This window comes from Streptomyces sp. ISL-36, assembly GCF_018614205.1.
Lineage (GTDB): Bacteria > Actinomycetota > Actinomycetes > Streptomycetales > Streptomycetaceae > Streptomyces.
Genome location: NZ_JAGGOS010000046.1, coordinates 56,636 through 111,173 on the forward strand (window position 1 = coordinate 56,636; position 54,538 = coordinate 111,173).

Consider the following 54,538-nt stretch of genomic DNA (forward strand, 5'->3'; position numbering starts at 1 on the left):
GGTGGCCGCCTCGCGGGCGATCACGTCCTCGCGGCCGTCACCGCTGAAGTCACCGTGCCGGATGAGGGCGTTGAAGGCGTTCCAGCCGCCGGTGCCGACCAGCTGTCCCGTCTGGTCACCGGGCAGGAACCAGAGACGGCCCGCCTTGTCGCGGACGAGAACGTCCGCCCGCTTGTCGGCGTTCAGGTCGCCGAAGCCCGCCGCCTGCGGCGCGGTCGCCGCGTACCAGGCCGGGTAGGCGGGGTAGTTGCATTCCCGCTCGGTGCGGACGAACTTCACCGAGCTGACGGAGTTGCTTCCGGGACCGCCCCACTCGGTACCCGCGGGGTCGGGCTCCCTCGACCACCCCGTGCCGCCGTAGTTCGTCTCGTCGTACATGCAGACGAACTGGGACGTACGGTTGACGACCGAGCGGAACGTGTTGTCCCACGTCCCGAGCGTCGCCACGTTCGTGTTCGTCTTGTACATCGTGCCCGTGCCGTTGTCCGTCTTCCAGGCACAGAAGTAGCCCGACGGGCAGTCGCTGATCGCGGCCTGCGCGGGCGCGGCGCCCGCGCCCAGGAACCCGGCAGAGGTGAGCCCCAGCGCCGTGGCCACCGTGGCCAGGCGCCGCAGCAGAGATGTGCGCATTGATTTCCCTCCCTGACGCGGCGCGGAGAGATGCTCTCGACGCGCCGCGAGAGGGACGTTATCGCGTGCCGCGGTCACTCCACCGCGCGGGTGACCATCTGGTGCAGCAGACCTGCTTCCACGAAGGGGTCCTCTTCCGTCGGACGGGAGCGCCAGCCGAGGGGCCAGGTCAGTCCGTCGATCGCGGGGATGCCGATGAAGGCGGCGCCTCCGTCGCTCCGGGTCAGCGCGCGGGCGGGAGCCGGCCAGCGGTGGGCGGCGGCGGTGCCGGGCGGGAGGAGGAAATAGAAGTTCCGGTCGCGGGTGAGCTCGCGGACGATGGGACCGGCCTGGAAGTCCGTGAACGCCATCAAGCGGTACGCGACCTCCTCGCCGAGGATGCCGCTGATCCGTACGGCGTCGAAGTGCACGCCCACGTGCCGGAGGGCGTGACCGGTCGCGGGTACCCAAGGCGGCACTCTGTCAAGTGACTTGCGCGAATTCATGCGGCCAGCTTCCCGACCCGGCTCTACTGTGACCAGCGCCACAGGCTGTTTGTGGCGGACTGTGCACTTGGGGAGGTCGGGCGTGAACAACGGAAACAACGTGAGCCCTGGGGCCGCGAAGGCCTTCGGGAGACTCCTGCGCTTCTACCGGGAGCGGGCAAAGGTGTCGCAGGACGTACTGGGCAAGGAGACCGGATATTCCAAGTCCCAGGTGGCCATGATCGAGCGCGGGGAGCGCCGGCCGAGGGGGAACTTCGTCGGGGTCGCGGACGAGCTGCTGAGTGCACAAGGTGCACTTCTGGAGGTCGCGGAGGAGGTGACGGCGAGCGGGGTGGCGGCGTGGTTCGAGGACTACCTGGTGGAGGAGGCCAAGGCGGCGGGCATCCACAAGTACGAGAACCATGTGATTCCCGGCCTGCTGCAGACGGAGGAGTACGCACGGGCCGTCTTCGACAGCGCGGTCCCGTCGCTGGAGGACGAGGAGATCGAAGCGAGCGTCGCGGCTCGGCTGGCACGGCAGCAGGTGTTCTTCCGCAAGCCCGCACCTCTCGTCACCTTCGTCCTGGAGAAGGCGGCGCTCACCAAGCCGCTGGGCGGCAAGGACGTCGTCCGGAAGAATCTGCTGCATGTGCGCGAGTGTGCGGATCTGCGGAACGTCACGATCCAGGTGATGCCGGAGGACCGGCTGACCCATGCCGGGCTCGATGGCTCCTTCACTCTGCTGGAGACCGCCGAGCGCCGCAGTCAACTCGTCTATGTCGAAGGACAGGGCGGAAGGTACTTTCTCAGCGAACAGCCGGATGTGGGGGACGTCTTCGCTCGCTATAGCGCCCTGCGGGCCCAGGCCCTCACCCCGGAAGATTCCGCACGACTCATCGAACAGGTGGCACGAGAGCTATGAGCACCGACCTCAACTGGTTCAAGAGCAGCTACAGCGGTAGCCAAGGCGGCGACTGCGTCGAGGTCGCCATCTCCTGGGCCAAGTCGTCCTACAGCGGCGGCCAGGGCGGCGACTGCGTCGAGGTCGCCGCCTGCCCCCACACCGTCCACGTCCGCGACTCCAAGGACACGACCCGCCCCTCCTTCGCGGTCTCCCCCGCGGCCTGGGCCTCGTTCGTCTCGGCGACGTAGAAAGCCGTGAAGGCCTCCGCCCCAAGGGGGGAGGCCTTCACGTGGTCAGAGATCGGGTCAGGACGTGAGGACTCCGTTGAGGAACGGCTCGATCGCCTCGCGCCAGGCCTCGGGGTGGTCGTAGTGGAGGAGGTGGCCGGCGTCCGGGATCTCCGCGTACTCGCCGTGGGGCAGGACGCGGACCATCTCCTGGGCCTCCGCGCGACCCAGTTCGCCGTCCAGGCCGCGGACGACGAGGGTCGGGCAGCGGACCTGGGCGAGGGAGTCCCAGTGGGCGTCGTGGACCCAGGTCGCGCGGGAGGTCAGCATCTGGGCGGGGTCGAAGACCGGGTACCAGCCGTCGGGGCCCTCGGTCATCACCTCGGCGAAGAAGTCGCCGCGGGCCGGGTTCGGCCGCTCGACCCACGGGTCGTCCTCGGCGAACCACTTCCGTACGTCGCCGAGCGAGGCGAAGGGGACGGGCCAGCGGCGGAACCAGTCCTGCCATTCCCGCTGCGAGGCGGCCCCGAGGGCCGAGGCCCGCATGTCGCAGATGACCAGCGCACGCACCAGGTCCGCTCGCTCGGCGGCGAGCTGCCATGCGGTGAGGGCGCCCATGGAGTGGCCGATGAGGGTGACCGGCCCGAGGTCGAGCTGCTCGATCGCGGCGGCGGCGTCGGCGACGTACGCCTCGCGGGTGAAGGGGCCGGCGGCGGGCTTGTCGCTGGCGCCGTGCCCCCGCTGGTCGAGGGCGACGGTCCGGTGGCCTGCGGCGAGCCAGCGGGCGGTGGGCGCCCAGTGCGAGGCGCGTCCCATCAGGCCGTGGAGCAGTAAGACCCCGGAGCCGTGATCCTGGGGATCGCGCTCCGCTCCGCGGCCGTGGCGCCGCCCCCGTCCCTTCCCCTGCTCCGTGAACTCCCAGGCAGCCAGGCGTACGCCGTCGGCTCCGGTCACGTCGAGACGTCTGACCATGTTCCCTGGCACCCCCTCTTCCCATCGAGCGTGTCGAGCGTCGCCAGACTATCGAACTTGTATTCGAGAATGCGGTTCTGCCACACAACACCCCTCGTTCGAGTGACGGCGCTCAAGGATTGACGGGCGTCGACGAGGGGAGATCTTCAGCGGGAGGCGGACCGCTCGGGGAAAACGGTCCGAAGGGAATGACCCTGGGAGCTCGGGGCTCCGGGTCAGCACAGGGGAGGACAGGCCCCGGCGCCCATGGGCGCCGGGGCCCTCTGTCTGTTCACGCACCGCCTGAACACACACCGCCCCGGACGTCTGCATCGCACACCCCTCCCCGGCCGTACGGCTGCACCCAGACTGGCACGCCGAGGGGTGGGGCGTGGTGATTCCGCCGTAAAACGGGCCGCCCGGTCCTGCGGGGGAGCCGGCCCGTCCGGAGAAAGCCCTACTTCTTGGCGACGAAGACGTGCGCCGCCACGTCGGCGGCCAGCTCGGCCGCCTCGCCGCTGCTGCCGACGAGGACACCGCCGGCCGACTCCGTCACGCTCACCACGGAACCGGGCTGCACGCCCGCCCGCCGCAGCGTGTACATCAGCTGGGCGTCCGTCTGGATCGGCTCACCGATCCGGCGGACGATCACCGTCTTGCCCTCCTGGCCCGCGTCCAGGTCGGCCAGCGACACCATGGAGTCGTCCAGGAAGGACTCCGCCTCGGCCTTCTCGCCCAGCTCCTCCAGGCCCGGGATCGGGTTGCCGTACGGCGACTCCGTCGGGTGCCGCAGCAGCTCGAGAACGCGCCGCTCCACGGCCTCGCTCATCACGTGCTCCCAGCGGCAGGCCTCCGCGTGGACCTGCTCCCACTCCAGGCCGATCACGTCGACGAGCAGACACTCGGCGAGGCGGTGCTTGCGCATCACGCGCGTGGCCAGACGGCGGCCCTCCTCCGTCAGCTCCAGATGACGGTCGCCCGCGACGGTCACCAGGCCGTCACGCTCCATGCGGGCCACCGTCTGGCTCACCGTGGGGCCGCTCTGGTCGAGCCTCTCCGCGATCCGGGCGCGCATGGGGACCACACCTTCCTCTTCCAGCTCCAGGATGGTGCGGAGATACATCTCCGTGGTGTCGATCAGTCCGGACATACGTGCCCCTCGATGAGTCGTGCGCTGGCCCTGCTGCAATTCTGACGCATCGCACCGACAACCGTGCCGCCCCCGGGTCGGGCGGTATTGACAGAGCAATGGTCCAGACCGCACCGTGATCCGCGACACCAGCGAGAAGGAGCTTCGGGAATGGGCGACAGCGCGCGCGAGTCCAAGCTGGCCGGGCAGTTCTTCGATGCCGCGATCGGCCTGCTGCGGCAGGTCCGGGACGAGGACGCCGAGGAGATCGCCGCCGCGGGCACCGCGATCGCCGAGGCCGTCGCCGCGGGCGGCCGGCTCTTCGCCTTCGGCGCGGGCCACTCCTCGCTGGCCGCCCAGGACGTCGTCTACCGGGCGGGCGGCCTCGCCCTGATGAACCTGCTCGCGGTGCCCGGCGTCGTCGGCGTCAACGTCATGCCGGCCACGCTCGGCTCCGCCCTGGAACGGGTGGACGGCCTCGCGGGCGCGGTGCTGGACTCCTCGCCCGCCACGGCGGGGGACGTCCTGATCATCGTCTCGCTCTCCGGCCGCAACGCCCTGCCGGTGGAGATGGCGATGAACGCGCGGGCGCTCGGCCTGACCGTGATCGGCGTGACCTCGGTGGCGTACGCGACCGAGACGAAGTCCCGGCACGTCTCGGGGACGTACCTGAAGGACCACTGCGACATCGTCCTCGACTCCAAGATCGCCATCGGTGACGCCGAACTCACCCACGAGTCCATCGAGGCGCCCTTCGCCCCGGCCTCCACGGTCGTCACCAGCGCGCTGATGCAGGCCGTGATGGCCGCCGCGGTCGAGGAGATGGTCCGGCTGGGCATCGAGCCGCCGCTGCTGCGTTCGGGGAACGTGGACGGCGGACACGAGTGGAACGGGCGCGTGATGACCGAGTACCGGGACCGGATCTTCTTCCGCCACTGACACCCGGCGCCCTACTAGGGGGCGAAGACCACCCGGACCGTCAGGCCGCCGCCCTCCGCGTTCGCGGACGCCGTCGCCGTCGCGCCGTGCGCCCGGGCGATGGACTGGACGATCGAGAGACCCAGGCCCGCGCCCTCGCCGGGGGCGTGGGCGCGTTCGGTCAGGCGGCGGAAGGGCTCGAAGAGCAGCGGGACGGTGGCGGGCGGGACCGCCGGGCCGGTGTTGACCACCTCGATCACGCCGGGTCCCGTACGGACCCGGACGCGGCCCTCCGGAACGTTGTGGCGTACGGCGTTCGCGACCAGGTTGTGCACCAGCCGGTCCAGCAGCACCGCGTCGCCACGTACCGTCAGCGGCCGGACGTCGACCGAGACACCCACCCCGCGCTCCGCGGCCTCGGGCGCCAGCGCGTCCACCGCCTTGCGGACGGTCTCGTGCACCGCCACCGGCCGCCGTTCCCGCAGACCCTGGTCACAGGCGGCGAGCAGCAGCAGGCCGTCGATCATCCGTTCGCTGTCGTCGGCGACCTCGATCAGTTTCGCCCGGATGCGGGCGACCCGCTCCGGGCCGGGCTCCCCCGCGAGTCCGATCTCGGCGGCCGCCCGCTGCACGGCCACCGGGGTCCGCAGCTCGTGGGCCGCGTTCGCGGCGAACCGCTGCTGCGCCGACACCAGCTGCTCCATGCGCCCGAGCATCCCGTCGAAGGTGTCCGCGAGACGCTTCAGCTCCCCCGGCGGTCCGTCCAGGGCGATCCTCTCGTGCAGGTTCTCCCCGGACAGCCGGCGGGCCGTGTCGGTGATCACGGCGACCGGCCGCAGGACCCGTCCCGCCATCCACCACGCGAGGACGACGGACAGGACGGCGTACACCGCGAGGACGGTCAGGGAGACCGTCAGCAGCCGTTCCAGGGCGGCGCTCTCGGCCGCGTCGCTCACCCGGCTGGTGATCGCGAGCCCCTGGCTCACCCCGGGCGGCAACGGTCCGGGGCTCGCCGGCCGGGCCGTCTCCCAGAGGGGGGAGGCGGTCGGCGCGGGCAGCTCGTCCAGCCGCCGGGCGGGTACGGCGCCGGTGACGGCGACGCTGATCGACGAGTACAGGCCCTCCTTCACCAGCAGGTACACCACGCCGGTGAGCAGCGCCCCCGCCAGCAGCAGCAGCCCGCCGTAGAGCGCCGTGAGCCGGGCTCGTTCGCCGCCCGTCAGGCGTCGCGCCAGGCGTGAGGCGGGGCGTGAGGCCGGGCGGCGCGTCAGGCCTTGCGTCAGGTGTGTCAGGCCTTGCCTCAGGCCTCGCGTCGGCACGCTCACGACCCGATCCGGTAGCCCGCGCCCGGCACCGTCTCCACCACCGGCGGTTCGCCGAGCTTCGCCCGGAGCTTGCTCAAGGTCACCCGTACCGCGTTCGTGCGGTAGCTGGTGTGCTCCTCCCACACCTGCTCGATGAGGTCCTCGCCGCTGACGACGGCCCCCTCCGCGCGCAGCAGGGCTTCCAGGACCGCGAACTCCTTCCGCGACAGGTGCAGATGCCGTCCGTCACGGCTCGCCTGGCGGCGGGCGGTGTCGAGGACGATCCCCGCCCGTTCGAGGACGGGGGGCAGCGCCGGCCGGACGCGCCGGCCCAGGGCGAGGACGCGGGCGAGCAGCTCGTCGTAGGCGAAGGGCTTGGTCAGGTAGTCGTCGGCGCCGAGCCCGAGTCCGTCGACCCGGTCCCGTACGGACGCCGCCGCCGTCAGCATCAGGACGCGGGTCATCAGCCGCTGCTCCACGACCCGGCGGCAGACGTCGTCGCCGTGCATCCCGGGCAGGTCTCGGTCGAGGACGAGAACGTCGTACTCCCCGAACCGCATCTTCCGCAGGGCCTCCAGGCCGTCGCCCGCGACGTCGACGGCGAGCGCGTCGCGGCGCAGCCCCTCGGCGATCATCTCGGCGAGAAACGCCTCGTCCTCCACCACCAGTACGCGCATGGGCCCTGTGTACCGGAAGGGAGCTTTCGTCTCTGTTAACGGATCCGCTGAGAGAAACGAAACCCGCGGTCCCGGCACGCTGCCGCCCATGACGACTCGACGTGACCGAAAGACCCTGAAGCTGGTCGCCGCGGCCTCGTTCGCCGCCTTCTCCCTCCTCACCACCGCCGCCTGCACCGGAGGCGGGGGCGGCGACAAAGGGAGCGAGAGCGTGAGCGAGGAGGGCAAGAAGGCCGACCAGGCCCTGAAGCACCGCAAGTGTCTGCGTGAGCACGGCCTGGACGTGCCCGAGCCGAAGCCGGGCGAGGAGGGCGTCGGCCTGACCATCGGCGGCGACGGCGTGTCCAAGGAGAAGATGGAGAAGGCCTTCAAGGCCTGTCGTGACAAGGGCGGCGGCAGCATGGGCAAGGAGCTGACCCAGGCCGACAAGGACAAGATGATCAAGTACGCCCGGTGCATGCGCACGAACGGCTTCGACATGCCCGATCCGACGTTCGGCGACGGTGGCGGCAGCGTGTCGGCGGCGCGGCCGATGCCCCAGGGCGCGGAGCGGCAGAAGTTCGAGAAGGCCAACAAGGCGTGCGAGAGCGTGTCGCGATGAGCCGGCGCACACTCGTGGCCGCCCTGGCGGCGATCGTCGCCGTCGCGGGGGCCGGTGCGGCCGTCACCGCGCTGGCCGCACCCGAGGAGCGGCAGGCCGTGGCGGATCCGGGGCTGCCGCCCGCCACCACCCCGCTCACCCGCGGCGACCTCAGCGACAGCTCCCAGCGGGACGGCACGCTGGGCCACCTCGGCGAGCGGAAGATCAACGCGGGCCCGGCCGGCACCCTCAACTGGATCGCCCCGACCGGCTCCACCGTCGAGCGGGACGAGCGGCTGTACGAGGTGGACGGCCGGCCCGTCCGTCTGATGTACGGCGCCGAGCCCATGTACCGGACCCTCAAGGCCGGCGACAAGGGCAAGGACGTCCGGCAGGTGGAGGAGAACCTCGCCGCCCTCGGCTACACCGGCTTCACCGTCGACGAGGAGTTCACGGCGAAGACCGCCGACGCCGTCAAGCGCTGGCAGAAGTCCCACGACATGAAGCGGACCGGCACCGTGGGCCCCGACGCGATCGCCTTCGCCGGCAGCGCGGTACGCGTCAAGGAGGCCGGCGCCGCCCTCGGCGACCAGGTCGCGCCCGGCCGGCCGGTGCTCACCGTGACGGGCTCCGAACGCGTCGTACGGTTCAAGATCCCGGTCGCGGACGCCGCTCTGGCGCGGGTCGGCACCCGGGTCTCCGTACAACTCCCGGACGGGACGCGGGCCCCGGGAAAGGTGTCGTCGGCCGGGAAGACCGCCTCGGCGGGCGACGATCCGCAGGACCGGACCCCGAAGATCGACATCACGGTCTCCTTCGACGCCCCGAAGAAGGTCGAGGGCGTCGACCAGTCCCCGGTCACCGTCGACCTCACCGGCGAGACGCGCAGGAACGTGCTCTCCGTCCCCGTGAACGCGCTGCTCGCCCTGCCGGGCGGCGGATTCGGCGTCCAGGTCGTCGAGAACGGCACGACCCGGGACGTCGAGGTCGAGCTCGGCATGTTCGGCCAGGGCCGCGTCGAGATCAGCGGCAGCGGTCTGCGCGAGGGCATGAAGATCGGGGTGCCGTCCGCATGACCACCGTCGTACGACTCTCCGGGGTCACCAAGGAGTACGCCGGCGGTGTCCGCGCCCTCGACGAGGTCGACCTCACCGTCGGCGAGGGAGAGATGCTCGGCATCGTCGGCCCCTCCGGCTCCGGCAAGTCCACCCTGCTGCACATCGTCGGCACCCTGGACCGGCCGAGCGCGGGGACCGTCGAGATCGCGGGGTACGACGTGGCGTCGCTGGCGGACCGCCGGCTGTCCGCGCTCCGCTCCCGCCACATCGGGTTCGTGTTCCAGTCCTTCCATCTGGTGCCCGGGGTCGCCGCCTTGGAGAACGTCGCCGAGGGGTTGCTGTACTCCGGACTCCCCCGGGCCCGGCGGCGGTCGATGGCCGCCGACGCGCTCGCCCGGGTCGGTCTCGCCGACCGGATGAAGCACCGGCCGCACGAACTGTCCGGCGGGCAGAAGCAGCGCGTCGCCATCGCCCGCGCGGTGGTCGGCGAACCCGATCTGCTGCTCGCGGACGAGCCGACGGGGGCGCTGGACTCGGCGTCCGGCGAGGCCGTGATGGAGCTGCTGCACGTGCTCCACGCGCAGGGCGCGACGATCGCGGTCATCACCCACGACACGGAGATCGCGGGGCGGCTGCCGCGCCAGGTCCGTATCCGTGACGGCCGGGTGGTGGCGGACACGGCGCTCGGGAAGGTCGCCGCCTGATGCCGCGTACACGCAGGACACGTACGTCGTTGAAGGCCGCCCGGCTCGGGCCGCGCGACGTCCTCCACGTCGGCTCGGCCGGGCTGCGCAGCCGGCCCGTACGGGTGGTGCTCTCGGCGCTGGGGATCGCCATCGGGATCGCCACGATGATCGCGGTCGTGGGCATCTCGGCGTCCAGCCAGGCCCAGTTGGTCCGGCAGCTCGACGCCCTCGGCACGAACATGCTGGTGGCGAAGCCGGGCGAGGGGATGTTCAGCGGGGAGGAGGTCAAGCTGCCCGAGGACGCGGTGGGCATGGTCGGCCGGATCGACGGTGTCGAGGAGGTCGGCGCGACCGCCGACCTCGACCGCACGGTCCGGCGCTCCGAGAAGATCCCCGAGGGCGAGACGGGCGGCATCGCGGTGAAGGCGGCCACGGAGGGGATGCTCGACGTCCTGCGCGGTGGCATGGGCTCCGGCACCTGGCTGAACGCCGCCAACGGCCGGTATCCCTCGGTGGTGCTGGGTCATGTCGCGGCCGAGCGTCTCGGCATCACCGCACCCGGCCGGCAGGTCTGGATCGACGACCGGTACTTCACGGTCGTCGGCATCCTCGACCCGCTGCCGCTCGCGCCGGAGATCGAACGGGCCGCGCTGGTGGGGTGGGAGGGCGCGGAGGAGCTGCTGGGCTTCGACGGGCATCCGACGGCGGTGTACGAGCGGTCCACGGACGCGTCCGTCCGTACGGTCCAGAAGCTGCTCGCCCCGACGATCGACCCGCAGAACCCGCAGAACGTCCAGGTCGGCGACCCCTCGGCGGCACTGCAGGCCAAGGCGGCGACCGAGGGCGCCTTCTCCTCACTGCTGCTGGGCCTGGGCGGGATCGCCCTGCTGGTGGGTGGGGTCGGCGTCGCCAACACCATGATCATCTCGGTGTTGGAGCGCCGCCACGAGATCGGCCTGCGGCGCTCGCTCGGGGCGACCAGGGGGCAGATCAGGATCCAGTTCGTGACGGAGTCCCTGATGCTCTCCGGGCTCGGCGGCCTGGCGGGCGTGGCGCTCGGTGGCGCGGCGACGGGCGTGTACGCGTACACGGGCGGGCTGCCGTGGGTGGTGCCGCCGTGGGCGGTGGGCGGCGGCTTCGGCGCGACGCTGGTGATCGGCACGGTGGCCGGCCTGTATCCGGCGGTGCGGGCGGCCCGGCTGTCACCGACGCTGGCACTCCAGACGGCGTAGGGGGTGGGCAGGGGGCGGCCCGTCGGCGGGGAGCGTGGTGGGCGGGGGCGGCTCGTCGACGGGGAGCGTGGTGGGCGGGGGCGTCGAGGGGGCCGCGCGTCACCCCCGTACGGCGTCGTCCCCCGCGTCCGCCCCGGCCAGGTCCAGCGACGTCGCCACCCGTACCGCGACCGTCTCCGCGTACACCGCGTCCGGCCGCTCGAATGCCGTGCGGGAGGCCGCGCGGAGGAAGGTCACGGCCCCCAGCGTCCGGCCGCGGCTGCGCAGCGGGAGGCACAGGGCGTGGACGGCGTCGCGGGGCCAGTGGCGTTCCGCGGCCCAGTCCTCGGCGTCCTGCGGCGTCGCGGCGTCGGCCGAGGCGCGGACCGGGCCCGTACGGGAGACGGCCTGGAGGACGGGATGGCCCGAGGGGTAGCGCAGCGGGATGCCACCGCCCGCGACCGGGACGACCGGGCCGGGCGCGCCGGCCGGGGTGGCCGCCACCCGGACCAGCCGCCGTTCCCCCGCCGTGCGGTCGACGAGCGCGTGGTCGGCGAAGCCGGCCAGGGCGAAGTCCAGCAGGACCGTCGCCGCCTCCATCGGGTCCTCGCACTCGGCTGCCGCCGCGCCGGCCCGGTGCAGCTGGCTGTACCGGAAGCGCAGCCGGTCCGCCTCCTGCTCCGCGAGCCGCTCCTCCGTGACGTCCTGGAACAGCCAGCCCACGCCCAGCGGCACCGGCTCCTCCGCCAGCGGCGACGCGAGCCGCACGAACCCGCTGCGCCAGCACCGCCGCTGCTCGCCCTCCGGGGTCCGCAGTGTCACCCACACCTCGGCGAGGGCCCGCGGCGCGCCCTCCGCGAGGACGTGGTGGAGCGCGCCCTCCAGCTCCTCCACGCCCTGCACGATCAGCTCCCCGAGGGGCCGGCCGAGCAGCGTCGTACGGCCCGCTCCCATCACCCGGGCCGCGTGGCCGTTGACGACGGTGGGCCGCAGATCGACGTCGACCAGGACGACACCCCAGGAGGCGTCCTCGAACAGCGCCTCGCTGAGCGCGATCGACCGCTCCAGATCGATCTGCGCATGGACCTCGCTGAAGGCGCAGTACACCCCGGCCGGCGCGCCGTCCGGACCGCGCACCCCCGCCGACTGCGTCCGTACGAGCACCCTGCCGCCGTCCTTGCGCAGCAGCGCGAACTCGTGCACCAGCCGGCCGGGCGCCTCCATCGCCGCCATCAGCCGCGCCAAGGCCTCCGCCGCGTCGGCCCTGCGCGCCGCCCACCCGTCGAACCCACGGCGCCCGACGGCCTCCGCCGCCGACCAGCCGAGGATCCGCTCGGCCTCGCGGTTCCAGTGGGTGACGGTCCCGTCCGCGGCGAAGGCGCAGAGCGCCGCGTCCATCCCGTCCAGCAACGCGGCGAGCAGATCCGCCCCGGGCCCCTGCCCGTCGGCCGCCCGTTCCGCGGTCTCGCTCGTGGAAGCACTCATCCCGGACCCCCTGGCAGGACGGTGTACGCGCGTGCACCCGCACGCCCCGGCCCAATTCAACTGGAACGTGACCCACGACACACCGGGTTCGATGAAATCGTTGCCCTCCGGAAACGAACCCGAACCCGGGGCCCGCGAGCGCGCCGTCGTGAAAATAAATCGCTTGAGCCCTCGCGGCCGGCTTCCTAGGCTGTGGGTACACGCGAAAGGAGGTGATCCGAGAACATGATTTCTTTTCGGATTCGTGAGGTGACTGCGGGCTAAGGCCTGCCGTCGCACAACGTGCACCTCGGCAGGCCCTCTGCCGAAACCCAAGCAGTCACCCGACCCGTGGGCCGCCGGCAGATCCGGCCGGCTCCCGTCCGAACTCGAGCGGACGGGACCAAGGCCCACGGGTCGTCCGCGTTCCCGGGCCCCGCGTCCCACAGCGCCGTGTGCCCCCTGCCGCGTGTCCCCTGCCGTGCCTGTCCTGCCGTGTGTCCCCTGCCGTGTGTCCCCTACGCCAGGGACAGCTTTCCGGTCCGCTGGGACCGCGCCTCGCCCACCCGCAGGATCACCGAGGCCGCCGCCAGGAGCAGTGCGCTCAGCGCCCCCAGGGCCGCCAGGGTCGGGGCGAGCTCCGTGAGCGTGCGGTGTTCCAGCAGCGCTCCCCGTACCGCGATCAGGCTGCCCGTCAGCGGGAAGACCGCGCCCACCACCTGGATCGCCGCCGGCAGGACGAAGTGCGGGAGGCGGACGCCCGAGACGAACCAGAGCGGTTCGTCGAGGATCGTGTAGAGGAAGGCCGAGTCGCGGGAGAAGACCAGCAGGCTGTTGAGGAACGCGCCCCACGCGGCGGCCGGGACCAGCAGCGCCAGGAGGACGATCCCGTACATCCACCAGGCCGAGACCGAGAGCGTGCCGAAGCCGGTCAGGGCGGCGACGGTGAAGCAGGTCAGCAGCCAGGCGTTCTGCAGCAGCGCGCCCGCGCCGTTGGCGAGCATCAGGGTGAGGCGGCCGGCCGGGGAGAGGAAGAGGAGTTCCAGGGTGCCGGTGGTGCGCTCGAAGGAGAGGTGCCAGGCCGACTGGACGAGGGAGAAGAAGAAGGCGTAGGCGAGGGTGCCGGTGGCCAGGAAGGCGAGGAGCCGGTCGGGGTCGGCGGCGAGCGGCCAGTTCGCGGCGGCCGGGGAGGCCGTGGCGATCGGACGCAAGGTGTAGTAGGTGGTGGCCAGTTGGAGGACCGGCCAGACCAGCATCGAGAAGACGACGATCGGCTGGCCGAAGAGACGGCGGTGCTGTTTCAGCGCCTCCGCCGCGAAGACCCGCAGGGCGTGGCTCATACGAGGGCCTCCTCGCCGGTCTCCGCCAGCGTCAGGATCGCGTCCTCCAGGCTCGCCTCCGCGATCTCCAGGCCGCCGATCGATCCGCCCGCCTCGACGACGGCGGCCGCGAGCGGGCCCGCCAGGTCGTCCGGGTGCCGGAGGGTGATCAGCTCGCCGCCCTCGGGCAGGGGTTCGCGTGCGGCGCCGAAGCGGGCCGCCACCGCCGCCGTCGCCGCCCCCGGGTTCGTCACCGTCAACCGGATCGTACGGTGGCTGCCGGTCGCGGTCTTGAGCTGCGCCGGGCTGCCTTCGGCGAGGTGGCGCCCGGCGGAGATGACGTACACATGGCCGCAGAGCTCCTCGACCTCCGCGAGGTAGTGGGAGGTGAGGAGCACCCCCGTGCCCTCCTCGGCGAGGCGGGCGACGACCCGGCGCAGGTCACGGGCGATGGGCGCGTCGAGGCCGAGCGTCGGCTCGTCGAGGAGCAGGTAGGCGGGGCGGTTGATCAGTCCGCGGGCGATGGCGAGCCGCTGGGTCATGCCCCGCGAGTACCGCTCGACCATCGTGTCCGCCGCCTCCGACAGGCCGACGACGGCGAGCAGTTCGTCGATGCGGGTGCGCAGCTGCGGCTTGGGGACGTCGTAGAGCTGGCCGAAGTACCAGAGGTTCTCGCGCCCGGTCATGCGGGTGTAGACCATACGCTCGCCGCCGGCGATGAGGTTGATGCGGCGGCGTACGGCGCGGGCGTCGGCGACCGTGTCCAGGCCGTCGACGGTCACCGTGCCGGTGGTCGGCCGCAGCAGGGTGGCGAGGATCTTGATGGTGGTGGTCTTGCCCGCGCCGTTGAGGCCGAGCAGTCCGGTGATCCGGCCGGGCGGGATGTCGAGGTCGAGTCCGTCGACGGCTCGCTTGGCGACCCGGGGGCCGAAGAGCCCCTTCTCCCGTACGGGGAACTCCTTGCGCAGGGCGCGGACCTGGATGCCGGTCACGATCAGTACGTCCTTTCCACGGCCCGGGCCTCGGCCCGCGGCAGGTAGAGCAGTCCCAGGAGGAGGTATGCGGCGGTGAGGAGGGCACCGACCGCGAGCCTGGGCAGGAGGTCGGGGAGCGATTGGCCGCCGGTGAACGAGCCGTGCAGGACGTCCATCGCCGCGGTGGTGGGGAGGAGTTCGGCGCCCCACTGGGCCCAGAGGGGCAGGTAGTCGCGGGGGAAGGTGAAGCCGCCGACCAGTCCGAGGACGATGAAGACGGTGTTCTGCGAGATGTGCGCCTCGCCCGCCGCGATCATCAGTCCGCCGAGGCCGACCGAGAGCGCGAAGACGGCGGCGATGAGCGCGAGCGCGCCGAGCAGCGCGCCCGCGGCCGAGGAGACCGGGACGGAGATGCCGAGGGCGGCGATCACCACGCCGAGGGCGAGGAACTCGACGAGGCTGCTGAGGACGGCGAAGGCGGTGAAGCCGAGCAGGTAGGGGAAGCGGCCGGCGGGCGCGACGAGGAGGGCGCCGAGGGTGCCCTGGCGCTGCTCGGTGATGAGGGCCTTGGCGGACCAGAGGATGAGCCGGACGGTGAACTGGAAGGCGGTCGCGCCGACGACGACGTAGGCGAGGTAGGCGGTGGTGCCGCTGCCTTCGGTGAAGTCGTCGGAGACGGTGCCGCCGCCGATCGCGTGGTAGCCGAGGTAGGCCAGTGAGATGGCGAGCGCGGCGGGCAGGACGGTGCCGACGGCGTAGGTCCATGGATAGGCGCGGCGGGTCATCTGCCAGGTGCGCCAGGCGGTTGCCCAGGCTATGGGCATGGAAGCGATCCCCTCCCCCGAGTGGGCCAGTGAGTTTCCTTTGGGAACTTACACTGAGTTTCTATCGGGAACTCACCCGGTGGCGCAAGATGGACGGGTAGCCCGAAACGAAGAACCCGTACGAGGAGGAGCGCATGGCCCGAGCCGTGCCCGAGCGCGACGCCGCCTGCGCGATCGCCCAGGCCGCCGCCGTCATCGGCGACTGGTGGAGCCTGCTGCTCGTACGGGAGGCGGCGCGCGGCCGGCACCGCTTCGACGAGCTCCAGCGCGAGCTCGACATCTCCCGCAAGGTCCTCACCGAGCGGCTCCACCACCTGGTCGACAGCGGGGTGCTCGACAAGGTGCCGTACCAGGAGGGCCCGGTGCGGTACGAGTACCGGCTCAGCCCGACCGGCCGCGCGCTGCTCCCCGTCCTGGTCTCGATGCAGGACTGGGCCGACCGCTGGCTGCTCGGCGACGGCACCCTGACCGCCTCGGCCGACGAGCACAGCGCCGAGGCCCACCGACTGCACGAGCTGCCCGGCACCCGGCTGCCGCGGCTGACGCTGCCCGCCCACACCGGCGGCGAGCGCGACCCGGTCGATCCGGAGGCCGCCGCCACCGTGCTCTTCTGCTACCCGGCGACCGGCCGGCCGAGCCCGCTGCCGGACGGCTGGAGCGACATCCCCGGCACGGTCGGCTGCACGCTGGAGAACCGGCTGTTCAGGGACGCGTACGGGGAGTTCACGGCGGCCGGGATCGCGGTCCACGGGGTCTCGACCCAGCGCCCCGACGAGCAGCGGGCCTTCGCCGCCGCCGAGGAGATCCCCTTCCCACTGCTCTCCGACATGGACGCACGGCTCTCGGCGGCGCTGCGGCTGCCGACCTTCCGGGCCGGGCAGGCGCTACGGCTCAAGCGCGCGATCGTCGTCGTCGACCGGGAGCGGACCGTACGGCACACGCAGTTCCCGGTCACCGACATCCCGCACGCGGTCGAGACGGCGCTCGCCCGGGCACGCGCCGTCGCCTCAGGGTGAGAGACGTTCGACCGCCCAGCTCTGCCCGTCGCGCACATACCGGAGCCGGTCGTGCAGCCGGTTCTCGTGGCCCTGCCAGAACTCCACCGTCTCCGGCGCCACCCGGAAGCCGCCCCACTCCGGCGGCACCGGGACCTGCTCGCCCTCCGGGTAGCGTGCGGCCAACTCCTCGTAACGCGCGAGGAGTTCCGCCCGCGAGGCGATAACCGAGGACTGATGGCTGGCCCAGGCGCCGAGCTGGGAACCGTGGGGGCGCGTGCGGAAGTACGCGACCGTCTCGTCCCGGCCCGTACGGGTCGCCCGGCCCGTGACGATGACCTGCCGGGCCAGCGGATGCCACGGGAAGAGCAGCGAGATGTACGGATTGGCCGCCAGCTCGCCGCCCTTGCGGGAGCCGTAGTTCGTGTAGAAGACGAAACCGTCCTCGTCGTAGTGCTTGAGCAGCACCGTCCGGGAGGACGGGCGGCCGTCCGGGGTGGCCGTCGAGACGACCATCGCGTTCGGCTCGTGGATCGCCGGGCTGGTGGCGGTCTCCTTGAACCAGCGCGTGAACTGTTCGATCGGTTCGGGGGCGAGGTCCGCCGTGGACAGCTGCGGGGTCCGGTACTGCTCGCGCATGTCGGCGGGATCGAGAGCGTCAGTCACAGGGTCATCCTGCCGCAGAGGGCCAGTTTGCCCGGCACCCCGTGCCGTTAACCCTCTCTCGCCGGATCGGCGCAGTGTGCCGGATGTCACGCTTCCCCGCATCATCGGAACCGTACAGACTCTTTGGTCGGATGACTGTTACTTCCCGACCAAGCCGGATGATTGATCATCGATAGAGGAGCCGCCTGATGTCCGACTTCGTACCCGGACTCGAGGGAGTCGTCGCGTTCGAAACGGAGATCGCCGAACCGGACAAGGAGGGCGGCGCGCTCCGGTACCGCGGCGTCGACATCGAGGATCTGGTCGGTCACGTCTCGTTCGGCAACGTGTGGGGCTTGCTGGTCGACGGGGCGTTCAACCCCGGTCTGCCGCCGGCCGAGCCGTTCCCGATCCCGGTGCACTCCGGTGACATCCGGGTCGACGTCCAGTCCGCGCTCGCCATGCTCGCCCCGGTGTGGGGCCTCAAACCGCTCCTGGACATCGACGCCGAGCAGGCCCGCGACGACCTCGCCCGGGCCGCCGTCATGGCGCTGTCGTACGTCGCCCAGTCGGCGCGCGGACAGGGCCTGCCGATGGTGCCGCAGAGCGAGATCGACAAGGCGCAGTCGGTCGTCGAGCGGTTCATGATCCGCTGGCGCGGCGAGCCCGACCCCAAGCACGTCAAGGCGGTCGACGCGTACTGGACCTCCGCCGCGGAGCACGGCATGAACGCCTCGACGTTCACCGCGCGCGTCATCGCCTCGACGGGCGCCGACGTGGCGGCGGCGCTCTCGGGCGCCGTGGGCGCCATGTCCGGCCCGCTGCACGGCGGCGCCCCGTCCCGCGTCCTCGGCATGATCGAGGAGATCGAGCGGACCGGCGACGCGACCGCGTACGTCAAGCAGGCCCTGGACAAGGGCGAGCGCCTGATGGGCTTCGGCCACCGCGTCTACCGCGCCGAGGACCCGCGCGCCCGCGTCCTGCGCCGGACCGCGCGCGAGCTGGCCGCGCCGCGCTTCGAGGTCGCGGAGGCGCTGGAGAAGGCCGCCCTGGAGGAGCTGCACAACCGCCGCCCGGACCGTGTCCTCGCGACGAACGTGGAGTTCTGGGCGGCGATCGTGCTCGACTTCGCCGAGGTCCCGGCGCACATGTTCACGTCGATGTTCAGCTGCGCCCGTACGGCGGGCTGGTCGGCGCACATCCTGGAGCAGAAGCGCACGGGCCGGCTGGTGCGTCCCTCGGCGCGGTACATCGGTCCGGGCCGGCGCGACCTCCGGGAGATCGAGGGCTACGCCGACATCGCGGGCTGACCTTCGGGGTTCAGCAGCAGGCCGGCGTGGTGGCGTGCCGCGACCAGCGGATGTGCGCGCAGCTTCCCCTTCAGCTCGTTCCGTCCGTACTCGGCGAACAGCGGGTTCGCCGGGTCGGCCGTCACTCCCGGCGCCGTCTCGGCGTAGGGGAAGACCAGCGGCCGGATGTGGGCGTCGAGCCGGGGGTTGTAGAAGAACGGGACGGAGTAGCGCTCCGTGGCCGCGGGCGGTGAGACCACCCGGTGGTTGGTGGCGACGAGGTAGCCGTTCGTCGCCACTTCGAGGAGCTCGCCGAGGTTGACGACGAACGCGCCGGGCAGCGGCGGCACCTCGTGGAAGGCGCCGTCCTCCCGCTGCACCTGCAGGCCGCCGACCTGGTCCTGCAGGAGCAGGGTGAGGAAGCCGTAGTCCTTGTGGGCGCCGACGCCCTGGTCGGCGCCGTCCCCGGCGCTTCCCGGGTAGCGCACCAGCTTGAGCTGCGGGTGGGCGTGGGCGCCGAAGATGTCGTCGTAGAAGTCGGCGGGCGCGCCGATCGAGGCGAGCAGCTCGTGCAGCAGCCGCTCGGCGACCCCGCTGAGGCGCTCGACCCAGTTCAGGGCGGCGAGCCGGAGCTCGGGGAGGGCGGCGGGCCACTGGTTGGGGCCCTGGAGCCACCAGTACGGGGGCTCACCGGGGCCGGGAACGTGAGCGGGGCGCTCGGCGCCGATGTCGAGCTGGTCGCGCCAGTCGCGGGCGCCGCCGGTGTGCTCGTCGCCGACCCGGGTGTAGCCGCGGAAGTGCGGCGAGTTGACGTTGTCGATGGCGAGCCGGTCGGCCTCGGGCAGTGCGAAGAAGGCCCGCATGGCGGAGGTGAGCGCCCGAGTCTCGGCCTCGGTCACGCCGTGCCCGACGAGCTGGAAGAAGCCGACGTCGTGGGCGGCGGAGTGGAGCTGCGCGTGGAGCAGCCGCCGGGCCTGGGGGCCGCGGTCGGCGGCGGCGAGATCGACGATGGGGAGCTGCGAGGTATAGGTCATGGTGTGCGTCCGCGTGGGGTGTACGGGGGGCCCGGGCGGGGCGGGGTCTCCGCCGGATGACCGGGAGGGGGGCGTCGGGGTCAGACGGAGGGCCGACAGCCCATGCTCGCGACGCGGAGGAAGTCCACGTGGCGGCGGCGTACGAGCGAAAGCATGCGACCAGCGTACTGCGGAGCGGGGGGCGGGGCCGTGGCGCCGGTCACAGGGGCATGAGGCGCACCTTGTCGCCGCACAGGCGGGCCATGTCGTCGACGTCCGGGGTGAGCATCACGACCGGGCCCGGCTGACGCATGGCCATCTCGGCGACCGTGGCGTCGATGGCGTACTTGTGCCCGTGCAGGCCGGTGGCCTTGAGGAGCTTGGCGGCGGCCCGTGCCGACTGCTCCGTGACGGGTTCCACCTTGGTGCGGGCGAGGAGCCAGTCCAGCCGCGGCAGGTTCACCTTGGCATGCATCACTTCGACGATGGTGTTGGCGCACACGACGAACTCGGCACCGATGGCGTCGAACGCTTTGAGGAGTGCCGTGGTCTTCGGATCCTTCGCCGCGATCCACGCGGAGAGCCCTTCCGAGTCCAGGACGAGCGTCTCGACGCGGAGGCTGGATTTCATGCGGCCCGCTCCATGGAATCGTCCGGGTTCATGACCTCGGCGATGCGGGCGTAGGCGGCCGCCATGTCCTCGTCGGTGAGGGCGCCGTGCTCCTCCTCGTACCGCGCGAACTCGATTTCGCGCAGGTGGTGTCTGACCTGGCGGGCCACCGCGTCCGCCACATAGGCGGACACGTTGTCCGTCAGCTTCTTCATCAGCTCCACCTGTGCGGTGGGGATGGTCACCGTGATGCGGGTCGTCTCGGCCATGTGAAAAGCGTACCGCCAGGATGCATATCTGGAGTATGCAGAGACGTTTCAGCTCAGCGCTTCGTCCAGAAGAGTGGCCCACTGGGCGACCACCCGCTCCCGACGGGCCCGGTCGTCCGTCAGGAGGGTCGCGAGGCCCAGGCCGCGGGCCATGTCGAGGAGGCCCTGGACCGTCTCGCGTACGCCCGGGAGGGATTCGTCGGCGCGCAGGAGTTCCACCGCGATGCGGTGGGACTCGCGGCCGACGCGGGCCTCCAGTTCGGTGACCCGGCCGCGCAGCTGTTCCTCGCTCGAGGCCGCCACCCACAGGTGGAGCGCCGCCCGGAACAGAGGGCCCGTGTAGAGGTCGACCAGGGCGGCGACGACCTCGCGGCGGTTCTCGGCCGGGAGGGCGCGCAGGGCGTGGGAGCGTTCCTCCGCGACGTACTCGACCGCCGCCGTGAAGAGGTCCTCCCGGGTCGGGAAGTGGTGCTGGGCGGCCCCGCGCGAGACCCCGGCGCGCTCGGCCACCACGGAGACGGTGGAGCCCGCCCAGCCGCGTTCGGCCAGGCAGGACACCGCCGCTTCCAGGAGCCGCTGCCGGGTCACCCGGCTGCGGTCCTGCTTGGGCTGCTTCGGCTGGGTCACCACACCCATTCGGGATCCCGTCGTTCGAAAAAGGCCGTCATCCCTTCGCGCGCCTCCGCGGAGGCGAACAGCGACGCGGAGCGCTGCACCAGCTCCTCCGCGTCCCGCTCGAAGGTCTCCAGGACCTTAGCCGTGACCAGGCGTTTGGACTCGGCCAGCCCCTGCGGGGAGCCCTTGCGCAGCCCGTCGAGGATTCCGTCGAGGGCCTCTTCACCGGCGGTCACCAGGCCGATGCGGACCGCCTCCGCCGCACCGAAACGCTCGCCCGTCAGGTAGTAGCGGGCCGCCGCCCGCTGCTCCAGCTTCGGCAGCAGCGTCAGCGAGATGACCGCCGGCGCGACCCCGATCCGTACCTCCGTCAGGGCGAAGTCCGCCGCCTGGGAGGCCACCACGATGTCGCAGGCGCCCAGCAGGCCGAGCCCGCCGGCCCGTACGTGGCCCCGCACCACCCCCACCACCGGTTTCGGCAGCTCCACGATCTGCCGCAGCAGCGCCACGAAGGTGTACGGACTGGGCGGCGCCTTGAGGTCCGCTCCCGCGCTGAACGTCGTCCCGGTGTGGGTCAGGACCACCGCCCGGACCGCCGGGTCCTTCCGGCAGGCCGTCAGCGCCTCCGCGAGCTCGGCGACGAGCGCCGCGGAGAGCGCGTTGCGGTTCTCCGGAGAGTCCAGGGTCACCGTGGCGATGCCGCGCTCCACCTTCATTCGCGCTCCCTCAGTTCACGGCGGAGTATCTTCCCGGACGCCGCCTTCGGCACCGCGTCGATGAACTCCACCCGTCGGATCTTCTTGTACGGGGCGACCCGCTCGGCCACGAAGGCCATGACGTCGTCGGCCGACAGGTCCGTCGTGCCCGGATGACGCACCACGTACGCCTTCGGCACCTCGTTGCCGTCCTCGTCGTACACCCCGATCACCGCCGCGTCCGCCACCCCATCGTGGGTGAGCAGCAGGGCTTCGAGCTCGGCCGGGGCGACCTGGAAGCCCTTGTACTTGATGAGTTCCTTGACCCGGTCGACGACGAAGAGCCAGCCGTTCTCGTCGACCCGGCCGATGTCGCCCGTGTGCACCCAGCCGTCGGCGTCGATCATGGCGGCGGTGGCGTCGGGGCGGCCGAGGTACCCCTTCATGACCTGCGGGCCCCGGATGGCGACCTCGCCCTCGACTCCCGGCTCGGCGTCCCTTCCGGGGTCGTCGAGGGACAGGATCCGCATCTCGGTGCTCGGCAGGAGCTTGCCGACGGCGCCGGGTGGAGGGCTCACGGCGTCGAGCGGGACGACGTGGGTGCCGGGGGAGAGCTCCGTCATCCCGTACGCCTGCCGGACCGGGGGCAGCTTCAGCCGGGCCGAGCAGGCCTCGGCGAGGGAGGCGTCGAGCGGGGCGGCGGCGCTGACGATGTACTCCAGGGAGGACAGGTCGTGCTCGGCGACGGCCGGGTGCTTGGCGAGCGCGAGGACGATCGGCGGGGCCACGTAGAGACCGTTGATGCGGTGCTTCTCGATCGCCGCGAGGAACACGTCGAGGTCGAAGCGCGGCAGCACGACGACGGTGGCGCCCTGCCGCAGCGGGGCGTTCATCAGGGCGGTGAGCCCGTAGATGTGGAAGAAGGGCAGGACGGCGAGGATGCGGTCGCCGGGCCCCATGGGGATGAAGGGTTCGAGCTGGGCGAGGTTGGTGGCGATCGAGGTGTGGGTGAGCATCACGCCCTTGGGGACCCCGGTGGTGCCGGAGGAGTAGGGCAGGGCGGCGATGTCCTCGTCGGGGTCGATGTCCACGAACGGCTCGGGCGCGGTCGACGCCAGCATGCCCTGGAGGGAGAGGTGCCCCTCGGCGGTGTCGCAGACGAGGATCTCCTCGATGCCGCCCGTGAGTTCGGCGGCCCGGCGGGCCGTTTCGAGGAGGGGGGAGACGGTGACGATCCAGCGCGCGGAGGAGTCGCGGAGCTGCTTGGCGAACTCCTCCGGCGTGGCCAGCGGGTGGACGGTGGTGACGGACGCGCCGGCGCGGGTGGCGGCGTAGAACGCGACCGGGAAGAGCACGGTGTTGGGGCTGTGCAGGGCGAGGACGTCGCCCTTGCGGACACCGGCCTCGGCGAGCCCGGCGGCGATCCGCCGGTGGAACGTGTCGACCTGGGCGTACGTGAGGGTGAGGTGGCCCGCCCCGTCGATCAGGGCCGGGGTGTCGCCGCGTCCGGCGGCCCGGCCGAGGACGGCCTCGTGGATGGGGAGGGAGACGGGCTGAACATCCGCGTACTCGCTGTGAAACACCATGCGTGCCCCCTGGAGAGGTGGAAGGTGGTCGACAGAATCCCCCCTCTCAGTACGACTTGGGGAGACCCAGGGACTGGTGGGAGACGTAGTTCAGGATCATTTCCCGGCTGACGGGCGCGATCCGGGCGACGCGGGAGGCCGTGATCAGCCGGGCGAGGCCGAACTCGCGGGTGAGGCCGTTGCCGCCGAGGGTGTGGACGGACTGGTCGACGGCCCTCACACAGGCCTCGGCGGCCGCGTACTTGGCCATGTTGGCGGCCTCCCCCGCGCCGATGTCGTCTCCGGCGTCGTAGAGGTGGGCGGCCTTCTGCATCATCAGCCTGGCCAGTTCCAGCTCGATGTGAGCCTGGGCGAGGGGGTGGGCTATGGCCTGGTGGGCGCCGATGGGGGTCTTCCACACCTGGCGGTCCTTGGCGTAGGCGACGGCCTGGGCGAGCGCGTAGCGGCCCATGCCGATCGCGAAGGCGGCGGTCATGATCCGCTCGGGGTTGAGCCCGGCGAAGAGCTGCAGGAGCCCGGCGTCCCCGTCGCCCACCAGCGCGTCGGCGGGCAGGTGGACGTCGTCGAGCGTGAGCTCGAACTGCTTCTCCTGGGCGTCGAGTTCCATCTCGATGGCGCGGCGGCCGAAGCCGGGGGTGTCGCGTGGGACGACGAAGAGACAGGGCTTGAGGTTGCCGGTGCGGGCGTCGGAGGTGCGGCCGACGATGAGCGTGGCGTCGGCGATGTCGACGCCGGAGACGAAGACCTTCCGGCCGTTGAGGACCCAGCCGTCCTCCGTCTTCGTGGCGGTGGTGGTGATGCGGTGGGAGTTGGACCCGGCGTCCGGCTCGGTGATGCCGAAGGCCATGGTGCGGCTGCCGTCGGCGAGACCGGGCAGCCACTCCCGTTTCTGCTCCTCGGTGCCGAACCGGGTGATGACGGTGCCGCAGATCGCCGGCGAGACGATCATCATCAGCAGCGGTGCGCCGGCCGCGCCCGCCTCCTCCAGGACGATGGAGAGCTCGGCGATGCCGCCGCCCCCGCCGCCGTACTCCTCGGGCAGGTTCACGCCGAGGTAGCCGAGCTTCCCGGCCTCGGCCCAGAGCGTGGCCCGGTCGAAGGCGCGGCCGTGGCGGTGGCCGAGGGCGGAGACGGCGGCGCGCAGGGCGGTGTGCTCGGGGGATTCGATGACGGATCCGGTCATTGCTCTTCCTCCTGTGCATCGGACGGTGCGTCGGTCTGTACGTCGGTCCCTGCCTCGGTCCGTACGTCGGTCACGGCCTCGGTCCGTACGTCGGACGGTGTGTCGGCCTGTACGACGGCGAGCAGGGCACCGACCTCGACCTGGCGGCCGGGGACGGCGTGGAGCGCCGTGAGGGTGCCGGAGGCGGGAGCGGTCACGCGGTGCTCCATCTTCATGGCCTCCAGCCAGAGGAGCGGCTGCCCTGCGGTGACCGCGTCGCCGACCGCGAGGCCCTCGGCGACCCGGACGACGGTGCCGGGCATGGGGGCGAGGAGCGAGCCGGGCGCGGTCTGTTCGCGGGGGTCGGGGAAGCGGGGGCGCGCGGTGAGCCGGTGGGGGCCGACGTACACGGTGTCGCCGTGGCGAGCGACCTCGAAGTCCCGGACGACGCCCTCGACGTCGAGCCGGACGCGCCCCGGGGTGACGTGTACGGCACGGACGCCCTCGGGCGCGGTGATCTCGTAGCCGCCGTCCCGGGTGGGCCGGTAGCGCGCCTCGTGCTCGCCGTACGCCCGGATCTGATCCTGGGAGCGGACGTTGCGCCATCCGCCGCCGAACCGGCCCGCGCCCCTCGCCGCGTCCGCGAGCGCGGCGGCGACGGCGGCGTACGCCTCCCCGGGCGGTGCCTGCGTCAGCGCGTCGAGGTTCCGCTCGTAGAACCCGGTGTCGAGCCGGTCCGGATCGGCGAATTCCGGGTGCCGCAGGGAGCCGACGAGCAGCGCGCGGTTGGTCACGGGCCCGTGGATCCGGGCCCGGGACAGGGCGTGCGCGAGCCTGCGGACGGCCTCGGCGCGGGTGGGGGCGTGGGCGACGACCTTGGCGAGCATCGGGTCGTAGTGGACGCCGATGACGTCACCGGAGGCGTACCCGGTGTCGACGCGGACACCGCGCGCGTCGCCGGGGAACTCCAGCGCGTGCAGGACACCGGTCTGCGGGGCCCAGCCCCTCGCCGGGTCCTCCGCGTAGAGGCGTGCCTCGATCGCGTGGCCCCGCGGGGCCGGGGGCTCGGGCGGGAGCGGGGCGCCCTCGGCCACGGAGAGCTGGAGGGCGACCAGGTCGACGCCGAAGACGGCCTCGGTCACCGGGTGCTCGACCTGGAGGCGGGTGTTCATCTCCAGGAAGTGCGCCCGGCCGTCCGCGACCAGGAACTCGACCGTGCCCGCGCCGACGTAGCCGACGGCCTTCGCCGCCGACACGGACCGCTCGTGGAGCTCGGCGACGAGTGCGGACGGCAGGCCGGGCGCCGGGGCCTCCTCGATCACCTTCTGGTGGCGGCGCTGGAGCGAGCAGTCGCGGGTGCCGAGCGCCCACACCGTTCCGTGCGCGTCGGCCAGGACCTGGACCTCGACGTGCCGTCCGTTCTCGACGTACGGCTCGACGAACACCTCGCCGTCCCCGAACGCGCTCGCCGCCTCGGCCGAGGCGGCCGCCAGCTCCCCGGGGAGCGCGGCCAGGTCGCGGACGATCCGCATGCCACGGCCGCCGCCGCCCGCCGCCGCCTTCACCAGGACCGGAAGGTCAGCCTCCGTCACGTCCGTGAGCGGGGCGATCCCCAGGAGTTCCTTCGCGCGCGTCTTCGACGCCATCGCCTCGATGGCCGGGGGCGGAGGGCCGATCCAGACCAGGCCCGCGTCCTCGACCGCCCGCGCGAACTCGGCGTTCTCCGACAGGAAGCCGTACCCCGGGTGCACCGCGTCGGCGCCCGCGGCCAGCGCCGCCTTCACCACCAGGTCGCCGCGCAGATACGTATCGGCGGGCGATGCCCCCGGCAGCCGCACGGCCGCGTCGGCCTCCCGCACGTGCAGGGCCGAGGCGTCGGCGTCCGAGTACACGGCGACGGTGGCGACGCCCAGCTCCCGGCACGTACGGAACACCCGGCAGGCGATCTCGCCCCGGTTCGCGACCAGCACAGTCGAAATCATCGGAAGTGGCCTCACATTCGGAAGACGCCGAAGCCGCCGCGCGCGCCCTCGACCGGTGCCGTGTGGATGGCGGACAGGCACAGGCCGAGGACCGTGCGGGTGTCACGGGGGTCGATGACGCCGTCGTCGTACAGCCGTCCCGACAGGAACATCGGCAGCGACTCGGACTCGATCTGCGCCTCGACCATCGCGCGCAGCCCGGCGTCCGCCTCGGCGGCCTTGTCGTCGTACGGCTGCCCCTTCGCGGCGGCGCTCGCCCGCGCCACGATCGAAAGCACACCCGCGAGCTGCTGCGGGCCCATGACGGCGGACTTGGCGCTCGGCCAGGCGAAGAGGAAGCGCGGGTCGTAGGCGCGGCCGCACATGCCGTAGTGCCCGGCGCCGTACGACGCTCCCATCAGCACGGACAGGTGGGGTACGCGGCTGTTCGACACCGCGTTGATCATCATCGCGCCGTGCTTGATGATGCCGCCCTGCTCGTACTCCTTGCCGACCATGTAGCCGGTGGTGTTGTGCAGGAAGACCAGTGGGATGTCGCGCTGGTTGGCGAGCTGGATGAACTGTGCGGCCTTCTGCGACTCGGCGGAGAAGAGCACGCCCTGGGCGTTGGCGAGGATGCCCACCGGATAGCCGTGCAGCGCGGCCCACCCGGTCACCAGGCTCGGCCCGTACAGCGGCTTGAACTCGTCGAAGTCCGAGCCGTCCACGATCCGGGCGATCACCTCGCGCGGGTCGAAGGGGGTCTTCAGGTCCCCCGGCACGATCCCGAGGAGCTCGTCCTCGTCGTACTTCGGGCCTTCGGCGAAGACCGGATCGGGGTGCGCCTTGCGGTGGTTGAGGCGGGCGACGATCCGCCGCGCCTGGCGCAGCGCGTCCGCCTCGTCGACGGCGTAGTGGTCGGCGAGGCCCGAGACCCGGGCGTGCATCTCGGCGCCGCCGAGCGACTCGTCGTCGCTCTCCTCCCCCGTCGCCATCTTCACCAGCGGCGGACCGCCGAGGAAGACCTTCGACCGCTCCTTGATCATCACGGTGTGGTCGGACATGCCGGGGACGTAGGCCCCGCCGGCCGTCGAGTTGCCGAAGACGACCGCGATCGTCGGGATCCCGGCGGCGGAGAGGCGGGTGATGTCGCGGAACAGCGTCCCGCCGGGGATGAAGATCTCCTTCTGGGACGGCAGGTCGGCGCCGCCGGACTCGACGAGCGCGATGCACGGCAGCCGGTTGGCGTACGCGATCTCGTTGGCCCGCAGCGCCTTCTTCAGCGTCCACGGGTTGGAGGCCCCGCCCCGTACGGTCGGGTCGTTGGCGGTGATCAGGCACTCGACGCCCTCGACGACGCCGATGCCGGTGACGATCGAGGCGCCCACCGGGTAGTCGCTGCCCCAGGCGGCGAGCGGGGACAGTTCGAGGAAGGGCGTGTCCGGGTCGATCAGCAGCTCGATCCGCTCGCGCGCGAGCATCTTCCCGCGTCCCCGGTGCCGGCCCACGTACTTCTCGCCGCCGCCCGCGAGCGCCTGGGCGTGTTCGGCGTCGAGGGCGGCGAGCTTGTCGAGCATGGCGGCGCGGTGGGCCGCGTAGTCGGGTCCGCCGGTGTCGAGGGCGGAGGCCAGGACGGTCACAGGAGTTCCTCCGGTACGTCGAGTTCGCGGGCGCGGAGCCACTCGCCGAGGGCTTTGGCCTGGGGGTCGAAGCGGGCCTGGGAGGCGACGCCCTCGCCGAGGAGGCCGGTGACGACGAAGTTCACCGCGCGCAGGGCGGGCAGGTCGTGGCGTACGACGGCCAGGTCGGCGGTCTCCGGGAGGAGTTCGCGCAGCCGCTCCACGGTGAGGGTGTGGGCGAGCCAGCGCCAGGCCGTGTCGGAGGTGACCCACACGCCGACGTTGGCGTCCCCGCCCTTGTCACCGCTGCGGGCACCGGCGACCCGCCCGAGGGGCGCTCTGCGGGTGGGCCCGGGAGGCAGGGGTTCGGGGAGCGGGGGCGGGTCGACCGGTGCCGGCTCGCGTGTGTGCGGTGGTACGGGGACGGGCAGCCGGGTCCCGTCGGGCAGCACGGCCGTGTGCGGAACGTCCCCCGCCGGTACGTACGCGGCCTCGAAGACCCCGTAGGGGGCGCCCTTCCCCGGCGGGGCGGTGACATGGAAGCCCGGGTAACCGGCGAGGGCGAGCTCGATCGCGGCGCCGCTCAGCGCACGGCCGACGGCCTCCGGGTCGGGGTCGCGCACGACGAGCCGGAGCAGGGCGCTCGCGGTCTCCTCGGTGTCGGCGTCGGGGCGGTCGGTCCGGGCCAGCTCCCAACGGACTTCGGCGGGGCGGGACTTGGACCGTGCGAAGGCGTCCTCGATCTGGTCCTGGGTGAGCCGGGCCTTGGCCTCGACGTCGAGGCCGGTGAGGACGAAGACGACCTCGTTGCGGAAACCGCCGAGGCGGCAGCGGCCGACCTTGAGGGTGGGCGGCGGGGCCTCGCCCCGTACCCCGCTGATCCGGACCCGGTCGGGGCCGTCCTGGGTGAGCCGTACGGTGTCGAGCCGGGCGGTGACGTCGGGCCCCGCGTACCGGGCTCCGGCCGTCTCGTACAGGAGCTGCGCGGTGACCGTGCCGACGTCGACGAGCCCTCCCGTACCGGCGTGCTTGGTGATGACGCAGGTGCCGTCGGGGTGGATCTCGGCGAGGGGGAAGCCGGGGCGGCGCACGTCGTGGTCGCGGAAGAAGGCGTAGTTGCCTCCGGTGGCCTGGGTGCCGCACTCCAGGACGTGCCCGGCCACGACCGCGCCCGCCAGCTCGTCGTACGCCTCCGGTCCCCAGCCGAAGAACCACTGCGCGGGGCCGGTGACGAGGGCGGCGTCGGTGACGCGGCCGGTGACGACGACATCGGCGCCGGCGGCGAGACAGGCGGCGATGCCGGCGCCGCCGAGGTAGGCGTTGGCGGCGAGGATCCCGCCCCCGGCGGGCAGCCGGTCGCCTTCGACGTGGGCGATCCGCGCCGGGACGCCGAGGCGGTCCGCCAGGGCGCGCAGGGCGTCGGCGAGACCGGCGGGGTGGAGGCCGCCCGCGTTGGTGACGATCCTGACGCCCCGCTCGTGGGCGAGGCCGAGCCCTTCCTCCATCTGCCGCAGGAAGGTCTTGGCGTAGCCCGCGTCCGGGTTCTTCAGCCGGTCGCGGCCGAGGATGAGCATGGTCAGTTCGGCGAGGTAGTCGCCGGTGAGGACGTCGAGTTCGCCGCCGGTGAGCATCTCGCGGACGGCGTCGAAGCGGTCACCGTAGAAGCCGGAGGCGTTGCCGATGCGGAGGACGTCCACTAGGCCTCCTCGGGTGCGCGGCCGGACGCGGGGCCGGGTGCGGGGCCGGACGCGTGCTCGGGCGCTTTCTCCGGCGCGGACTTGGGGGCGCGGCCGGTGCCGGCCGGTCCGGCGAAGGCCTGGGCGAAGGAGAGCCAGCGGTCGGCCTCCTCGCCCTCGGCGCGCAGCGCGGTGTCGTCGCGGTGGACCCGCTGGGTGACGAGGAGGCAGAAGTCGAGGGCGGGCCCGGTGATCCGCTGGGCCGCCTCGGCCGGTCCGTACACCCACTCCTCGCCGTCGGGGGCGACCAGCTCGACCCGGAACGGCTCGGGCGGCGCCGTGAGCCCCCGTACGAGATAAGCGTAGTCGCGGGCCCGGACGCCGATCCAGGCCACGTGGCGGAGCCGGGCGGTCGGTTGGCGGACGACGCCGAGGGCGTCGGCGATGTCCTGCCCGTGTGCCCAGGTCTCCATGAGCCGGGCGGTGCCCATGGAGGCGGCGCTCATGGGCGGGCCGTACCAGGGGAAGCGGGCGCCCTTCGGCGCCTCGCGCAGGGCCTGTTGAAGCTGCTCGCGCCCCTCGCGCCAGCAGGCGAGCAGCTCGGCGGGCGGGAGCGCGGCGCCTTCCTCTGCGCCCTCGTCGACGAAGGTGCCGGGTGCGACGAGGGCCTTCTCGACCTCGGCGGCGAAGGCGTCGGGATCGGTGGCGGCGAGCAGGGCCGCCCGGTCGGTCCAGGCGAGGTGCGCGATCTGGTGGGCGACGGTCCAGCCTGCGGCGGGTGTCGCCGTGGCCCACTGTGCGGGGCTCAACTCCCCTACCAGGCGGTCGACTTCTTCGCTCTCACTGCGCAGATCGTCGAGGACGACGACGGGGTCGGACACGGTGCGCTCCCCTCGGGGCACGGGCGAACCACGGGCGTGTGCCGAGGAGCATGACAGCGAGCCAGGAAACAATCAAGCACGCTTGCTTGAAATTATGAGGCAGGGCACCGGAGCGGAGTGCCGCGTCGTCGTGCGTACGCGAGGGAGAGGGCGCGAGGGAGAGGGCGCTGAAGAGTTTCAGCGGAGGGGGGAGAGCCGAGGGAAGTGGGGGCGGAGGAGGAGCACCCACTCCTCGCCACTCTCAACTTATAGCGCACAGGGGGGCTTGCGGCAAGGCCCCCGTCCTCCCGCAAAATCGCTGGTCCAAGGCCCGAACCTGCCTGAATTGGGAGACCCCTCAGTGCGTGCTGACACGAACCAGCTGACCACCAGCGCGTTCGACCTTCCCGACCACCTGGCTCCCAAGGCGGACCCGATGCTGATCGCCGGGGACGAGGAGCACTTCGCGGCCGTCGCGGAGAGCCTCGACCAGACGATCGCCGAGCTGTCCGACCGTCTCGACGATGTGCGCAGGGCGCCCGGCGGCGTCGGCCGGGAGGCGTTGGAGCGGGACACGGAGATCCACCGGCTGACCGGCCGGCTGCGCGCCTTGCGTCGCTTCGGTCTGGATCTGTGCCTGGGACACATCGTCGCCGCCGACGGCACCGGACCCGTGTACATCGGACGGCTCGGCCTGACCGACAGCGCGGGGCGTCGGCTGCTGCTCGACTGGCGTTCCCCCGCGGCCGAGCCGTTCTTCGCGGCGACCCACGCCAACCCGATGGGCCTGGCCAGCCGCCGCAGGTACCGCTGGACCCGCGGCCGGATCAGCGACTACTGGGACGAGGTGTTCACCGCCGACGGGCTGGAACGGCACGCGGCGCTCGACGACCAGTCCGCCTTCATCGCCAGCCTGGGCAGCAACCGGTCGGCCCGGATGCGCGACGTGCTCGCCACCATCCAGGCCGACCAGGACGCCATCATCCGGGCGGGGTCCCGCGGCGCTCTCGTCGTCGACGGCGGTCCGGGTACGGGGAAGACCGTCGTCGCGCTGCACCGCTCCGCCCACCTCCTCTACTCCGACCCTCGCCTCGGTCACCGCCGGGGCGGCGTGCTGTTCGTGGGCCCGCACCAGCCCTACCTGGCCTACGTCGAAGACGTCCTCCCCAGCCTGGGAGAGGAGGGCGTGCAGACCTGCACCGTGCGGGACCTCGTCGCCGAGGGAGCCGCAGCGGCGATCGAGTCCGACCCGGACGTGGCCCGTCTGAAGTCCTCCGCGGACATGGTGAAGGCGATCGAGAAGGCCGTGAGGTTCTACGAGGCGCCGCCCACCGAGGGGATGACGGTCACGACCTCCTGGTCCGACATCTGGCTGAGCGCCGACGACTGGGCCGAGGCGTTCGAAGCTCCGGAACCGGGCACTCCGCACAACGAGGCGCGCGACCAGATCTGGGAGGCGCTGGTCACGATCCTGCTGGACAAGTACGACGGCGACGTCTCGCCGGAGCTGCTGCGCAGGTCACTGCTGCACGACGACGAGCTGACCGGGGCACTCAACAGCGCGTGGCCGCTGCTCGAAGCGGCCGACCTCGTCGGCGACCTGTGGTCCGTACCCGCCTATCTGCGGATGTGCGCTCCCTGGCTCGGCCCCGACGACGTACGGAAGCTGCGGCGCGCGGACGCCCAGGCCTGGACGGTGTCCGACCTGCCGCTCCTGGACGCGGCCCGGCAGCGGCTCGGCGACCCGGGGGCGTCCCTGCGCAAGCGTCGGCACGAGGCCTCCGTTGCCGCCGAGCGCGAGCGCATGGCCGGTGTCATCGACAGCGTGGTCGCGGCCGACGACGACGGTGAGGGCGCGGTGACGATGCTGCGCGGCCGGGACCTGCAGGACAGCCTGATCGACGAGACCGCACTGCCCCGCACCGACCGGGAGCCTCTCGCCGGTCCGTTCGCGCACATCGTCGTGGACGAGGCTCAGGAACTGACCGACGCGGAGTGGCAGATGCTGCTGCTCCGCTGCCCGTCCCGGAGCTTCACCATCGTCGGGGACCGCGCCCAGGCCCGGCACGGGTTCACGGAGTCGTGGCGGGAACGGCTCGAGCGGATCGGGCTCGACCGGATCGAGGTGGCCTCGCTCGGCATCAACTACCGCACGCCGGAAGAGGTCATGGCGGAGGCCGAGCCGGTCGTCCGGGCCGTGCTCCCGGACGCCAATGTGCCGACCTCCATCCGCAGCAGTGGCATCCCGGTGGTCCACGGATCCGTCGCGGACCTCGACTCCGTCCTCGACACCTGGCTCGCGGCGCACGCCGACGGGATCGCCTGCGTCATCGGCGATCCCACGTTCCGGGCGACGCCCCGCGTCCGGTCGCTGACCCCGGAGCTGTCGAAGGGGCTCGAGTTCGACCTGGTCGTCCTCGTCGACCCGGAGTCGTTCGGCACGGGCGTCGAAGGAGCGGTCGACCGCTATGTGGCGATGACCCGAGCCACCCAGCAGCTCGTCGTCCTCACGAGTCCCTGACGTCGGCGTCCCGCGCGGGCCGGGTCGCGCCCCTGACCTGGGTGCGGACCGCGCCCATGCTCGCCGCGACGACCAGCGCGATGGCGAGCGCGTCGGTGACGCCCAGGGCCTGGTGGAGGACGAGGAATCCGGCGGTCGCGGCGATGGCCGGTTCGAGGCTCATCAGGATCGCGAAGGTGGGTGCGGGGAGGCGGCGCAGGGCGAGGAGTTCGAGGGTGTACGGGAGGACGGAGGACATCAGGGCGACGGCGAGGCCGAGGCCGATCGTCGACGGTACGAGGAGCTTGTCGCCGGCCTCCACGATGCCGAAGGGCAGGCTGAGGACGGCGCCGAAGGCCATGGCGAGCGCCAGTCCGTCCGCCTGAGGGAAGCGGCGGCCGGTGCGGGCGGAGAAGACGATGTACGTCGCCCACATCGCGCCCGCGGCGAGCGCGAAGGCGGCGCCCACCGGGTCGAGCCGGTCGAAGCCGCCGCCGCTGAGCAGGACGACACCGCCGAGGGCGAGCCCGGCCCAGAGGAGATTCATCAGCCGGCGGGAGGCGATCACCGAGAGGATCAGCGGGCCGAGGACCTCCAGGGTCACCGCCGCGCCGAGCGGGATCCGGTCGGCGGCCTGGTAGAAGAGGATGTTCATGCCCGCCATGGCGGCGCCGAAGGCGAGGACGGTGCCCCAGTCGGCGCGGCCGTAGCCGCGGACCTTGGGGCGGCAGACGATCAGCAGGACGGCCGCGGCGAGCACCAGCCGCAGGGTGACGACGCCGAGTGCGCCCGCGCGGGGCATGAGCAGGACGGCGACGGCGGAGCCGAACTGCACGGAGAGGCCACCGGCGACGACGAGGGCGACGGGGCCGAGGCGCGTCGCGCGGGTGGGGCCGCCGGGTGCCGCCGCCGCTTCGGGCACGGAGACGGCGGCGATGTCCTTGACCGGGCTGTCCACCGGCTCACTCCCTTGCGTGGTTCAACAGACTGGACTCTCGGTCCAGGATAGTGCACTCGTCAAACGGACTCCGACTCTCACGCTACGAGCGCCCGCGCGGCACGTGAAATGCCGATTGGGCTGCGCTTATGCTCCGGACGCATGGGCATCGAGCTGCGTCACCTCCGCTGCTTCCTCGCGATCGCCGAGGAGGGCAATGTGACCAGGGCCGCGGCCCGGCTCCATCTCACCCAGCCCGCCGTCTCCCGTACGCTCGCCGCCCTGGAGAAACACCTCGGCGTCCGGCTCGTCGACCGCTCCACCCACCACCTCGCCCTCACCGCCGAAGGCCGCGCCTTCCACGACCGGGCAGCGGCGGCGGTCACCGCCTTCGACACCGCTCTCGACCCGGAACGGCTGCGTCACCGGCCGCTGCGGCTGGGCCACGCGTGGTCGGCGCTCGGCCCGTACACCACTCCCCTGCTACGGCGCTGGCAGCGCGAGCACCCCGAGACCCCGCTGGAGCTCCTGCGCGTCGACGACCGCACGGCGGGCCTCCTCCGGGGCGAGGTGGACGCGGCGCTGCTCCGCGGGCCGGTGGACGCACCGGGCCTGGCGACGGCGGAGCTGGCGACCGAGACCCGGGTCGCCGCCGTGCCCGCGGACAGCCCGCTCGGCGGCCGGCCGGCGCTGCTGCTCGCGGACCTCGCCGGCGAGAGGGTCGTCCTCAACACCGTCTCCGGCACGACGACCCTCGACCTCTGGCCGCCGGCCCACCGCCCGGCCGGCACGCTGACCGTCGCCAACACCGACGACTGGCTCACCGCGATCGCGGCGGGCCGCGGCGTCGGCGTCTCCTCCGCCTCCACGGCCGCGATGCACCCCCACCCGGGCGTGACCTACCGCCCGCTGACGGACGCACCCCCGGTCCATGTGGTCCTCGCCTGGCGGGACGCCTCCCCGCACCCGGCGGTCGGGGCGCTGGTGGCGCTGGCGCACGAGATCACCCGAGAGGCGTGAGCCGGGCCCGAACGCCGCACCGCTCGCTACACCGGCACCCCCTCCCCGGCCGGGAACGGCGCCCCGTGCCCCGGGACGATGACGTCCGCCGCCGCCAGGACCCGCAGGCGCGAGGCGCGCAGCGTCTCGCGGTCGGGGGCCACCGGGTCGTCGGCCGGGCCGTCCGGACGCCACCAGAGGTCACCGGCGAAGGCGACCACGCCGTCCGCCGTGCCGGCGAGGAGCGTGATGTCCTCGGCGCTGTGGCCCGGCGTACGGATCAGGCGCAGGGACGGGGTGAGTTCGTGGCCCTCCGCGTCCCGGTCGGTCCACTGGTCGTTGCGGTACTCCGCCTTGTGGTCGTGGATCCGCGCCCGGCCGAACAGGCCGACGTTCAGGGTGTTGTCGGGGTGGTGGTGGCTGAGGACGACGTCGGTGATGTCGTCGGGTCCGAGGCCGAGCGCCAGGAGCGGGCCGAGGATGCGGTCGCGGTGGGCCACCATGCCCGGGTCGACGATCACATGCCGGTCGCCGTCGCAGACGTACGAGACGGTGGCGGCGACGCCGGGCCCGGTGGAGAGGGTGTAACCGGTGGTCAGGACGGTGTGTCGGGCGCTGGTGCCGAGCGGCTTCTCTGTCATGGCTCCACCCTCGCCGGATCGGCGGCCCGTCACGAGTGGCCGTACTGCCACCGATCGCGGGTTTTGTGCCACACTCCGCGCCATGGGGTTCCTGAACGTCGTCGCCTACGTCCCGCCCCGGGTCGGCATGCTCGCCGTCGGACTCGTCGCCGAGGTCTTCGGGGCCCCTCCCGCAGGGCTGCCCCGCTTCGACTTCGCGCTCTGCTCCGAACGGCCCGGCCAGGTCCCCACCGACCTCGGTGTGCCGCTGGCCGTCGAGCACGGGCTCGACCGGATCGCCACCGCCGATCTCGTACTGGCCCTTCCCTGGGCCGACTTCCGCACCCCGCCACCGCCCGCCGTCCTCGACGCCCTGCGCGCCGCGCACGCGCGCGGGGCGGTGGTCGGGGCGCACTGTGTCGGTACGTTCGCGCTCGCCGCGGCGGGGCTGCTCGACGGGCTGCGGGCCACCACCCACTGGCGGTTCGCCGCACTGCTCGCCGGGCGGCACCCGTCCGTGACCGTCGAGCCGGACGCCCTGTACGTCGACGAGGGCCGGATCCTCACGGGCGCGGGCGCGGCCGCCGGTTTCGACCTCTGCCTGCATCTGCTGCGCCGGGAGTACGGTGCCGCCGCCGCCAACGCCGTCGCCCGCGACCTCGTCCTGCCGCCGCACCGCGACGGCGGGCAGGCGCAGTACCTGGCCGCCCCCGTTCCCGAGGACGGCGAGGACGAGCGGCTCGCGGGGGTGCTGGCCTGGGCGCGGGAGCACCTCCACGAGCCGCTTCCGGTCGCCGAGTTGGCGCGGCGCGCGCTGATGAGCCGCCGTTCCTTCGCCCGCCGCTTCGCCGCCGCGACGGGTACGACGCCCCACGCGTGGGTGCTCGGTCTGCGGCTCGGCCGGGCGGAGGAGCTGCTGGAGACAACAGACCTGCCGGTCGAGGAGATCGCCCGCCTGGTCGGTTACGGCAGCGCGGCCGTCCTGCGCGAACAGTTCGTCCGCCGCAGGGGCGTGCCGCCCCGGACGTACCGGCGCACGTTCACGAGGACGTGAGCCGGTCCGTACCGAGGTCGGCGGCCGGGCGGCGGCAGCGCGTTCGCGAGGACGTGAGCCCGGACCGGGGTCAGGGGCCCGGCGGCGGCAGGGCCTCGGCGAGGACCTCCGCCAGGTGCCGGCCATGGCGGTCCGTCAGATGGTCGATCTGGGTGCGGCAGGAGAAGCCGTCGGCCAGGACGACCGTGTCCGCGGCGGCCGACCGCAGGGCCGGGAGGAGCTGGTCCTCCGCGCAGGCCACGGATACCTCGTAGTGGCCGGGTTCGAAGCCGAAGTTGCCCGCGAGACCGCAGCAACCGCCGCTCAGCTCGCCCTTCAGACCCGCTCGCTCCCTCAGCCGGCGTTCGGCCGCGTCGCCGAGGACCGCGTGCTGATGGCAGTGGGTCTGGCCGGCCACCTCGCGGTCCAGGCGCGGCGGCTCCCACGTGGGGGCGAACTCCTCAAGGGCCTGGGCGAAGGTCCGTACGGAGGAGGCCAGCCGGCCGGCCCGGGGGTCGTCGGGCAGGAGCTCCGGCAGGTCCGTCGTCAGGGTCGCCGCGCAGGACGGTTCGAGGACGACCACCGGGCCCGGCGCGGTGTCCATCACGTCGACCGTTTTGCGCATGACCTTGCGCGCCCGGTCGAGCTGGCCGGTGGAGACGTAGGTGAGTCCGCAGCAGACCCGGCCGGGCGGCAGGCCGACCCGTACCCCGGCCGCCTCCAGGACCCGTACCGCCGCGCGGCCGACCTGCGGGCCGAGGTGGTTGGTGAAGGTGTCGGGCCACAGCAGCACATCGGAGGGGGTCTCCAGACGGGTGCCGAACCAGGAGACGAACGTCCGGGAGGCGACCCGCGGAAGCTCCCGCTCCGGAATCACCCCGGCCAGGCGCGCGGCGAAGGGGAGCGCCCGGCCGATGTTCAGCGCCGGGCCGAACCAGCGCAGCCACTGCGGCAGCCGGCCCATGGTGACGTGCGACCACGGCCGCCGTGCACCCTCGTAATAACGGTGCAGGAACTCCGCCTTGTACGACGCCATGTCGATGCCCACCGGGCAGTCGCTCCGGCAGCCCTTGCAGGACAGGCACAGGTCGAGCGCCTCCCGGACCTCCTCGGACCGCCAGCCGTCGGTGACGACCTCCCCGAGGGCCATCTCGTGCAGCAACCGCGCCCTGCCCCGCGTCGAGTGCCGCTCCTCGCCCGTCGCACGGTACGAAGGACACATCACGCCCGGGCCCGTGCTCGGGCCCTCCACCCGGCACTTGGCGACCCCGACGCACCGCGCCACCTCGCGCACGACGACGGGCAGCCCCTGGGAACGCAGCCCGTCGGAACGCGGCTCCCCTGAGCCCAGCCCATCGGAGCGCAGCCCGTCGGAGCGCAGCCCGTCGAAGCGCAGCCCGGAGTCCAGCGGCTTCGGCCGCACCAGGATCCCCGGGTTCAGGCCCCCGTCCGGGTCCCACAGGTCCTTGACCCGACCGAAGAGGCCGACCAGCTCCGGGCCGTACATCTTCGGCAGCAGCTCCGCCCGCGCCTGCCCGTCGCCGTGCTCCCCCGACAGCGATCCGCCGTGCGCGACGACCAGCTCCGCGACCGCCTCGGAGAACTCCCGGAAGCGGCCCACCCCGGCGTCCGTCCACAGGTCGAAGTCGATCCGGACGTGGACGCAGCCGTCGCCGAAGTGGCCGTACGGCGTGCCCCGCAGCCCGTACGAGGCGAGCAGCGCCCGGAACTCCCGCAGGTAGGCGCCGAGGCGCGCCGGCGGCACCGCGCAGTCCTCCCAGCCGGGCCAGGCCTCGCCCCCGTCCGGCATCCGGGTCGCCGTCCCGGCCGCGTCCTCGCGGATCCGCCAGAGCGCCCGCTGCCCCGCCGGGTCGCTCACCACGGCGGCGTCGAGCGCGTCCGCCGCCCGGACCAGTTTGCGGGCCGCGCTCTCCCCGTCCGTCTCGACGAAGAGCCACGCGCCGCCCCTCGGCAGCAGCTCCCGCTCGGCGCCGGGCACGAGGTCGTCGGCCATGCCCTCCACCGTCAGCGGCCCGTGCGGCAGCAGCCCGGCCGCCGCGTCGGCCGCCGCGCTCTCGTCCGCGTATCCGAGGACGGCCAGGACGGGCGAGGCCGGCGCCCGCACCAGGCGTACGGTCGCCTCGGTCAGCACGCCCAGCGTGCCCTCGCTGCCGCAGCACGAGCGGGCCACGTCCGCGCCCCGCTCCGGCAGCAGCGCGTCCAGGGCGTAGCCGGAGATCCGGCGCGGGAGGCCGGCCGGGTAGCCGGTCCGCAGTGCGGCCAGGTTCCGTCCGACCAGCTCCCGCAGTCCGGCGGGCGCGCCCTGCCAGTCCCGGCCGAGGCGCAGGGCCGCTCCCCCGTACGTGAGGACGTCGAGGCCGAGCACGTTGTCTGCGGTCGTCCCCCAGGCCACCGAGTGGGCGCCGCACGCGTTGTTGCCGATCATGCCGCCGAGGGTGCAGCGGCTGTGGGTGGAGGGGTCGGGGCCGAAGGTCAGCCCGTAGGGGCGTACCGCCGCGCGCAGCCGGTCCAGGACCAGGCCCGGCTGGACGACCGCCGTGAGCGCCTCGGGGTCGACGGAGACGAGGGCGCGCATGTGGCGTGTGAAGTCGAGCACGACGCCGGTGCCCGTGGCCTGGCCGGCGATCGAGGTGCCGCCGCCGCGCGCGACCACCGGTACGCCGTACGAGCGGCAGACGGACAGCGCGGCCGCCACGTCCGCCGCGTCGCGCGGGGCGACCACACCCAGCGGCACCCGGCGGTAGTTGGACGCGTCCATCGTCGTCAGGGCCCTCGCGGTGACGCCGAAGTCGACGTCTCCGGCCAGGGCCGCGCGCAGCGCCGCTTCCAGTTCCGGGAGCTCCTCGTCTTTTCGCACCACGTCAGCATGTCTCACCTGTCGTCTCATCCGGCGGACATCGTCCGCCCACGACCCTTCCGACCGGATACGCTCCGCCTCGTGGCTGAGATCCGGATTCCCGCTGACATCAAGCCCGCCGACGGCCGTTTCGGCGCGGGCCCCTCCAAGGTGCGTACGGAGGCGCTGGACGCCCTGGCCGCCACCGGCACCTCCCTCCTCGGTACGTCCCACCGCCAGGCCCCGGTCAAGAACCTGGTCGGCGAGGTACGTACCGGAGTGCGTGACCTCTTCTCGCTGCCCGAGGGCTACGAGGTGATCCTGGGCAACGGCGGCTCCACCGCCTTCTGGGACATCGCGACCCACGGGCTGATCGAGAACAAGTCGCAGCACCTGAGCTTCGGCGAGTTCTCCTCCAAGTTCGCGAAGGCCGCCAAGCTGGCCCCCTGGCTGGCAGAGCCGACCGTGATCTCCTCGGACCCGGGTACCCACCCGGAGCCGCAGGCCGAGGCGGGCGTCGACGTCTACGCGTTCACCCACAACGAGACCTCGACCGGTGTCGCCGCCCCGATCAAGCGGGTCGCGGGCGCCGACGAGGGCGCGCTGGTCCTGGTCGACGCGACCTCCGGCGCGGGCGGCCTCCCGGTCGACATCACCGAGTCGGACGTCTACTACTTCGCCCCGCAGAAGTCCTTCGCCGCCGACGGCGGTCTGTGGCTGGCGGCGTTCTCCCCGGCCGCGCTGGAGCGGGCGAAGAAGATCCACGAGTCGGGTCGTCACATCCCGGAGTTCTTCTCGCTCCCGACGGCGATCGACAACTCGCTGAAGAACCAGACGTACAACACTCCGGCCCTGGCGACCCTCTTCCTGCTCAACGAGCAGCTGAAGTGGATCAACGGCCAGGGCGGTCTGGACTGGGCCGTGGCCCGCACCAGGGAGTCCTCCCAGGCGCTGTACGGCTGGGCCGAGGACTCGAAGTACGCGACGCCGTTCGTCACGGACGCGGCCAAGCGCTCGCAGGTCATCGGCACGATCGACTTCTCCGAGGAGGTCGACGCGGCGGCGGTCGCCAAGGTGCTGCGCGCCAACGGCATCGTGGACACCGAGCCGTACCGCAAGCTGGGCCGCAACCAGCTGCGGATCGCGATGTTCCCGGCGGTCGACCCGGCGGACGTGCAGGCGCTGACGGCCTGCATCGACTACGTGATCGAGCAGCTGCAGAAGTAGGCGTAGAAGCAGGACGTAGAAGCGGTACGAAGAAGCGGTACGAAGGGCCCGGCATCGGACATGGTCGATGCCGGGCCCTCGTGCGTGGTCACCCCGGCTCAGGCGCCGGCGGCGCGCACCGGCCGAACGCCGCCTCGACGGCTTCGAGGTGCTCGTCAGTCGCGCCGCAGGAGGCGCTTCCCGCCGAGGACGAGGGCGGTGGCGGCGCCGAGGACGATCACACCGAGGGTGAAGCTCCCCTGCTCGCCCGGGTCGCCCGTGCCGCCGGGCGCGGCCGAGCCGGACTTCGAGGGTGCGGGGGCCGGGCCGCTGCCGGCCGGGGCGCGCTCGGTCACGTCCACGCGCACGACCCGGCTCTGCTTCCCCTCCGAGCCGAACATCAGCGCCGAGCCGTCCTTCGTGTACGTCACCGACTCGGCCTGCCCCTGGAAGGGCGCCCCCACGGACGCGCCGTCGTCGCCGAGCCGCCCGTCCTTCCATGTGTACGACGTGGCGCTGAAGTAGCCGCGCAGCACGAGCCGGTCGCCGTCCGGCGAGAACGCGCCGTCCGTCACCCAGGGGACGTCGTCGACGCGCCGGAAGACGTTCGTCCCCGCCGAAGAGAGCCGCTCGGGACCCTCGTACAGGCCTCCGGTGTCCTCGTTCTTGCTCGCGATGTAGACCCGGCCGGTCTTCGGATGGACCATCAGAGCCTCGGCGTTGCGCGGCCCGTCGGCGTACTTCACGTCGTACTGCTTCGCCTGGACCGTCTGGTCCTTCAGCGTCCTGGGCTCGGGGAAGCGGTAGATCCAGACGTGGTCCCACGTGCCGTCGCGGTTGTCGCCGATGTCGCCGACGTAGATGTCGCCGTCCGGGCCGACCGAGATCGCCTCCATGTCGCGGGGGGTGCCGACGCCCTTCATGGTGAGCGTCGCGACCGTCTCGCCGGTACGGGAGTCGATGCCGTAGATCAGCGGCGCGTCCTGGTCGTTGTGCGTCCAGTAGACGCCGGGGTGGGCGTGGCTGGCGGCGAGGCCGCTGGACTCGGTGATCCGGGAGTCCTTGATCGTGAAGTCCCGGTCGGCCTCGGCGGCGCCGGCCGGGGCGGCGGCGCAGAGCAGGACCAGGGCCGCGGCACCGGAGGCGTACAGGAACGAGCGCATGGACCCAAGCGTGCCATGGCCGTCGGCAGGGCCGCCCCCGGGAAGCCCGGGGGCGGCTGTCCGTGCGGGGTGGGTCAGCAGCCGTCGGCCGCGGCCCGGGCCGAGGCGGCGAACTGCTTCTTCGCGGTGGGCCTGGCGGCCTTCAGCTCCGCGGCGAGGAGGTCGGCGGCCTGGCCGGCCAGCCGCTCCTCGAGGGCGGCGTCGGCCGCGTTCACCCCGGCCGCCGAGGCCGAGGCCTGGGCCGGCGCGGGGGCCTTCCGGGCCTTGGCCGTCTTGTGCGTGCGGCCCTCCAGCTCGCCGTTGCCGATGATCCCGGCGTCGTAGGGGATCTCGGAGCCCTCGCCGAGGCCGCGCCAGCGGGCGGGCTCGGGTGCGTCGCCCGGCGCGCACCGCGCCTCCTCCCACACCATGGCCATGATGTAGGAGTGTCCGGGCTCCACCCGGGGCCGCTCGTGCATGGCCATCTTGCGCGGGGCGTCGACGGCGCCGCCGGTGAACTGCCAGCCGAAGGCGTTGTAGTCCCAAGTCTTCGGCGCGGGCCTGGCCGCCCCGTCACGGGACCACAGCACCTTGTCGATCTTCAGCGTGACCTGACGGCCGATGACCCCTTCGCCGCGGTCGAGCTCCTGGCGGCTCGGCGGGATACGCCGCTCGGCGACGGCGGAGACCACGACGACGTGGTCGGCGTAGGTGACCCAGTCCACCGCGGTCGTGCTGGGCAGGTGGTCGGCCGCCTCGCCGAGGACCACGCCGTCCCCCGGTCGATGCTGTCCGACGGCCGGCCCGTTCGAGGTGGCGTTCATCAGGTTCGTGGCGGTCAGGACCGTGGCGGTGACGGCGGCGGCGGCAACGGCCGTCGCCCCGGCGGCCGCGATACGTGTACGGCGTCTCACAGTTCCCCCTAGAAGACGGAGTTGATGTTGTCCCGGTTGTTGGCTCCGAGGCCGACACCGTCACCGACCGGCGTCACCATGCAGCCGAGGGCGGTGTTCGTGTTGGTGAGCCGGGGGGAGGCCTGCTGGCCGTGCACGAGTCCGATGGCGTGCCCGGTCTCGTGGCAGGAGAGACCGCGCGAGTAGTAGCCGGCGCCGCGGATACGGATGTACTGCTGGTCGCAGCCGTAGGAGCTGCCGTCCACCGCGTCGTTGCACCAGGTGACGCCGTCCGAGCTGTCGGAGAGGTTGGTCGAGCCCTCCTGGTAGACGATGTCCGTCTCGGCGTCGCCGCTGAAGACCGGCGAGGAGTCGTAGGAGATCGTCAGGTCCGTGGGCCCGTAGTCGTTGCTCATGGTGCTCTGCACGGCGGTCCGGTCGGGGGACTCCAGTTCGTACTCGCCGCCGCTGTCCATGTAGTAGCTGACGGCGGCGTTGTCGGTGCGGCAGCTGATCTGTCCGTCACCGCCGTCGGGGTCGTTGTGACACGTCCCCGTGTTGTTCGCGGTGGGGTGGATGTTGTCGGTCACGGCGGCCCAGGCCACACCGGCACCGATCCCGATCGTCACCGCGACGGCGAAGGTGCCCCATCTCGCGGCGCGGCGGCGGTTCCTTCTCTCCGTGGCTATCTGCACGGTTCCCCTTCTTCGTGCTGTCAGTGTCACTTCGGTGATCTGTGTTGCACGCGGGAGAGAGTAGCCCTTTCTTCACGCTCGAAGGCGAGCAATTTCCTTACTGCGAAAGGGAGTTGGGCGAAGAGGGCGGAAATCCCGAGAAGGGTCGAGCTTGACCCGACATGGTGCGCTCTGCGCGGCGAGGGGCGGGAACACTCCGCCTCACCTCTGCACCGTGTCGGGGATCACGTCGCAGCCCGCCACCACCGTCGGTGATGATGGTCGCCATGCGTTTCATGTTCGTCGGCGACAGCTGCACCATCGGACAGGCCGGCGACCACACCTGGCGCCACCGGATGTGGCAGCACCTCGAAAGGGCCCTGCCCGGGCGGTACGAGATCGTCGGCCCGCGCACCGCGCTGTACGACACGGCCGCCGACGCGCCCCTCTCGCACGACTACGCCGACCCGGCGTTCCCCGCGCCCGCCCGGCGCCATCTGGCGGGATGGGGCGAGGGCTGGCTGCACATGGCGCCGCTGATCGAGGAGTCGGTCGCCACGGCGGAGGCGGACGTGCTGCTGGTCTCGCTGGGCCTGATCGACCTCGGCTTCTACACCGACGCCGACCAGACGGCGGCGAACGTCCGCGCCTTCGTGGCGGCGGCCCGCGCGGCGAACCCGCACGTCAAGGCCGTGCTGATGCCGGTCATCCCGAACGTCCGGGCCGAGTCCGACGCCCCCTTCGCGGCCGCCTGCGAGCGCTTCAACGAGCTGCTCGCGAAGGCGGTCGCGGACCTGGACACGGCGGCCTCGCCCCTGCTGCTCGCGACGACCCCCGAGTCGTACGACATCCACACGGACACCCACGACGGCACCCACCCCGGCCCGACGGGCGAACACAAACTGGCGGGGGCCTTCGCTGACGCGATGCACCAGGCGTGGGGCCTGGGCTTCCCTTATGCGGCGGCGGTCCGGCCGCCGCACTGACCGGCGGGAGGCGCCGCACCGGACGCTTCCGCGGGCGGTCGCCCTTGGGGCCCCCCGGACCCCTTACCCCCGGGCCGCTTCCTCCGCGACTCGCGTGCGCCACGGGACCGTTCGTGCGGGGGTCCGGTCGGGAGGAGCCGCCGCGGCGGCGGCCGTGCGGCAGGGGCCGCAGTGGGTTTCGTCGCCCAGCGGGCGGAAGACGTGCTCGTCGCCGGGTCCCTTGCAGACGACCAGGGCTCCGGGCGGCGCGCTCGGCGTCCTCACGGCCGGCGCCGGGAGCTTCTCGATCAGGCGATGACGGAGGAAGCCCACCGCGGAGCGGACCCCACTCCCCGGAAGCCCCGAGGTCAGGGCCGCCCGCAGCTCGCCCACCGAGACGCCACGGCGCAGCCACTCGGCGGCCGCCTCGGCGAGGCCCCGGGCTTCGCGGACGCCGAGGTGGAGGTCGCGGTGGTCGTGACGCAGCGAGAGCAACACGCGCTCGGCGGCGGCGGTTTCACCGTCGACGACCGCCGGTTCTTCGGGTGGGGGGTGGGGAAGAGTCTCTTCCCGTTCTTCCTCTACTACCGGTAGAGAGGTTCCGACCGTCCGGCCCCCCGAATCACCGACCGCCGGTTCCGGCCCACTCGGTGGCCGGTGGGTGTCCACACCGTCCCTCGCCGCGTTCGCCTCCTCACGCGTGAGGGTGACATTCGACAGGAGCTGGTCGGTGATCCACCGCCCCCGGTCGTTCTGCCACCGCCACTCGTGGAAGTACCCGCAGACGACCAGCTGTTCCTTGGCCTTCTGGTAGGCCCGCCCCTTGATTCCGAGCCGCAGCGCGTGCTCGCTGAGGGCCTTGCCGCACTCGTGGCCGGGGAGGCCCTGGACGTACAGCAGCAGCACCTTGGCATCGCTGCTCAGCCGAGGGTGGCGTACGACGTCGTGCGAGGCCTTCGTATAGCGCCGAAGGGGCGCGATAGCATGCCGAAGCATCCCGGTGGACTCCTGTCGTCCCATCGCGGTGTAGGTCCTCGGACGGTGTTGGCGCACCCCCGGGGACCGCTCCATTTCTCACGGAGCGTAGTGATGCGATCACCGTACCGCACACGCGAGGAAGCGAGCACCCACACGGGCCCTTTCCCCCGCTTCACGGGGCGTCCGACTCCTCGCCGGGGTTCAATGCGACCAGTACTGGGCGAAGTTCGAGCAGGTCTGTGCACTCGGGGAGGATGTCGTGCACTCAGGGGAACGGGGCTCGAAGGGCTTCGGAGCACTGTTGCGGTTCCACCGGCAGAAGGTGGGGATGTCACAGGAGGGCCTGGCGACGAGGCTGGGTTTCTCCAAGTCGCAGGTGGCGATGGTGGAACGGGGGGAGCGTCAGCCGCGGGGCCGGTTCGTGACCGTCGCAGACGATGCCCTGGGCGCGCAAGGCGCGCTGCTGGCCCTGGCCGAGGAGTTGTTCCCCGAGAACGGGCTTCGACCGTGGACCGAGGACTACCTCGCAGCGGAGGCCGAGGCGGTCGCACTCCACACGTACCAGAACCATGTCATCCCAGGGTCGTTGCAGACCAAGGCCTACGCGCAGGCGGTCTATACGAGCAACCGCTACCCGACGTACGACGACGAGGAGGTCGAGAAGCAGACGGCGGCGCGGCTTGCGCGCCAGCAGCTCTTCCACCGAAAGCCGCCGCCGAACGTCAGTTACGTTCTGGAGTACAGCGCACTCACGCGCCCCATCGGCGGGCCGGCCGTGCTCAAGGAACAGTTGCACTTCGTCCTCGACATTCAGCAGCTCCGCCATGTCGAGATCCAGGTCATGCCACACGACCGCCAGACCCATGCCGGGCTGAACGGCCCGATGATTCTGCTGGAAACGGCCGAACACAGGCAGCTCGCCTACGTCGAAGGGCCTAGCGGCGGGTACTTCGTAGACGAACAGCCTGACCTGGGCAATCTGTTCGGCAAATATGGCATTCTGCGAGCGCAGGCACTCACGCCGGACGAGTCCACGAAGTTGATCGAACGGGTGGCACAGGAGCTATGAGCACGGACCTGGACTGGTTCAAGAGCAGTTACAGCGGCGGCGAAGGCGAATGCATCGAGGTCGCCCTCACCCCCGCCACCATCCACGTCCGGGACTCCAAGAACCCGGCCCTGCCCTCGATCACTCTCTCTCCTGCCCCTTGGGCGGAGTTCGTCAGGCGGCTCCGGTGAGGCGGTTCGCGAAGGTGGAGATCGTGTAGGTGCCGATGCCGAGCATCACCTCCAGGGCGTTCTGGCGCGTGTAGCCGGCCGCGTGGAGAGCGTCGAGTTCCGCGTCCGTGACCGCGCCCGAGGAGGCCAGGGCGCGGAGGGTGAACCGGCGGACGGCGTCGAGGCGTTCCGGGTCGGGTGCGGGGCCCAGCTGGGACAGTTTCGACTCGTGCATGTCGATGCAGAGGTGACACTGGTTGCGGGCGGCGACCGTCAGGATGACCGTCTCGCGGGAGTGGGGGTCCAGGGTCGTGGACTCGAAGATCTCGCTCAGCTTCAGGAAGCCCTCCAGGGTGTGCGGGGACTCCTTCAGGAGCGCTACGGCGTTGGCGGTGCGGGCGGACAGGTCGTGGGACTCGTGGAGCAAGGCTTCTCCCGGCGCGTGGATAGAATGGACAACATGGTTGACCATGGCGATGAGAAGAACGTAAACCAGGTTGTCGATAACGGCAAGGGGTATGAGCTGCCGCTGCTCCTCTTCGCCGGTTTCCGCACCCTCATCGACCGGCTCCACGCCGAACTCGCCCGCCAGGGGCACCCCGACCTCCGCCCCGCCCACGGCTTCGCCATGCAGGCCATCGGGGGCGAGGGAGCCACCGCCAGCGACATCGGGCGGCGGCTCGGCGTCTCCAAGCAGGCGGCCGGCAAGACCGTCGACCGGCTCCTCGCCGTCGGGTACGCCGAGCGGGCCGACGACCCCGCCGATGCCCGCCGCAAGCTCGTCCGCCTCACCCCGCGCGGCTACGACGCCCTGGCCCGCTCCGCCGCGATCTTCGACGAGCTGCGCGCCGAGTGGACCGCGACCCTCGGCCCCGGGCGGGTCCGGGACATGGAGGCGGCGCTGCGGACCGTCGTACCGGCGGAGACGACGTACCGGCTGGACGCGACGAGCTGGCTGGGTGGCGCGTAGCGGCGCCGACGCCGTCCCCGACGCCGGCGCCGCTCGGCGCCCGCACTACCAGGCGAACGCCTCCGGGGACGGGCCCGGGCCCGGGAAGATCTCGTCGAGGGACGTCAGGATCTCCTCGCTCAGCTCCACCTCCAGCGCGCGCAGGGCGCTCTCCAACTGGTCGGCCGTCCGCGGGCCGATGATCGGACCCGTGACGCCCGGGCGGGTCAGCAGCCAGGCCAGGGCCGCCTCCCCCGGCTCCAGGCCATGCTTGTCGAGCAGGTCCTCGTACGCCTGGATCCGGGCCCGGGCCGCCGGGTCCGCCAGGGTCTCGGCCGCGCGGCCCGACGCACGCCGGCCCCCCTCGACCTCCTTCCTGATCACTCCGCCCAGCACCCCGCCGTGCAGCGGCGACCAGGGGATGACCCCGAGGCCGTAGTCCTGGGCCGCCGGAAGGACCTCCATCTCGGCGCGGCGCTCGGCCAGGTTGTAGAGGCACTGCTCGCTGACCAGGCCGACCATCCCGCGCCGGGCGGCCACCTCGTTCGCCTGGGCGATCTTGTAGCCGGGGAAGTTCGACGAACCGGCGTAGAGGATCTTCCCCTGCTGGATCAGGACGTCGACGGCCTGCCAGATCTCCTCGAAGGGGGTGTGCCGGTCGATGTGGTGGAACTGGTAGACGTCGATGTAGTCGGTGCCGAGCCGCTTGAGGGAACCCTCCACGGCGCGGCGGATGTTGACGGCCGAGAGACGGTCGTGGTTGGGCCACGCTTCCCCGTCCGCGGCCATGTTCCCGTAGACCTTGGTGGCCAGGACCACCTTGTCGCGGCGGTCCCCGCCCTGCGCGAACCAGCTTCCGATGATCTCCTCGGTCCGGCCCTTGTTCTCGCCCCATCCGTAGACGTTGGCCGAGTCGAAGAAGTTCAGACCCGCGTCCAGCGCCGCGTCCATGATCGCGTGGCTGTCCGCCTCTTCCGTCTGCGGGCCGAAGTTCATGGTGCCGAGCACCAGTCGGCTGACCTTGAGTCCCGTACGTCCGAGCTGTGTGTACTTCATGGTCCACCAGCCAACTCGATGGAGCGCGCTCCAAGCAAGGGTGCCGAGTCCGGACCGCCCCCACCCGCACGCGATACTCGCGGACATGACATTCGACGCGATGAAGACACCGGACACCCCGGCCTGCGCCACCGCCCTGGAAGTGGCCACCGCCTACTGCTCCCCGGCGCTGCTGAACCACTCCGTACGGGCCTACGTCTGGGCCGCCGCCCACGGCACGGCCGCGGGCATCGACTTCGACCCCGAGCTGCTGTACGTCGGAGCGATGTTCCACGACATCGCCCTGGTACCGGAGTTCGACAGCCACACCGTGGGCTTCGACGACGCGAGCGGCGCAGTGGCCTGGGTGTTCGGGGCAGGCGCCGGCTGGCCGGTGGCCCGGCGGCAGCGGCTGGTGGAGGTCGTCATCGCGCACATGCTCGACGAGGTCGACGTGAACGTGGACCCGGAGGGCTACCTCCTGGAGCGTTCGACCAGCCTGGACATCTCCGGCCGGTACATGGACGACTTCTCCCCCGCGTTCAAGGCGGAGGTCCTGGAGCGATACCCCCGGCTGGGGATCGCGGAGGAGTTCCTCGGCTGCTTCCGCGACCAGGCGGAGCGCAAGCCGAAGAGCTCCGCGGCCGACGCGATGCGCAACAACATCGCCGAGCGGATCCTCAGCAACCAGCTCGACAGATAGCGCGGCCGGCCCGCGTCACAGGAAGCGGCGGATGGGAACCACCGAGTGCTCCCGCAGCCGCTGCAGCGGCGACCGGGCGGCCCAGCTCACCGGGTCGATGCGCTCGCTCAGCGCGCGGTCCTGGTCGAAGTGCCCGTCCAGCGTGGCGGTCAGCTCCTCGTCCAGGACCGCGAGCACGACCTCCTCGTCATGGTCGAGGGAGCGGCGGTTGAAGTTGGCCGAGCCGACGAGCGAGAGCGTGCCGTCCATGGTGAGCACCTTCGCGTGCATCATCGAAGGCCCGTACTCCCAGATCGTCACGCCCGCGTCGAGGAGCCCCGCGTACAGGCGCCGGCCGGCCAGCCGGCACACGGGCTTGTCGGTGTGCCGGCCCGGGACCAGGACCTCCACCTCCACACCCCGGCGGGCGGCGGCCTTGAGCAGGTCGGCGAAGTAGGTGTCGGGGGCGAAGTAGGCGGTGGTGAGCCGGATGCGTTCCTCCGCCGATTCGAGGACGACCCGCAGCAGGGTCCGTACGTCCTGCCAGCCGACGCTCGCCGAGCCCCGGACCACCTGGACGACCGCCCGCCCCTGCGGCCGGTGTTCGACGAACCGGTCCCGGCCGTCGAAGAGGGTGTCGTGGCACTCGGCCCAGTTCTGGACGAACGCGGCCGCGATCCCGTCGACGGCCGGCCCGCGCACCCGGAAGTGCGTCTCGCGCCACTCCGCCTCGTCGCGGGCGTCGCCGGACCACTCCTCCGCGATGCCGACCCCGCCCGTGAAGGCGGTCGTCTCGTCGACGACGAGCACCTTGCGGTGGCAGCGGTGGTTCTGCTTGAACGGCGACAGCCACATCGGCCGTCGGAACCAGGCGACATGAACCCCTGCCCTGGCCATCGCGTCCAGCAGGTCCTGCTCGATGAGCCGGCTGCCGAAGCCGTCCAGGAGCAGCCGGACGCGGACCCCGGCCCTGGCCCGGGCCGCGAGCGCGTCCGCGAACTCCCGGGCGATCGCCCCACGCCAGTACACGAAGGTCATCATGTCGACGGTCCGCCGCGCCGATCGGATGCTCGCCAGCATCGCCGAGAAGATCTCGTCGCCGTTGCGCAGCGGTAGCAGGCTGTTGAGCTCGGTGGCCGGCGTGCCGATCAGCCGCTCCAGGCGGCGCCGGATGCGCGTGGCGCGCTCCGGCACCGCCCCGGGCTGCGTGCCGCGGGGGTCGCCTGGCCGGGCGCCGGGTTCGGCGCCCACCACGGGCAGGTCCTGGGCCGTCGACATGGGCTTCTCCTGGGTGATGCGGCGCCGCGGCCCCCGGGGCGGGGACCGCGGCGATTCACGGCGGGCGTGCGGGCGTCCTGACTCAGATCCCCGTACGGGTGCCCGGTACCGGCCCGAGCGACGCGGGATCGAGCCAGCGGATGCTGAGCGGAACGCTGCGCGGGGTGCGGAGTGCTGCGGCCGCCGCGTGGTCGGGAAGGCCGAGGACATTGACGATCCGCCACCCGGGCGGGGCGCCGGCCGTCCCCGGGTCCTCACCGAGGTAGTCCAGGTCCAGGTCCCGGCCGAGACCGGTGCCGATGCCCTTGAGATACGCCTCCTTGCGCACCCACAGCCGGGCGAAGACCGAGCGGCTCTCCTCCGGCGAGGCCGCCGCCACCTCGCGCGCCTCCGCCCGGTGGAGGGCCGCGCCGAGTTCGGCGACGACCTCCAGCTCCGGCAGCGCCTCCACGTCGACACCGATGGGGACCGACGCCACCCCCACCAGCACCAGGTCGCCGCCGTGCGACAGCGAGAAGTGCAGGGGGGTCCGGCCCTGGGCCACCGCCGGGCGGCCGTGCGGGCCGCCACAGCAGGGACAGGGCTCGGAGTGGAACCGGACCTCCTCCGCCGCCACCCCGAGATAGGCGCCCAGGAGCCGGCGGAGCGTGAGGTGCGCCATCGTGTAGCGGTGCCGGTCGCGGTCCTTGACGAAGGAGGACGCCCGCCGCCGCTCGTGCTCGTCGAGCACGGACAGGTCCAGGGGCGCCGGGTCCGGGGCGGCCGCCGTGTCCTCGGGGACACGCAGCAGCCACAGATCCGCCGCGCCGTCCGCGGGGGCGGGCAGCGAGGTGGGCCAGTCCGCCGGGAGGGCGTGCGGGAGACCGTGGACGTGCGGGTGGACGTGCGGGAGACCGTGGACGTGCCGGTGGGCGGGCGGGAGCGGCTGCGGGTGGGCGTGCGCGGGGACCGTCATGGGAGCGCGCACCCCCCGGCGCCGATCACCGGATGTCCCGGTTCACGTGCAGGTCGGACATGGCGACGAGGATGCGCCGGTCGCCGCTGAACGGCTCGCGGGCATGCGTGGCGAGGAAGTTGTCGACCACGAGCATGTCGCCGCGCTGCCAGGGCAGGGAGACGGCGGCCTCCTCGTAGAGCCGGCCGATGAGCTCCACGGCGTCGTCCTCGATCGGCGAGCCGTCGCCGTAGAACGCGTTGCGCGGCACGCCCTCGGGGCCGTACTCGTCCAGCAGATAGGCCGCCACCTCGGTGGGGAGGGTGGAGATGTGCCAGAGGTGGGCGTGGTTGAACCACACCGTCTCCCCCGTGCGCGGGTGCCTGCTGACGGCCTGGCGGACCGCCCGGGTGCGCAGGCCGTCGCGGCCGATCCACTCGAAGTCGGTGCGCGAGGCGCGGCAGTAGGCCTCCACCTCGGCCCGGTCCTCGGTCTGGAAGACGACCTGCCACGGGATGTCGAGGTCGGGGCTGTAGTTGCGGACGTACGTGACGCCGTGGCGCTGGAAGCGTTCGCGCAGCTCCGCCGGGATCTTCGGGAGGACGGCGCGCTCACTGGCGACGGGCGTGGCTCCGCCCGTCGCGGACGGCCGGTCGCCGTAGAAGTAGAGCCTGCCGGGCCAGTTGTGGGAGTACGACATCTCGTGGTGGAAGGCGATCCACTGGTCCTCGCTGAGCTCGGTCGAGGTGAAGACCTTGTCGACGATCTCGGTGCGGGGCGCGGCCCGCTCCAGGTAGTCGAGCAGATCGGGCGAGAAGGCCCGGGCCGCGGCGCCGAAGTCCGCCGGGCTCTCCAGCGCGAAGCCACGGAAGAGCAGCGCGCCGTGGCGCTCCAGTTCGTCGGTCAGCCGGGCGTGGTGGGCGGAGATCCAATGGTCCAGGCGCAGGCCGGGCTCGGCCGCCTCGATCCTGAGGAGGAAGGGCTCGGGGTCGACGGGGGCGGCCGTCACGCGTCCGCCGGTGAAGGTCTCGGTCATGCCGCCACCCCTTCCTCGTCGCCGGCGCGGGCGGCGGGCGCGGCCGTCTCCGTACGCACGGGGTCGGACATCGCGGCGAGGATGCGGCGGGCGCCCTCGAAGGGCTCCCGGGCGTGCGCCGTGATCATGTTCTCCACGACCAGGACGTCGCCCAGTTCCCAGTCGAAGCCGGTCGTCTCGGCGGCGAAGGCGGCCCGCAGCTCGGCGAGGGTCTCGTCCTCGATCGGGGTGCCGTCGCCGTAGTACGTGTTGTACGGCAGGTCCTCCTCCTCCAGCGCCTCGCGCAGCCCGGTGCTGACCTCCTCCGGCAGCGAGGTGATGTGGAAGAACACCGCGTGGTTGAACCAGGTCCGCTCCCCCGTGACCGGGTGGGTGTGCACGGCGGGGCGGGTCTGCCGGGTCCTCAGCTGGCCCCCGTCGACCCACTCGACGGCGATGCCGGCGGTCGCGCAGTACGCGGCGACCTGCTCGGGGTCCTCCGTCTGGAAGGCCTCCTGCCAGGACAGGCTGATGCCCGGGAGGTAGTTGCGTACGTACTGCACACCGAGCCGCTCGAACTTCTCGACCGTCTCGGGGCGCAGCGCCGCGAGGATCCGCCGCGAGTCGGCGAGCGGGGTGCGTCCGCCCCGCTCGGCGGGCTTCTCGCAGCAGAAGACGATCCGCATCGGCCAGTTGTGGGAGTACGACTGCTCGTTGTGGAGCAGGATGTGCTGGTCGGCGGGGTACTCGGTGGACGTGTAGATGCCGTCCGACACCTCGGTGCGGGGCGAGGAGCGCTCGCCGTACTCCAGGACCCGGTCGGACAGGGCGTCCATCACCGAGCGGAACTCGGCGGAGCCGGTGACCGCGAAGTCGCGGAAGAGGACCGCCCCGGCGCGTACGGCCAGGTCGTCGACGAGCGGCCGGTTGGCGCGGATCCATGCGGCGAGGTCGGTGCCGGGGTCCGCCGCGCGGACGAGGGCGGGCAGGGCGCGGCCGTCCTCCCACGCCACGGGCGCGGCCGGGGTGTCATGCACGTGTGTCATCAGAGGTCTCCAGATCGGTGGGAAGTGCCAGGCGCGGCAGCAGCTCCGCGATCAGCTCGGCCGCCCGGTCCTTGAGGTAGAAGTGGCCTCCGGGCTGGGTGAGCAGGGCGAAGTCGCCGGCGGTGAGCTCGCCCCAGGCACGGGCCTGGTCCGGGGTGTGCCCGGTCTCCCGGTCGCCGCGCACGGCCGTGATCGGGCAGGAGAGGACGGGCAGCTCGCGGGGGCGGTACGTCTCGATCAGCCGGTAGTCGTTGCGCAGCGGGCCCAGGACCAGTTCGAGCAGCTCCGGATGGCGCAACACCGCGTCGTCGATGCCGCCCAGCTCCCTGATCCGTTCCAGGAACGCGGCGTCGTCCAGGGTGTGGACGGTGCCGGGCCGCCGGGTGGAGGGGGCGCCGTGTCCGGAGACGACGAGGTGGTGCGGCGGGTGGCCCCGCTCCTGCAGGCGCCGCGCCACCTCGTACGCGAGTGAGGCGCCCATGCTGTGGCCGAAGAGGACCAGCGGCAGGTCGCGTAGCGGCAGCAGCGCCTCGGTGACCTGGTCGGCGAGCTCGTGCAGTTCGGTGACGTACGCGTCGGCCATCCGGCTCTCGCGGCCCGGGTACTGGACCACCCGGTGGTCGTAGGTGTCGGGCAGCAGATCCGTCCAGGTGCGGAAGAAGCTCGCCCAGCCGCCGGCGTGCGGCAGGCAGACCAGCCGGACCGACGCGGAGGCGGTGGCCGGCCGGAAGCCGCGCAGCCACCGCTCCTGCGGCGAGGTGACCTGGGCGGCGGGGCGGTCCGCCGTCGGGGACGTCATGGGGTTCGGACTCCGTCGGGTCGGTCGGGGCGGTCGGGTCGTGAGGGCGCGGTCGGCCTCGGTCAGCCTCGGTACGTGCCGCGGTCGATGCGCGGAATGGGCGCCGCCGCCGCGGACTGCGCGCCGCGGTCGACGCGCGGAATGGGCGCCGCGGCCCCGGGCTGCGCGCCGCCGTCCCGCTGTTCGCCGTCCTGCTGGGCCTGGAGCTGCTCGTCGACGAGGACCGCGAGCGCGGCGACCGTCGGCGCCTGCAGGAACTGGCCGATGCGCAGGCCGACTCCGAGGTTGGAGCGGATCCGGGCGATGGCCCGGATCGCGAGCAGCGAGTGGCCCCCCAGGTCGAAGAAGGAGTCGTACACCCCGAGCCGCTCCACCTTGAGGAGCTCCGCGCAGATCTGGGCGACGGCCTCCTCGGTGGGGGTGCGGGGCGCGGTGTGCTCGGGGCCGGCCGCCTGGCGGGCGC

At 72.4% G+C, this 54,538-nt stretch carries 55 protein-coding genes (2 of these 55 cut by a window edge); 18 read left to right on the forward strand and 37 right to left on the reverse strand.

Annotated features, from left to right (window positions below):
• Window positions 1-630, reverse strand: partial view of an FG-GAP-like repeat-containing protein gene (locus J7E93_RS12275; RefSeq protein WP_215068412.1) — the 5' portion only. Its footprint begins 588 nt before the window's first position; 630 of the gene's 1,218 nt are visible here — the first part of the coding sequence; it begins with the start codon at window positions 628-630; the stop codon falls past the left edge of the window.
• Window positions 631-704: 74 nt separating this feature from the next.
• Window positions 705-1,046 (reverse strand): hypothetical protein, encoded by a 342-nt coding sequence (locus J7E93_RS12280; protein ID WP_308368404.1) that lies wholly within the window; start codon window positions 1,044-1,046, stop codon window positions 705-707.
• A gap of 151 nt (window positions 1,047-1,197) precedes the next feature.
• On the opposite strand from J7E93_RS12280, the gene J7E93_RS12285 reads away from it, so the two are divergent.
• Window positions 1,198-2,016, forward strand: a complete 819-nt coding sequence (locus J7E93_RS12285; RefSeq protein WP_308368406.1) for a helix-turn-helix transcriptional regulator — start codon at window positions 1,198-1,200, stop codon at window positions 2,014-2,016.
• Window positions 2,013-2,246: a DUF397 domain-containing protein gene (locus tag J7E93_RS12290; protein ID WP_215068417.1), complete on the forward strand. Its 234-nt coding sequence runs from the start codon at window positions 2,013-2,015 to the stop codon at window positions 2,244-2,246. Before J7E93_RS12285 ends, J7E93_RS12290 begins: the two co-directional genes overlap by 4 nt.
• Window positions 2,247-2,303: 57 nt before the next feature.
• Here J7E93_RS12290 and J7E93_RS12295 read toward each other — a convergent pair whose 3' ends face one another.
• The gene (locus J7E93_RS12295) at window positions 2,304-3,197 is read right to left on the reverse strand and encodes an alpha/beta fold hydrolase (RefSeq protein WP_215068419.1); all 894 of its coding nucleotides are present in this window, start codon (window positions 3,195-3,197) and stop codon (window positions 2,304-2,306) included.
• Window positions 3,198-3,633: 436 nt separating this feature from the next.
• The gene (locus J7E93_RS12300; RefSeq protein ID WP_215068421.1) at window positions 3,634-4,326 is read right to left on the reverse strand and encodes a metal-dependent transcriptional regulator; all 693 of its coding nucleotides are present in this window, start codon (window positions 4,324-4,326) and stop codon (window positions 3,634-3,636) included.
• Between the two features lie 150 nt (window positions 4,327-4,476).
• Here J7E93_RS12300 and J7E93_RS12305 point away from each other — a divergent pair, with 150 nt between their 5' ends.
• Window positions 4,477-5,244 (forward strand): SIS domain-containing protein, encoded by a 768-nt coding sequence (locus J7E93_RS12305; protein WP_215068423.1) that lies wholly within the window; start codon window positions 4,477-4,479, stop codon window positions 5,242-5,244.
• A 14-nt stretch (window positions 5,245-5,258) separates the two neighbouring features.
• Here J7E93_RS12305 and J7E93_RS12310 read toward each other — a convergent pair whose 3' ends face one another.
• Together J7E93_RS12310 and J7E93_RS12315 are read right to left on the reverse strand one after the other, a co-directional pair.
• Window positions 5,259-6,446 carry an ATP-binding protein gene (locus J7E93_RS12310; RefSeq protein WP_215068625.1) on the reverse strand — a complete coding sequence of 396 codons (1,188 nt, stop codon included), beginning with the start codon at window positions 6,444-6,446 and terminating at the stop codon, window positions 5,259-5,261.
• Between the two features lie 98 nt (window positions 6,447-6,544).
• Window positions 6,545-7,204: a response regulator transcription factor gene (locus J7E93_RS12315; RefSeq protein ID WP_215068425.1), complete on the reverse strand. Its 660-nt coding sequence runs from the start codon at window positions 7,202-7,204 to the stop codon at window positions 6,545-6,547.
• An 88-nt stretch (window positions 7,205-7,292) separates the two neighbouring features.
• Between J7E93_RS12315 and J7E93_RS12320 the strand changes: the two genes are divergently transcribed.
• From J7E93_RS12320 to J7E93_RS12335, 4 genes are read left to right on the forward strand one after another with little or no spacing between them, the layout of a single operon-like run.
• Complete coding sequence (locus J7E93_RS12320) at window positions 7,293-7,805, forward strand: hypothetical protein (RefSeq protein WP_215068427.1); 513 nt, start codon at window positions 7,293-7,295, stop codon at window positions 7,803-7,805.
• A complete protein-coding gene (locus tag J7E93_RS12325) occupies window positions 7,802-8,860 on the forward strand; it encodes a peptidoglycan-binding protein (protein WP_215068428.1) in 1,059 nt (352 codons plus the stop codon). The genes J7E93_RS12320 and J7E93_RS12325 overlap by 4 nt, the downstream gene beginning before the upstream one ends.
• On the forward strand, window positions 8,857-9,546 hold the full coding sequence (locus J7E93_RS12330) for an ABC transporter ATP-binding protein (protein ID WP_215068430.1): 690 nt from the start codon (window positions 8,857-8,859) through the stop codon (window positions 9,544-9,546). The genes J7E93_RS12325 and J7E93_RS12330 overlap by 4 nt, the downstream gene beginning before the upstream one ends.
• Complete coding sequence (locus J7E93_RS12335; RefSeq protein ID WP_215068432.1) at window positions 9,546-10,760, forward strand: ABC transporter permease; 1,215 nt, start codon at window positions 9,546-9,548, stop codon at window positions 10,758-10,760. Before J7E93_RS12330 ends, J7E93_RS12335 begins: the two co-directional genes overlap by 1 nt.
• 99 nt (window positions 10,761-10,859) lie before the next feature.
• Here J7E93_RS12335 and J7E93_RS12340 read toward each other — a convergent pair whose 3' ends face one another.
• From J7E93_RS12340 to J7E93_RS12355, 4 genes are all read right to left on the reverse strand, one after another.
• Window positions 10,860-12,224, reverse strand: a complete 1,365-nt coding sequence (locus J7E93_RS12340) for a PAS domain-containing protein (protein ID WP_215068434.1) — start codon at window positions 12,222-12,224, stop codon at window positions 10,860-10,862.
• Window positions 12,225-12,721: 497 nt separating this feature from the next.
• Window positions 12,722-13,543 carry an ABC transporter permease gene (locus J7E93_RS12345; RefSeq protein ID WP_215068436.1) on the reverse strand — a complete coding sequence of 274 codons (822 nt, stop codon included), beginning with the start codon at window positions 13,541-13,543 and terminating at the stop codon, window positions 12,722-12,724.
• On the reverse strand, window positions 13,540-14,514 hold the full coding sequence (locus tag J7E93_RS12350) for an ABC transporter ATP-binding protein (protein WP_308368411.1): 975 nt from the start codon (window positions 14,512-14,514) through the stop codon (window positions 13,540-13,542). Before J7E93_RS12350 ends, J7E93_RS12345 begins: the two co-directional genes overlap by 4 nt.
• A gap of 2 nt (window positions 14,515-14,516) precedes the next feature.
• Entirely contained in the window at window positions 14,517-15,320 is an 804-nt protein-coding gene (locus tag J7E93_RS12355; protein ID WP_215068438.1) for an ABC transporter permease, read from the reverse strand.
• Window positions 15,321-15,454: 134 nt separating this feature from the next.
• Here J7E93_RS12355 and J7E93_RS12360 point away from each other — a divergent pair, with 134 nt between their 5' ends.
• Window positions 15,455-16,336 carry a winged helix-turn-helix transcriptional regulator gene (locus tag J7E93_RS12360; RefSeq protein ID WP_215068440.1) on the forward strand — a complete coding sequence of 294 codons (882 nt, stop codon included), beginning with the start codon at window positions 15,455-15,457 and terminating at the stop codon, window positions 16,334-16,336.
• On the opposite strand, the gene pdxH is transcribed toward J7E93_RS12360, so the two are convergent.
• On the reverse strand, window positions 16,328-16,954 hold the full coding sequence (pdxH, locus tag J7E93_RS12365; RefSeq protein ID WP_251066451.1) for a pyridoxamine 5'-phosphate oxidase: 627 nt from the start codon (window positions 16,952-16,954) through the stop codon (window positions 16,328-16,330). The genes J7E93_RS12360 and pdxH overlap by 9 nt on opposite strands.
• Before the next feature lie 215 nt (window positions 16,955-17,169).
• Here pdxH and J7E93_RS12370 point away from each other — a divergent pair, with 215 nt between their 5' ends.
• The gene (locus tag J7E93_RS12370) at window positions 17,170-18,270 is read left to right on the forward strand and encodes a citrate synthase 2 (RefSeq protein WP_215068444.1); all 1,101 of its coding nucleotides are present in this window, start codon (window positions 17,170-17,172) and stop codon (window positions 18,268-18,270) included.
• On the opposite strand, the gene J7E93_RS12375 is transcribed toward J7E93_RS12370, so the two are convergent.
• The 11 genes from J7E93_RS12375 to J7E93_RS12425 form a co-directional block, all read right to left on the reverse strand.
• Window positions 18,249-19,283, reverse strand: coding sequence for an isopenicillin N synthase family oxygenase (locus J7E93_RS12375; RefSeq protein WP_215068446.1), 1,035 nt, complete (start codon window positions 19,281-19,283; stop codon window positions 18,249-18,251). The genes J7E93_RS12370 and J7E93_RS12375 overlap by 22 nt on opposite strands.
• 199 nt (window positions 19,284-19,482) lie before the next feature.
• A complete protein-coding gene (locus J7E93_RS12380; protein ID WP_215068448.1) occupies window positions 19,483-19,893 on the reverse strand; it encodes a PIN domain-containing protein in 411 nt (136 codons plus the stop codon).
• The gene (locus J7E93_RS12385) at window positions 19,890-20,141 is read right to left on the reverse strand and encodes a type II toxin-antitoxin system CcdA family antitoxin (protein ID WP_215068449.1); all 252 of its coding nucleotides are present in this window, start codon (window positions 20,139-20,141) and stop codon (window positions 19,890-19,892) included. The genes J7E93_RS12380 and J7E93_RS12385 overlap by 4 nt, the downstream gene beginning before the upstream one ends.
• Window positions 20,142-20,189: 48 nt before the next feature.
• Window positions 20,190-20,777 carry a TetR/AcrR family transcriptional regulator gene (locus tag J7E93_RS12390; RefSeq protein ID WP_215068451.1) on the reverse strand — a complete coding sequence of 196 codons (588 nt, stop codon included), beginning with the start codon at window positions 20,775-20,777 and terminating at the stop codon, window positions 20,190-20,192.
• A complete protein-coding gene (locus tag J7E93_RS12395; RefSeq protein WP_215068453.1) occupies window positions 20,765-21,472 on the reverse strand; it encodes an enoyl-CoA hydratase family protein in 708 nt (235 codons plus the stop codon). The genes J7E93_RS12390 and J7E93_RS12395 overlap by 13 nt, the downstream gene beginning before the upstream one ends.
• Window positions 21,469-23,037: a 4-coumarate--CoA ligase family protein gene (locus J7E93_RS12400; protein WP_215068455.1), complete on the reverse strand. Its 1,569-nt coding sequence runs from the start codon at window positions 23,035-23,037 to the stop codon at window positions 21,469-21,471. The genes J7E93_RS12395 and J7E93_RS12400 overlap by 4 nt, the downstream gene beginning before the upstream one ends.
• A 46-nt stretch (window positions 23,038-23,083) precedes the next feature.
• Window positions 23,084-24,220, reverse strand: coding sequence for an acyl-CoA dehydrogenase family protein (locus J7E93_RS12405; protein ID WP_215068457.1), 1,137 nt, complete (start codon window positions 24,218-24,220; stop codon window positions 23,084-23,086).
• Window positions 24,217-26,181, reverse strand: a complete 1,965-nt coding sequence (locus J7E93_RS12410) for a biotin carboxylase N-terminal domain-containing protein (RefSeq protein WP_215068459.1) — start codon at window positions 26,179-26,181, stop codon at window positions 24,217-24,219. The genes J7E93_RS12405 and J7E93_RS12410 overlap by 4 nt, the downstream gene beginning before the upstream one ends.
• 11 nt (window positions 26,182-26,192) lie before the next feature.
• Complete coding sequence (locus J7E93_RS12415; protein ID WP_215068461.1) at window positions 26,193-27,800, reverse strand: acyl-CoA carboxylase subunit beta; 1,608 nt, start codon at window positions 27,798-27,800, stop codon at window positions 26,193-26,195.
• On the reverse strand, window positions 27,797-29,476 hold the full coding sequence (locus J7E93_RS12420) for an acyclic terpene utilization AtuA family protein (protein WP_215068463.1): 1,680 nt from the start codon (window positions 29,474-29,476) through the stop codon (window positions 27,797-27,799). The genes J7E93_RS12415 and J7E93_RS12420 overlap by 4 nt, the downstream gene beginning before the upstream one ends.
• On the reverse strand, window positions 29,476-30,336 hold the full coding sequence (locus J7E93_RS12425; RefSeq protein WP_215068469.1) for a TIGR03084 family metal-binding protein: 861 nt from the start codon (window positions 30,334-30,336) through the stop codon (window positions 29,476-29,478). Before J7E93_RS12425 ends, J7E93_RS12420 begins: the two co-directional genes overlap by 1 nt.
• Before the next feature lie 340 nt (window positions 30,337-30,676).
• Between J7E93_RS12425 and helR the strand changes: the two genes are divergently transcribed.
• Entirely contained in the window at window positions 30,677-32,836 is a 2,160-nt protein-coding gene (gene helR, locus J7E93_RS12430) for an RNA polymerase recycling motor ATPase HelR (RefSeq protein WP_215068471.1), read from the forward strand.
• On the opposite strand, the gene J7E93_RS12435 is transcribed toward helR, so the two are convergent.
• Complete coding sequence (locus tag J7E93_RS12435) at window positions 32,823-33,773, reverse strand: DMT family transporter (protein WP_374105378.1); 951 nt, start codon at window positions 33,771-33,773, stop codon at window positions 32,823-32,825. The two genes, helR and J7E93_RS12435, sit on opposite strands and share 14 nt — an antisense overlap.
• Window positions 33,774-33,914: 141 nt before the next feature.
• Here J7E93_RS12435 and J7E93_RS12440 point away from each other — a divergent pair, with 141 nt between their 5' ends.
• Window positions 33,915-34,772 (forward strand): LysR family transcriptional regulator, encoded by an 858-nt coding sequence (locus tag J7E93_RS12440; RefSeq protein WP_215068473.1) that lies wholly within the window; start codon window positions 33,915-33,917, stop codon window positions 34,770-34,772.
• A gap of 26 nt (window positions 34,773-34,798) precedes the next feature.
• Here J7E93_RS12440 and J7E93_RS12445 read toward each other — a convergent pair whose 3' ends face one another.
• Window positions 34,799-35,392, reverse strand: a complete 594-nt coding sequence (locus J7E93_RS12445) for an MBL fold metallo-hydrolase (RefSeq protein WP_215068480.1) — start codon at window positions 35,390-35,392, stop codon at window positions 34,799-34,801.
• Window positions 35,393-35,474: 82 nt separating this feature from the next.
• On the opposite strand from J7E93_RS12445, the gene J7E93_RS12450 reads away from it, so the two are divergent.
• Window positions 35,475-36,425 (forward strand): GlxA family transcriptional regulator, encoded by a 951-nt coding sequence (locus tag J7E93_RS12450; protein ID WP_251066434.1) that lies wholly within the window; start codon window positions 35,475-35,477, stop codon window positions 36,423-36,425.
• 70 nt (window positions 36,426-36,495) lie between these two features.
• Here J7E93_RS12450 and J7E93_RS12455 read toward each other — a convergent pair whose 3' ends face one another.
• Window positions 36,496-39,312: an FAD-binding and (Fe-S)-binding domain-containing protein gene (locus tag J7E93_RS12455; protein ID WP_215068482.1), complete on the reverse strand. Its 2,817-nt coding sequence runs from the start codon at window positions 39,310-39,312 to the stop codon at window positions 36,496-36,498.
• Between the two features lie 51 nt (window positions 39,313-39,363).
• Here J7E93_RS12455 and serC point away from each other — a divergent pair, with 51 nt between their 5' ends.
• On the forward strand, window positions 39,364-40,488 hold the full coding sequence (gene serC / locus J7E93_RS12460) for a phosphoserine transaminase (RefSeq protein WP_215068484.1): 1,125 nt from the start codon (window positions 39,364-39,366) through the stop codon (window positions 40,486-40,488).
• Between the two features lie 155 nt (window positions 40,489-40,643).
• Here serC and J7E93_RS12465 read toward each other — a convergent pair whose 3' ends face one another.
• From J7E93_RS12465 to J7E93_RS12475, 3 genes are all read right to left on the reverse strand, one after another.
• The gene (locus J7E93_RS12465; protein ID WP_215068486.1) at window positions 40,644-41,630 is read right to left on the reverse strand and encodes a WD40 repeat domain-containing protein; all 987 of its coding nucleotides are present in this window, start codon (window positions 41,628-41,630) and stop codon (window positions 40,644-40,646) included.
• A 74-nt stretch (window positions 41,631-41,704) separates the two neighbouring features.
• The gene (locus J7E93_RS12470) at window positions 41,705-42,523 is read right to left on the reverse strand and encodes a hypothetical protein (RefSeq protein WP_215068488.1); all 819 of its coding nucleotides are present in this window, start codon (window positions 42,521-42,523) and stop codon (window positions 41,705-41,707) included.
• Between the two features lie 8 nt (window positions 42,524-42,531).
• Window positions 42,532-43,197 carry a hypothetical protein gene (locus J7E93_RS12475; RefSeq protein ID WP_251066435.1) on the reverse strand — a complete coding sequence of 222 codons (666 nt, stop codon included), beginning with the start codon at window positions 43,195-43,197 and terminating at the stop codon, window positions 42,532-42,534.
• 266 nt (window positions 43,198-43,463) lie between these two features.
• On the opposite strand from J7E93_RS12475, the gene J7E93_RS12480 reads away from it, so the two are divergent.
• Window positions 43,464-44,162, forward strand: a complete 699-nt coding sequence (locus tag J7E93_RS12480; RefSeq protein WP_215068489.1) for a GDSL-type esterase/lipase family protein — start codon at window positions 43,464-43,466, stop codon at window positions 44,160-44,162.
• Between the two features lie 63 nt (window positions 44,163-44,225).
• Here the strand turns inward: J7E93_RS12480 and J7E93_RS12485 are convergent, their stop codons facing one another.
• Window positions 44,226-45,137: a hypothetical protein gene (locus tag J7E93_RS12485; RefSeq protein ID WP_215068491.1), complete on the reverse strand. Its 912-nt coding sequence runs from the start codon at window positions 45,135-45,137 to the stop codon at window positions 44,226-44,228.
• Window positions 45,138-45,378: 241 nt separating this feature from the next.
• Here J7E93_RS12485 and J7E93_RS12490 point away from each other — a divergent pair, with 241 nt between their 5' ends.
• Window positions 45,379-46,188, forward strand: a complete 810-nt coding sequence (locus J7E93_RS12490) for a helix-turn-helix transcriptional regulator (RefSeq protein ID WP_215068493.1) — start codon at window positions 45,379-45,381, stop codon at window positions 46,186-46,188.
• Window positions 46,185-46,358: a DUF397 domain-containing protein gene (locus tag J7E93_RS12495; protein ID WP_215068495.1), complete on the forward strand. Its 174-nt coding sequence runs from the start codon at window positions 46,185-46,187 to the stop codon at window positions 46,356-46,358. Before J7E93_RS12490 ends, J7E93_RS12495 begins: the two co-directional genes overlap by 4 nt.
• On the opposite strand, the gene J7E93_RS12500 is transcribed toward J7E93_RS12495, so the two are convergent.
• Window positions 46,342-46,764: a carboxymuconolactone decarboxylase family protein gene (locus J7E93_RS12500; protein ID WP_215068509.1), complete on the reverse strand. Its 423-nt coding sequence runs from the start codon at window positions 46,762-46,764 to the stop codon at window positions 46,342-46,344. The genes J7E93_RS12495 and J7E93_RS12500 overlap by 17 nt on opposite strands.
• A gap of 33 nt (window positions 46,765-46,797) precedes the next feature.
• Here J7E93_RS12500 and J7E93_RS12505 point away from each other — a divergent pair, with 33 nt between their 5' ends.
• Entirely contained in the window at window positions 46,798-47,307 is a 510-nt protein-coding gene (locus J7E93_RS12505; protein ID WP_215068511.1) for a MarR family winged helix-turn-helix transcriptional regulator, read from the forward strand.
• Window positions 47,308-47,352: 45 nt separating this feature from the next.
• Here the strand turns inward: J7E93_RS12505 and J7E93_RS12510 are convergent, their stop codons facing one another.
• Window positions 47,353-48,342: an aldo/keto reductase gene (locus J7E93_RS12510; RefSeq protein WP_215068513.1), complete on the reverse strand. Its 990-nt coding sequence runs from the start codon at window positions 48,340-48,342 to the stop codon at window positions 47,353-47,355.
• Window positions 48,343-48,427: 85 nt separating this feature from the next.
• Between J7E93_RS12510 and J7E93_RS12515 the strand changes: the two genes are divergently transcribed.
• Window positions 48,428-49,024 carry an HD domain-containing protein gene (locus J7E93_RS12515; RefSeq protein WP_215068515.1) on the forward strand — a complete coding sequence of 199 codons (597 nt, stop codon included), beginning with the start codon at window positions 48,428-48,430 and terminating at the stop codon, window positions 49,022-49,024.
• 15 nt (window positions 49,025-49,039) lie between these two features.
• Here J7E93_RS12515 and J7E93_RS12520 read toward each other — a convergent pair whose 3' ends face one another.
• The 6 genes from J7E93_RS12520 to J7E93_RS12545 form a co-directional block, all read right to left on the reverse strand.
• Complete coding sequence (locus J7E93_RS12520) at window positions 49,040-50,281, reverse strand: phosphatidylserine/phosphatidylglycerophosphate/cardiolipin synthase family protein (RefSeq protein ID WP_215068517.1); 1,242 nt, start codon at window positions 50,279-50,281, stop codon at window positions 49,040-49,042.
• 82 nt (window positions 50,282-50,363) lie between these two features.
• Window positions 50,364-51,236, reverse strand: a complete 873-nt coding sequence (locus J7E93_RS12525) for a 4'-phosphopantetheinyl transferase superfamily protein (protein WP_251066437.1) — start codon at window positions 51,234-51,236, stop codon at window positions 50,364-50,366.
• 25 nt (window positions 51,237-51,261) lie between these two features.
• Window positions 51,262-52,251, reverse strand: coding sequence for a TauD/TfdA family dioxygenase (locus tag J7E93_RS12530; RefSeq protein WP_215068519.1), 990 nt, complete (start codon window positions 52,249-52,251; stop codon window positions 51,262-51,264).
• The gene (locus J7E93_RS12535; protein ID WP_215068521.1) at window positions 52,248-53,276 is read right to left on the reverse strand and encodes a TauD/TfdA family dioxygenase; all 1,029 of its coding nucleotides are present in this window, start codon (window positions 53,274-53,276) and stop codon (window positions 52,248-52,250) included. The genes J7E93_RS12530 and J7E93_RS12535 overlap by 4 nt, the downstream gene beginning before the upstream one ends.
• A complete protein-coding gene (locus J7E93_RS12540) occupies window positions 53,260-54,075 on the reverse strand; it encodes a thioesterase II family protein (protein WP_215068523.1) in 816 nt (271 codons plus the stop codon). Before J7E93_RS12540 ends, J7E93_RS12535 begins: the two co-directional genes overlap by 17 nt.
• A gap of 62 nt (window positions 54,076-54,137) precedes the next feature.
• A protein-coding gene (locus J7E93_RS12545) for a non-ribosomal peptide synthetase (RefSeq protein WP_215068525.1) crosses the window boundary here: on the reverse strand, window positions 54,138-54,538 show its final stretch. It continues 2,959 nt past the right edge of the window; the window shows 401 of its 3,360 coding nt (coding positions 2,960-3,360); its start codon lies beyond the right edge, outside the window — the gene reads right to left on this strand; it ends in the stop codon at window positions 54,138-54,140.

Excerpts from the sequence above, each read along its gene's own strand:
- J7E93_RS12290 (WP_215068417.1), top strand. The coding sequence starts at position 2,013 with ATGAGCACCGACCTCAACTGGTTCAAGAGCAGCTACAGCGGTAGCCAA.
- J7E93_RS12295 (WP_215068419.1), bottom strand. The coding sequence starts at position 3,197 with ATGGTCAGACGTCTCGACGTGACCGGAGCCGACGGCGTACGCCTGGCT.
- J7E93_RS12300 (WP_215068421.1), bottom strand. The coding sequence starts at position 4,326 with ATGTCCGGACTGATCGACACCACGGAGATGTATCTCCGCACCATCCTG.
- J7E93_RS12305 (WP_215068423.1), top strand. The coding sequence starts at position 4,477 with ATGGGCGACAGCGCGCGCGAGTCCAAGCTGGCCGGGCAGTTCTTCGAT.
- J7E93_RS12315 (WP_215068425.1), bottom strand. The coding sequence starts at position 7,204 with ATGCGCGTACTGGTGGTGGAGGACGAGGCGTTTCTCGCCGAGATGATC.
- J7E93_RS12320 (WP_215068427.1), top strand. The coding sequence starts at position 7,293 with ATGACGACTCGACGTGACCGAAAGACCCTGAAGCTGGTCGCCGCGGCC.
- J7E93_RS12325 (WP_215068428.1), top strand. The coding sequence starts at position 7,802 with ATGAGCCGGCGCACACTCGTGGCCGCCCTGGCGGCGATCGTCGCCGTC.
- J7E93_RS12330 (WP_215068430.1), top strand. The coding sequence starts at position 8,857 with ATGACCACCGTCGTACGACTCTCCGGGGTCACCAAGGAGTACGCCGGC.
- J7E93_RS12335 (WP_215068432.1), top strand. The coding sequence starts at position 9,546 with ATGCCGCGTACACGCAGGACACGTACGTCGTTGAAGGCCGCCCGGCTC.
- J7E93_RS12340 (WP_215068434.1), bottom strand. The coding sequence starts at position 12,224 with ATGAGTGCTTCCACGAGCGAGACCGCGGAACGGGCGGCCGACGGGCAG.
- J7E93_RS12345 (WP_215068436.1), bottom strand. The coding sequence starts at position 13,543 with ATGAGCCACGCCCTGCGGGTCTTCGCGGCGGAGGCGCTGAAACAGCAC.
- J7E93_RS12355 (WP_215068438.1), bottom strand. The coding sequence starts at position 15,320 with ATGCCCATAGCCTGGGCAACCGCCTGGCGCACCTGGCAGATGACCCGC.
- J7E93_RS12360 (WP_215068440.1), top strand. The coding sequence starts at position 15,455 with ATGGCCCGAGCCGTGCCCGAGCGCGACGCCGCCTGCGCGATCGCCCAG.
- pdxH (WP_251066451.1), bottom strand. The coding sequence starts at position 16,954 with ATGCGCGAGCAGTACCGGACCCCGCAGCTGTCCACGGCGGACCTCGCC.
- J7E93_RS12370 (WP_215068444.1), top strand. The coding sequence starts at position 17,170 with ATGTCCGACTTCGTACCCGGACTCGAGGGAGTCGTCGCGTTCGAAACG.
- J7E93_RS12375 (WP_215068446.1), bottom strand. The coding sequence starts at position 19,283 with ATGACCTATACCTCGCAGCTCCCCATCGTCGATCTCGCCGCCGCCGAC.
- J7E93_RS12380 (WP_215068448.1), bottom strand. The coding sequence starts at position 19,893 with ATGAAATCCAGCCTCCGCGTCGAGACGCTCGTCCTGGACTCGGAAGGG.
- J7E93_RS12385 (WP_215068449.1), bottom strand. The coding sequence starts at position 20,141 with ATGGCCGAGACGACCCGCATCACGGTGACCATCCCCACCGCACAGGTG.
- J7E93_RS12390 (WP_215068451.1), bottom strand. The coding sequence starts at position 20,777 with ATGGGTGTGGTGACCCAGCCGAAGCAGCCCAAGCAGGACCGCAGCCGG.
- J7E93_RS12395 (WP_215068453.1), bottom strand. The coding sequence starts at position 21,472 with ATGAAGGTGGAGCGCGGCATCGCCACGGTGACCCTGGACTCTCCGGAG.
- J7E93_RS12400 (WP_215068455.1), bottom strand. The coding sequence starts at position 23,037 with ATGGTGTTTCACAGCGAGTACGCGGATGTTCAGCCCGTCTCCCTCCCC.
- J7E93_RS12405 (WP_215068457.1), bottom strand. The coding sequence starts at position 24,220 with ATGACCGGATCCGTCATCGAATCCCCCGAGCACACCGCCCTGCGCGCC.
- J7E93_RS12410 (WP_215068459.1), bottom strand. The coding sequence starts at position 26,181 with ATGATTTCGACTGTGCTGGTCGCGAACCGGGGCGAGATCGCCTGCCGG.
- J7E93_RS12440 (WP_215068473.1), top strand. The coding sequence starts at position 33,915 with ATGGGCATCGAGCTGCGTCACCTCCGCTGCTTCCTCGCGATCGCCGAG.
- J7E93_RS12445 (WP_215068480.1), bottom strand. The coding sequence starts at position 35,392 with ATGACAGAGAAGCCGCTCGGCACCAGCGCCCGACACACCGTCCTGACC.
- J7E93_RS12450 (WP_251066434.1), top strand. The coding sequence starts at position 35,475 with ATGGGGTTCCTGAACGTCGTCGCCTACGTCCCGCCCCGGGTCGGCATG.
- J7E93_RS12455 (WP_215068482.1), bottom strand. The coding sequence starts at position 39,312 with ATGAGACGACAGGTGAGACATGCTGACGTGGTGCGAAAAGACGAGGAG.
- J7E93_RS12465 (WP_215068486.1), bottom strand. The coding sequence starts at position 41,630 with ATGCGCTCGTTCCTGTACGCCTCCGGTGCCGCGGCCCTGGTCCTGCTC.
- J7E93_RS12480 (WP_215068489.1), top strand. The coding sequence starts at position 43,464 with ATGCGTTTCATGTTCGTCGGCGACAGCTGCACCATCGGACAGGCCGGC.
- J7E93_RS12485 (WP_215068491.1), bottom strand. The coding sequence starts at position 45,137 with ATGCTTCGGCATGCTATCGCGCCCCTTCGGCGCTATACGAAGGCCTCG.
- J7E93_RS12495 (WP_215068495.1), top strand. The coding sequence starts at position 46,185 with ATGAGCACGGACCTGGACTGGTTCAAGAGCAGTTACAGCGGCGGCGAA.
- J7E93_RS12505 (WP_215068511.1), top strand. The coding sequence starts at position 46,798 with ATGGTTGACCATGGCGATGAGAAGAACGTAAACCAGGTTGTCGATAAC.
- J7E93_RS12510 (WP_215068513.1), bottom strand. The coding sequence starts at position 48,342 with ATGAAGTACACACAGCTCGGACGTACGGGACTCAAGGTCAGCCGACTG.
- J7E93_RS12515 (WP_215068515.1), top strand. The coding sequence starts at position 48,428 with ATGACATTCGACGCGATGAAGACACCGGACACCCCGGCCTGCGCCACC.
- J7E93_RS12520 (WP_215068517.1), bottom strand. The coding sequence starts at position 50,281 with ATGTCGACGGCCCAGGACCTGCCCGTGGTGGGCGCCGAACCCGGCGCC.
- J7E93_RS12525 (WP_251066437.1), bottom strand. The coding sequence starts at position 51,236 with ATGACGGTCCCCGCGCACGCCCACCCGCAGCCGCTCCCGCCCGCCCAC.
- J7E93_RS12530 (WP_215068519.1), bottom strand. The coding sequence starts at position 52,251 with ATGACCGAGACCTTCACCGGCGGACGCGTGACGGCCGCCCCCGTCGAC.
- J7E93_RS12535 (WP_215068521.1), bottom strand. The coding sequence starts at position 53,276 with ATGACACACGTGCATGACACCCCGGCCGCGCCCGTGGCGTGGGAGGAC.
- J7E93_RS12540 (WP_215068523.1), bottom strand. The coding sequence starts at position 54,075 with ATGACGTCCCCGACGGCGGACCGCCCCGCCGCCCAGGTCACCTCGCCG.